46 protein-coding genes and 1 pseudogene (1 of these 47 only partly in view) are annotated in these 47,431 nt (G+C 71.0%); 19 read left to right on the top strand and 28 right to left on the bottom strand.

What is annotated here, in order from left to right; all coding sequences use genetic code 11:
• The coding region (locus OC490_RS33580) for a non-ribosomal peptide synthetase (protein ID WP_262061792.1) at positions 1-6,190 on the bottom strand (6,190 nt) is incomplete at its 3' end.
• Positions 6,191-6,417: 227 nt separating this feature from the next.
• On the opposite strand from OC490_RS33580, the gene OC490_RS33575 reads away from it, so the two are divergent.
• Genes OC490_RS33575 through OC490_RS33565 form a run of 3 tightly spaced genes read left to right on the top strand, consistent with a single transcriptional unit; the run spans position 6,418 to position 9,405 of the window.
• Positions 6,418-7,443: a FecCD family ABC transporter permease gene (locus tag OC490_RS33575; RefSeq protein WP_262061791.1), complete on the top strand. Its 1,026-nt coding sequence runs from the start codon at positions 6,418-6,420 to the stop codon at positions 7,441-7,443.
• Positions 7,440-8,513 carry a FecCD family ABC transporter permease gene (locus OC490_RS33570; protein ID WP_262061790.1) on the top strand — a complete coding sequence of 358 codons (1,074 nt, stop codon included), beginning with the start codon at positions 7,440-7,442 and terminating at the stop codon, positions 8,511-8,513. The genes OC490_RS33575 and OC490_RS33570 overlap by 4 nt, the downstream gene beginning before the upstream one ends.
• A 4-nt stretch (positions 8,514-8,517) precedes the next feature.
• Complete coding sequence (locus OC490_RS33565; RefSeq protein ID WP_262061789.1) at positions 8,518-9,405, top strand: ABC transporter ATP-binding protein; 888 nt, start codon at positions 8,518-8,520, stop codon at positions 9,403-9,405.
• A gap of 117 nt (positions 9,406-9,522) precedes the next feature.
• On the opposite strand, the gene OC490_RS33560 is transcribed toward OC490_RS33565, so the two are convergent.
• Entirely contained in the window at positions 9,523-10,476 is a 954-nt protein-coding gene (locus OC490_RS33560) for a methionyl-tRNA formyltransferase (RefSeq protein WP_262061788.1), read from the bottom strand.
• Positions 10,477-10,559: 83 nt separating this feature from the next.
• Here OC490_RS33560 and OC490_RS33555 point away from each other — a divergent pair, with 83 nt between their 5' ends.
• Entirely contained in the window at positions 10,560-11,882 is a 1,323-nt protein-coding gene (locus tag OC490_RS33555; protein ID WP_262061787.1) for a lysine N(6)-hydroxylase/L-ornithine N(5)-oxygenase family protein, read from the top strand.
• An 85-nt stretch (positions 11,883-11,967) separates the two neighbouring features.
• Here OC490_RS33555 and OC490_RS33550 read toward each other — a convergent pair whose 3' ends face one another.
• The 3 genes from OC490_RS33550 to OC490_RS33540 all read right to left on the bottom strand — a co-directional run bounded on the left by OC490_RS33550 (position 11,968) and on the right by OC490_RS33540 (position 15,768).
• On the bottom strand, positions 11,968-12,399 hold the full coding sequence (locus tag OC490_RS33550; protein WP_262061786.1) for an isochorismatase family protein: 432 nt from the start codon (positions 12,397-12,399) through the stop codon (positions 11,968-11,970).
• 81 nt (positions 12,400-12,480) lie between these two features.
• Complete coding sequence (locus tag OC490_RS33545; protein WP_262061785.1) at positions 12,481-13,980, bottom strand: amidohydrolase; 1,500 nt, start codon at positions 13,978-13,980, stop codon at positions 12,481-12,483.
• A 42-nt stretch (positions 13,981-14,022) separates the two neighbouring features.
• A complete protein-coding gene (locus OC490_RS33540) occupies positions 14,023-15,768 on the bottom strand; it encodes an RICIN domain-containing protein (protein WP_262061784.1) in 1,746 nt (581 codons plus the stop codon).
• A 419-nt stretch (positions 15,769-16,187) separates the two neighbouring features.
• On the opposite strand from OC490_RS33540, the gene galU reads away from it, so the two are divergent.
• The gene (gene galU, locus OC490_RS33535; protein WP_262061783.1) at positions 16,188-17,141 is read left to right on the top strand and encodes a UTP--glucose-1-phosphate uridylyltransferase GalU; all 954 of its coding nucleotides are present in this window, start codon (positions 16,188-16,190) and stop codon (positions 17,139-17,141) included.
• Positions 17,142-17,210: 69 nt separating this feature from the next.
• Here galU and OC490_RS33530 read toward each other — a convergent pair whose 3' ends face one another.
• Positions 17,211-17,648, bottom strand: coding sequence for a DUF4442 domain-containing protein (locus OC490_RS33530; protein WP_262061862.1), 438 nt, complete (start codon positions 17,646-17,648; stop codon positions 17,211-17,213).
• A gap of 152 nt (positions 17,649-17,800) precedes the next feature.
• On the opposite strand from OC490_RS33530, the gene OC490_RS33525 reads away from it, so the two are divergent.
• Positions 17,801-18,838, top strand: a complete 1,038-nt coding sequence (locus OC490_RS33525) for a hypothetical protein (RefSeq protein WP_262061782.1) — start codon at positions 17,801-17,803, stop codon at positions 18,836-18,838.
• Positions 18,839-19,038: 200 nt separating this feature from the next.
• Positions 19,039-19,443 (top strand): annotated as a pseudogene (locus OC490_RS33520) (MFS transporter); the annotation flags it as partial.
• Here OC490_RS33520 and OC490_RS33515 read toward each other — a convergent pair.
• The 4 genes from OC490_RS33515 to OC490_RS33500 all read right to left on the bottom strand — a co-directional run bounded on the left by OC490_RS33515 (position 19,405) and on the right by OC490_RS33500 (position 23,498).
• Positions 19,405-20,250 carry a spermidine synthase gene (locus tag OC490_RS33515; RefSeq protein WP_262061781.1) on the bottom strand — a complete coding sequence of 282 codons (846 nt, stop codon included), beginning with the start codon at positions 20,248-20,250 and terminating at the stop codon, positions 19,405-19,407. The pseudogene OC490_RS33520 and the gene OC490_RS33515 overlap by 39 nt on opposite strands.
• Positions 20,251-20,299: 49 nt before the next feature.
• Positions 20,300-21,136, bottom strand: coding sequence for a patatin-like phospholipase family protein (locus OC490_RS33510; RefSeq protein WP_262061780.1), 837 nt, complete (start codon positions 21,134-21,136; stop codon positions 20,300-20,302).
• 151 nt (positions 21,137-21,287) lie between these two features.
• A complete protein-coding gene (tuf, locus tag OC490_RS33505) occupies positions 21,288-22,457 on the bottom strand; it encodes an elongation factor Tu (protein ID WP_262061779.1) in 1,170 nt (389 codons plus the stop codon).
• Between the two features lie 318 nt (positions 22,458-22,775).
• Positions 22,776-23,498 (bottom strand): DNA alkylation repair protein, encoded by a 723-nt coding sequence (locus OC490_RS33500; RefSeq protein WP_262061778.1) that lies wholly within the window; start codon positions 23,496-23,498, stop codon positions 22,776-22,778.
• A gap of 50 nt (positions 23,499-23,548) precedes the next feature.
• On the opposite strand from OC490_RS33500, the gene OC490_RS33495 reads away from it, so the two are divergent.
• Complete coding sequence (locus OC490_RS33495) at positions 23,549-24,334, top strand: TVP38/TMEM64 family protein (RefSeq protein WP_262061777.1); 786 nt, start codon at positions 23,549-23,551, stop codon at positions 24,332-24,334.
• 28 nt (positions 24,335-24,362) lie between these two features.
• Here OC490_RS33495 and OC490_RS33490 read toward each other — a convergent pair whose 3' ends face one another.
• Entirely contained in the window at positions 24,363-25,532 is a 1,170-nt protein-coding gene (locus OC490_RS33490) for a thiolase family protein (RefSeq protein WP_262061776.1), read from the bottom strand.
• Positions 25,533-25,652: 120 nt separating this feature from the next.
• Here OC490_RS33490 and OC490_RS33485 point away from each other — a divergent pair, with 120 nt between their 5' ends.
• Complete coding sequence (locus OC490_RS33485; RefSeq protein ID WP_262061775.1) at positions 25,653-26,162, top strand: winged helix-turn-helix transcriptional regulator; 510 nt, start codon at positions 25,653-25,655, stop codon at positions 26,160-26,162.
• Between the two features lie 13 nt (positions 26,163-26,175).
• On the opposite strand, the gene OC490_RS33480 is transcribed toward OC490_RS33485, so the two are convergent.
• From OC490_RS33480 to OC490_RS33470, 3 genes are read right to left on the bottom strand one after another with little or no spacing between them, the layout of a single operon-like run.
• A complete protein-coding gene (locus OC490_RS33480; protein ID WP_262061774.1) occupies positions 26,176-26,919 on the bottom strand; it encodes a cupin domain-containing protein in 744 nt (247 codons plus the stop codon).
• Complete coding sequence (locus tag OC490_RS33475; RefSeq protein WP_262061773.1) at positions 26,913-27,851, bottom strand: PmoA family protein; 939 nt, start codon at positions 27,849-27,851, stop codon at positions 26,913-26,915. Before OC490_RS33475 ends, OC490_RS33480 begins: the two co-directional genes overlap by 7 nt.
• Positions 27,848-29,035, bottom strand: coding sequence for a Gfo/Idh/MocA family protein (locus OC490_RS33470; RefSeq protein ID WP_262061772.1), 1,188 nt, complete (start codon positions 29,033-29,035; stop codon positions 27,848-27,850). The genes OC490_RS33475 and OC490_RS33470 overlap by 4 nt, the downstream gene beginning before the upstream one ends.
• A gap of 251 nt (positions 29,036-29,286) precedes the next feature.
• Between OC490_RS33470 and OC490_RS33465 the strand changes: the two genes are divergently transcribed.
• Complete coding sequence (locus tag OC490_RS33465; RefSeq protein ID WP_262061771.1) at positions 29,287-30,162, top strand: undecaprenyl-diphosphate phosphatase; 876 nt, start codon at positions 29,287-29,289, stop codon at positions 30,160-30,162.
• 1 nt (position 30,163) lies between these two features.
• Here OC490_RS33465 and OC490_RS33460 read toward each other — a convergent pair whose 3' ends face one another.
• Positions 30,164-30,724 (bottom strand): carboxymuconolactone decarboxylase family protein, encoded by a 561-nt coding sequence (locus tag OC490_RS33460; RefSeq protein WP_262061770.1) that lies wholly within the window; start codon positions 30,722-30,724, stop codon positions 30,164-30,166.
• A 140-nt stretch (positions 30,725-30,864) separates the two neighbouring features.
• Here OC490_RS33460 and OC490_RS33455 point away from each other — a divergent pair, with 140 nt between their 5' ends.
• The gene (locus tag OC490_RS33455; RefSeq protein WP_262061861.1) at positions 30,865-31,143 is read left to right on the top strand and encodes a winged helix-turn-helix transcriptional regulator; all 279 of its coding nucleotides are present in this window, start codon (positions 30,865-30,867) and stop codon (positions 31,141-31,143) included.
• 159 nt (positions 31,144-31,302) lie between these two features.
• Positions 31,303-31,482, top strand: a complete 180-nt coding sequence (locus OC490_RS33450; protein WP_026178900.1) for a hypothetical protein — start codon at positions 31,303-31,305, stop codon at positions 31,480-31,482.
• A gap of 53 nt (positions 31,483-31,535) precedes the next feature.
• Here OC490_RS33450 and OC490_RS33445 read toward each other — a convergent pair whose 3' ends face one another.
• Both OC490_RS33445 and OC490_RS33440 read right to left on the bottom strand, forming a co-directional pair.
• Positions 31,536-32,276, bottom strand: coding sequence for an SDR family NAD(P)-dependent oxidoreductase (locus OC490_RS33445; protein ID WP_262061769.1), 741 nt, complete (start codon positions 32,274-32,276; stop codon positions 31,536-31,538).
• A 28-nt stretch (positions 32,277-32,304) separates the two neighbouring features.
• Positions 32,305-33,045, bottom strand: a complete 741-nt coding sequence (locus OC490_RS33440) for a MerR family transcriptional regulator (RefSeq protein ID WP_262061768.1) — start codon at positions 33,043-33,045, stop codon at positions 32,305-32,307.
• Between the two features lie 54 nt (positions 33,046-33,099).
• On the opposite strand from OC490_RS33440, the gene OC490_RS33435 reads away from it, so the two are divergent.
• The 3 genes from OC490_RS33435 to lnt all read left to right on the top strand — a co-directional run bounded on the left by OC490_RS33435 (position 33,100) and on the right by lnt (position 35,650).
• Complete coding sequence (locus OC490_RS33435; RefSeq protein WP_262061767.1) at positions 33,100-33,387, top strand: hypothetical protein; 288 nt, start codon at positions 33,100-33,102, stop codon at positions 33,385-33,387.
• 119 nt (positions 33,388-33,506) lie between these two features.
• Positions 33,507-33,998, top strand: coding sequence for a nuclear transport factor 2 family protein (locus tag OC490_RS33430; protein WP_262061766.1), 492 nt, complete (start codon positions 33,507-33,509; stop codon positions 33,996-33,998).
• A 77-nt stretch (positions 33,999-34,075) separates the two neighbouring features.
• A complete protein-coding gene (gene lnt, locus OC490_RS33425; RefSeq protein ID WP_262061765.1) occupies positions 34,076-35,650 on the top strand; it encodes an apolipoprotein N-acyltransferase in 1,575 nt (524 codons plus the stop codon).
• Here lnt and OC490_RS33420 read toward each other — a convergent pair.
• On the bottom strand, positions 35,568-36,479 hold the full coding sequence (locus OC490_RS33420; protein WP_262061764.1) for a Gfo/Idh/MocA family protein: 912 nt from the start codon (positions 36,477-36,479) through the stop codon (positions 35,568-35,570). The genes lnt and OC490_RS33420 overlap by 83 nt on opposite strands.
• 98 nt (positions 36,480-36,577) lie before the next feature.
• On the opposite strand from OC490_RS33420, the gene OC490_RS33415 reads away from it, so the two are divergent.
• Both OC490_RS33415 and OC490_RS33410 read left to right on the top strand, forming a co-directional pair.
• Positions 36,578-37,090 (top strand): DinB family protein, encoded by a 513-nt coding sequence (locus OC490_RS33415; RefSeq protein ID WP_262061763.1) that lies wholly within the window; start codon positions 36,578-36,580, stop codon positions 37,088-37,090.
• 156 nt (positions 37,091-37,246) lie between these two features.
• Entirely contained in the window at positions 37,247-37,699 is a 453-nt protein-coding gene (locus tag OC490_RS33410) for a hypothetical protein (RefSeq protein WP_262061762.1), read from the top strand.
• Positions 37,700-37,712: 13 nt separating this feature from the next.
• Here the strand turns inward: OC490_RS33410 and OC490_RS33405 are convergent, their stop codons facing one another.
• The 8 genes from OC490_RS33405 to OC490_RS33370 all read right to left on the bottom strand — a co-directional run bounded on the left by OC490_RS33405 (position 37,713) and on the right by OC490_RS33370 (position 44,770).
• The gene (locus tag OC490_RS33405) at positions 37,713-38,255 is read right to left on the bottom strand and encodes a hypothetical protein (RefSeq protein WP_262061761.1); all 543 of its coding nucleotides are present in this window, start codon (positions 38,253-38,255) and stop codon (positions 37,713-37,715) included.
• Between the two features lie 103 nt (positions 38,256-38,358).
• Complete coding sequence (gene ung / locus OC490_RS33400; protein WP_262061760.1) at positions 38,359-39,042, bottom strand: uracil-DNA glycosylase; 684 nt, start codon at positions 39,040-39,042, stop codon at positions 38,359-38,361.
• 113 nt (positions 39,043-39,155) lie between these two features.
• Positions 39,156-40,733: an ABC transporter substrate-binding protein gene (locus OC490_RS33395; RefSeq protein WP_262061759.1), complete on the bottom strand. Its 1,578-nt coding sequence runs from the start codon at positions 40,731-40,733 to the stop codon at positions 39,156-39,158.
• A 201-nt stretch (positions 40,734-40,934) separates the two neighbouring features.
• Positions 40,935-41,696: an SDR family oxidoreductase gene (locus OC490_RS33390; protein WP_262061758.1), complete on the bottom strand. Its 762-nt coding sequence runs from the start codon at positions 41,694-41,696 to the stop codon at positions 40,935-40,937.
• 30 nt (positions 41,697-41,726) lie between these two features.
• Positions 41,727-42,488: a 3-oxoacyl-ACP reductase FabG gene (gene fabG / locus OC490_RS33385; RefSeq protein WP_262061757.1), complete on the bottom strand. Its 762-nt coding sequence runs from the start codon at positions 42,486-42,488 to the stop codon at positions 41,727-41,729.
• Positions 42,489-42,630: 142 nt separating this feature from the next.
• Complete coding sequence (locus OC490_RS33380) at positions 42,631-43,047, bottom strand: DUF3037 domain-containing protein (protein ID WP_262061756.1); 417 nt, start codon at positions 43,045-43,047, stop codon at positions 42,631-42,633.
• A complete protein-coding gene (locus OC490_RS33375; RefSeq protein WP_262061755.1) occupies positions 43,044-43,799 on the bottom strand; it encodes a HipA family kinase in 756 nt (251 codons plus the stop codon). The genes OC490_RS33380 and OC490_RS33375 overlap by 4 nt, the downstream gene beginning before the upstream one ends.
• A gap of 134 nt (positions 43,800-43,933) precedes the next feature.
• Positions 43,934-44,770 carry an SGNH/GDSL hydrolase family protein gene (locus OC490_RS33370; protein ID WP_262061860.1) on the bottom strand — a complete coding sequence of 279 codons (837 nt, stop codon included), beginning with the start codon at positions 44,768-44,770 and terminating at the stop codon, positions 43,934-43,936.
• Positions 44,771-45,120: 350 nt separating this feature from the next.
• Here OC490_RS33370 and OC490_RS33365 point away from each other — a divergent pair, with 350 nt between their 5' ends.
• Positions 45,121-45,597: a Rieske (2Fe-2S) protein gene (locus tag OC490_RS33365; RefSeq protein WP_019071071.1), complete on the top strand. Its 477-nt coding sequence runs from the start codon at positions 45,121-45,123 to the stop codon at positions 45,595-45,597.
• 26 nt (positions 45,598-45,623) lie between these two features.
• Here the strand turns inward: OC490_RS33365 and OC490_RS33360 are convergent, their stop codons facing one another.
• The gene (locus tag OC490_RS33360) at positions 45,624-46,274 is read right to left on the bottom strand and encodes a cysteine hydrolase (protein WP_262061754.1); all 651 of its coding nucleotides are present in this window, start codon (positions 46,272-46,274) and stop codon (positions 45,624-45,626) included.
• A gap of 149 nt (positions 46,275-46,423) precedes the next feature.
• Here OC490_RS33360 and OC490_RS33355 point away from each other — a divergent pair, with 149 nt between their 5' ends.
• Positions 46,424-46,891: a pyridoxamine 5'-phosphate oxidase family protein gene (locus OC490_RS33355; RefSeq protein ID WP_262061753.1), complete on the top strand. Its 468-nt coding sequence runs from the start codon at positions 46,424-46,426 to the stop codon at positions 46,889-46,891.
• A gap of 23 nt (positions 46,892-46,914) precedes the next feature.
• Here OC490_RS33355 and OC490_RS33350 read toward each other — a convergent pair whose 3' ends face one another.
• Positions 46,915-47,431: the 3' portion of a LysR family transcriptional regulator gene (locus tag OC490_RS33350; protein WP_262061752.1), read on the bottom strand. 386 nt of this gene lie beyond the right edge of the window; only the last 517 of its 903 coding nucleotides appear in the window; its start codon lies off the right edge, out of view; it ends in the stop codon at positions 46,915-46,917.

Genomic DNA, 47,431 nt, shown 5'->3' with positions numbered 1-47,431 from the left:
CGGTGCGGTACATACGGGCGCCGGGTTCGGTGGCGTACGGGTCGGCGACGAAGCGGTCGGCGGTGAGCGCGGGGCGTCGGTGGTAGCCGCGGGCCAGCTGGACGCCGGTCAGGTACAGCTCGCCGGGGACGCCGTCCGGCACCGGGCGCAGGCAGGAGTCGAGGACGCGCAGGCCGGTGTTCCACACGGGCCTGCCGATGGGCACGGTGGTGTCGGGTGAGCCGTCGTAGGTGTGGTGCGTGACGTCGACGGCGGCCTCGGTGGGGCCGTAGAGGTTGTGCAGCGGGACGCCGGTCAGCTCGTGCCAGCGGTGGGCCGCGGAACCGGACAGGGCCTCGCCGCTGCTGAAGACGCGGCGCAGGCTGCCCGCCCATGTCGGGTCGGCGGTGACCTCGTCGGAGGCGAGGAACGCGTCCAGCATCGACGGCACGAAGTGCATGGTCGTGACGCCCTCGGCCTGGATCAGGCGGGCCAGATAGGCGGTGTCGCGGTGGCCGTCCGGGGCGGCGAGGACGACGGCGGCGCCCTCGCGCAGTGCCCAGAAGAACTCCCAGACGCTCACGTCGAAGCTGGCCGGTGTCTTCTGCAACACCCGGTCGTCGGCGGTGAGTTGGTAGGCACCCTGCATCCAGGCCAGTCGGTTGCCGATGGCGCGGTGGGTGACGACGACGCCCTTGGGGCGGCCGGTGGAGCCGGAGGTGTAGATGAGGTAGGCGGGGTCGTCGGGGCGGGCGGGGTCCTCCGCTCCGCCGAACAGGGCCTCTTCGCCCTCGGCGTCCACCCGCAGCACGTCCAGGCCCTCGACCGAGGGGAGCCGGTCCGCGTCCCGTTCCGTCGTGACGACCGTGGTCGCGCCCGAGTCGGCCAGCATGTGGGCCAGGCGCTCGGCCGGGTAGTCCAGGTCGAGGGGCAGATAGGCGGCCCCCGACTTGAGGACTCCCAGCAGTGCCACCATCAGCTCCGCCGAGCGGGGTACGGCGACGGCGACGAACCGCTCGCGGCCCGCGCCCTTGGCCCGCAGCCGGGCGGCCAACTCCTCGGCCCGTGCGTCCAGTTCGGCGTAGGTGAGAGTGGTCGTGCCGTCGTACACGACAGCTGTCGCGTCCGGAGTCCGCGCGGCCTGTGCGGCGAACACGGCTGCGAGGGTGGTGGCCGGGACCGGTCGGATCTCCCCCGCCGGGTGGGCGGCGGTCAGCTCGTCCGGGGTGAGCAGGTCGAGGTCGGCGACGCGGGCGCCGGGGTCGTCGGCGAGGGCGTGCAGGACGAGGGTGAGCCGGTCGGCGAGGGACTGCACGGCCTCGGCGTCGAGGCGCCCGGTGTGGTGCTTGAGGCGCAGGTCGAGGCGGCGGCCGGGCTTGACGATGAGGGCGAGGGGGTAGTGCACGGCGTCGTGGAAGGCGTGTCCGGCGACGGCGATCGTGCCGGTGGGGTCGGTGATGCCGGGGGCGCCCTCGCCGCCGGGGTAGTTCTCGAACACCACGAGGGTGTCGAAGAGTTCGCCGTCGCCCGCGTGGCCGGTGGCGCGCTGGATGTCGGCGAGGCCGAGGTGCTGGTGGTCGAGGAGCGCGCTCTGTTCGTCCTGGAGCCGGTCGAGGAGCCCGCCCAGAGTGTCTCCGGGGGCCCAACGCAGGCGGGTGGGCAGGGTGTTGATGAACAGGCCGATCATCGACTCGATGCCGTCGACGGCGGCGTCACGTCCGGCGACCGTCGTACCGAACAGCACGTCCTGGCGGCCCGTCATCCGGCCGACGAGCAGGCCCCAGGCGCCCTGGATGAGGGTGCCGAGGGTGACTCCGCGTTCGCGGGCGCGGGCGGTGAGCCGCGAGGTGACGCGTTCGGTCAACTCGACGCGGATCTGGGCGGGTTCGAGGGGTCCGGCGGGTGCGGGGGCGGCGACGAGACGGGTGGGCTCGTCGACTCCGGCGAGCGCGGTGCGCCAGGCGGCGCGGGCCGCCTCGCGGTCGGCACCGGCGATCCGGCGGAGGTAGCCGCGGTAGGGGGCGACTTCGGGGAGGGGGGTGGGGTTCTCGCCGTAGAGGGCGAGGAGTTCGCGGTGCAGGACGGGCAGGGACCAGCCGTCCGCGACGATGTGATGGAACGTGAGGACCAGTCGGCTGCGGTCCTCGCCGAAGCGGACGAGGGCGCAGCGGATCAGCGGCGGGTGGGCGAGGTCGAAGCGGTGGGCGCGTTCGTCGGCGGCTACGGCCTCGGCGAGGGCGCGGCGGACCGTGGGGTCTTCCTGTGTGGCCAGGTCGACCTCGTGCCAGGGCAGTTCGAGGCCGGAGGCGATGAGCTGGACCGGGCGGCCGTCGGGCGTCTGGCGGAAGCAGGCGCGCAGCGGGGCGTGCCGGTCGACGAGTCGCTGTGCGGCCGTGCGCAGCAGGGTGCCGTCGACCGGGCCGGACAGTTCGATGATCTGCTGCACGACATAGGCGTCGTGTTCGGCGCCGTCCACCAGGGCGTGGAAGAAGAAGCCCTCCTGGAGCGGGCCGAGGGGCAGTGCCTCTTCGACGGTGACGGGGAAATCGCCCTGTACTGCGTCGAGTTCGTCCTCGCTCAGGGACCGCCACGGGGTGGTGGTCGGGTCGTCGGCCGTGCCGGTGCGGGCGACGGTGGCGAGTTCGGCGACCGTGCGGTGCCGGAACACGTCGCGCGGGGTGAACTCCAGGCCTGCCCTGCGGGCGAGGATGAGGAGGTGGACGGCGACGATACTGTCGCCGCCGAGCGCGAAGAAGTCGTCGTCGACGCCGACCGAGGGGACCTTGAGGACCCGCGCGTACAGGTCGCAGAGCAGTCGTTCGCGGGCGGTCTCGGGGGCGCGGCCCGCGCTGAGCAGCCGGGTGAGGTCCGGGACGGGCAGTGCGGCGGCGTCGAGCTTGCCGCTGGGGGTGACGGGCAGCCGGTCCAGCGGGACGAAGGCGGCCGGGACCATGTAGTCGGGCAGGTACTCGGTGGCGTGTGTCCGCAGGGTCGACATCAGGGCGTTGACGTTGCGGAAGGGCGCGGGGCGGTTGGTGAGCGGGTGGCCGCATCCGGGGCGGTACGGCGCCTGTGCCTCCGCTTCGAGGGCGAACTCGGCGTCCAGGCTGCCGTCTTCGGCGTCCCCGTTCCAGGTGAGCGCCAGCTCGTAGCCGTGCCGCGCGGCGATCTCGTACAGCGCCTCGGGGTCCACGCCGTACGGTCCGGCGGCCGGCCTGCTGCTGTCGGCGAGGGCGTCGAGCGCGGCGAGGTCGTCGGCGAGGCGGGAGTTGGGGATGCCGGTGACGCGCGACCGGGGCGGGCGGCCGGCGAGCAGCGCGTCCAGCGCCTGCACCGAACCGAGCGCGGGCCAGGGCGAGTCGGGGGTCTCCTCGGGTGCGTCCGACTGGGGTCGCAGCACGACGTCGTAGCGGTAGCGGGTGAGTTCGTTGTGGTGGGTGCCTCGCTTGACCCGGATGTCGGCGGCGAGGCCGTCGAGGGTGGTGAAGTAGTCGGGGTCGACGAGGAGTTCGCCCTCCCAGGCGACGGCCCGGTCCACGGCGGCGCGCTGGGCTTCCTTGTCCGCGCCCGTCTCGTCTCCCTCGTCGCGCGCCCGTCCGCTTTCGACGGCCGCGCTCAGGGTGCGCAGCAGGCGCAGGTTGCGTACGTCGCCGACGAACACCGCGCCGCCGGGGGCGAGCAGTTCCACGGCGTTACGGAGCACGTCGGTGAGGTAGTCGCCGCCGGGGAAGTACTGGATGACGGAGTTGACGACGATCGTGTCGAAGTGGCCCTCGGGCAGTCCGGTGAGGTCGTGCGCGGGGCGGGCCAACAGGGTGACGCGGTGCGCGAGTTCGGGGATCGCGGACACCTGGGCGTCCAGGGCGCGTACGGCTTCCTCGGAGAGGTCGGTGCCCCAGTACTCGGCGCAGTCCGGGGCGAGCCGGGACAGCAGCAGGCCGGAGCCGACGCCGATCTCCAGGATGCGGCGGGGCCGTAGCGCGCGGATGCGGTCAAGGGTGGCCTCGCGCCACTCGCGCATGTCGGCGAGCGGGATGGGCAGGCCGTCGTACATGCTGTTCCAGCCCGCGAAGTTCTCCTCGAAGCCGTCCGATCCGGCGGCGGAGTAGAGGAGTTCGTGCAGGTCCTTCCAGTCGGCGACGCCCTCGTCGGGGGTCGCCTCGGCGTCCAGCGAGGGCACGACGTAGGCGGCGAGGCGGCGTTCGCCGGGGCGGTCCTCGCGGACGACCACGGCGGCCTGGTCGACGGCCGGGTGGGAGCGCAGGACGGACTCGATCTCGCCGGGTTCGATGCGGAAGCCGCGGATCTTGACCTGGGTGTCGACGCGGCCGTGGAACTCCAGCCGTCCGTCCGTCTTCCAGCGCACCAAGTCACCCGTGCGGTAGAGGCGTTCGCCGGGTGCGGCAGTCATGTCGGCGGGGGCGGCGACGAAGCGTTCGGCGGTGAGGGCGGGGCGGCCGAGGTAGCCGCGGGCCAGGCCGTCGCCCGCGAGGTAGAGCTCTCCCGTGACCCCGGCGGGGACGGGGCGGAGTCGGTCGTCGAGGACGTAGGCGCGGGTGCCGGGGTCGGGGATGCCGATGGGCACGATGGTGCCGGTGGGGGTGTCCGGGTCGCAGAGGCCGAGGGTGGAGTTGGTGGTGGCCTCGGTCGGGCCGTAGGCGTTGAACATCATCCGGCCGCGTGCGTAGCGGCCGACCAGCTCGGGCGAGACGCGTTCGGTGCCCGCCAGCAGGGTTGCTGCGGGCGGGAGTTGGACGTCCTCGGGCATGGCGGCGAGCAGCGCCGGCGGGAGGATCATGAAGGTGATGCCGTGCTCGTCGGCGTAGTCGGCGAGGGGTGCGCCCGGGACGCGGCGGTCGGTGGGGACGAGGACGAGCCGGCCGCCGGAGAGCAGGCCGAGGCACAGGTCCCAGAACGCGACGTCGAAGCTGGGTGAGGCGAACTGGAGGACGCGGCTGTGCGGGCCGATTCCGAATCGTTCCTGCTGGGTGGCGACGAGTTTGGCGACACCCGCGTGGGACAGCACGGTGCCCTTGGGACGGCCGGTGGAGCCGGAGGTGTAGATGACGTAGGCGGCGTGCGCGGTCGTCAACTCGTCTGCGGTGGCGGGGCCTTGGGCGGGGTGGGCGGCCAGTTCGGCGAGCGTGTCCGGGGCGTCGAGGACCAGCGGGTCCAGGCCCGGCGGGAGGTCGGGGGCGATCTCCGCGGTGGTGACGAGGCACACCGGGCGGGCGTCGGCGAGCATGTACGCGATGCGGTCGGCCGGGTAGTCGGTGTCGACGGGCAGATAGGCGGCGCCCGCCTTCAGGACGGCGACCTCGGCCACGATCATGTCGGCGGAGCGCGGTACGGCGAGCGCGACGACCTGTTCGGGTCCGGCGCCCCGGGCCACCAGCGCGTGCGCCAACTTCGCGGCGCGGGCGTCGAGTTCGGCGTAGGTGAGGCGGACGTCCTCGTGGATGAGGGCGATCTCGTGCGGGCGGGCGGCGACCTGGTCGGCGAACATACGGGGCCAGGTGAGCGCGGGCACGTCGTGCGCGGTGTCGTTCCAGTCGTGCAGGATGCGGTGCCGCTCGTCGGCGCCGAGGAGTTCGAGGTCGGCGACCTGGGCGTCCGGGCGGGCGAGGGCGTCGGCGAGGAGGGTGCCGTAGTGGCCGAGGACCAGGTCGACGGTGGCGGGGGTGAAGAGGTCGGTGCGGTAGTCCGCCGCCACCTCCCCGTCGGTCACGGTGAGGGCCAGGTCCAGTGGGCCGCTCTCGTGCCAGGGGTCGGCGCCGAGGCCAGTGGCGCACAACAGGCCGCCGCCGCGGAAGGGTTCGGGGGCGAGGAGCCGTAGGAGATCGGTCGTCGGCAGGTGGTGGGCGGCGGCCTCGGCGCGTACGGCGGTGATCCGGTCGCGGAGTTCGGTGAACGGGGTGTCGCCGTCGACGGTGACGCGCAGCGGGAGGCCCTCGTGGGCGACCGCCGTCTCGGTGGCCGTGGTGCCGCTGTAGCGGTGCAACAGGGCGACGAAAGCGGCGAGTTGGCTGGCCGTGTCGGTCATGGTGTCGAGTACGGCCGTGCGTCGCGCGCGGGACACCGGGCCGTCCTGGCGTGGCGGACGGGGGAAGTCCAGCGGCAGTGCGGTCTCCGGAACCGGAGACGCGAAGCGCCGTCGCCAGAAGTCGTTCGTCGCCGTTGCCTGTGCCGAAGAAAGCGTGTTGCCCGCCACAGCTGCCCGTGCCTCCCAATGCGTGCGGAACGGCTCAGCGGAGCCGCGACCGCTCGCATAGTAAGGTAAGCATTGCCTTACTTGATAGACCCTCCCGGGAACCACCGGCGCATGTCACAGCAGCTGAGGTTATGCTCACCTAAGCTGCTGGCCGGGCTGTCCGGTGGTCCGCCAACAGGGCTCCAGATCACGGAAGATGACCCGGAACACGACATGGAGACCGGCACGTGGCTTCAGGCAGAAGGCTTCGCACCACGGTGCTGGTGACACTCGTCGTCGCCCTCCTCGTCCTGCTGTCCCTGCTGTCCGTCGCGCTGGGCGCGCTCAGCGTTCCGCTCGACCAGGTCGTGCGCTCGGTCCTCGGCCATCCGCCCAGCCGGCTGGTCGACAACATCATCTGGTCGGTGCGGGTGCCCCGCACCCTGCTCGGCCTGACGACGGGTGCCGCGCTCGGCCTGTCCGGCGCGCTGATGCAGGCCCTGACCCGCAATCCGCTCGCGGACCCGGGGATCCTCGGGGTGAGCGCGGGCGCGTCCTTCGCGATCGTCCTGGCGGTCGGGGTGCTCGGGGCCACCTCGCTGTACGGCTATGTGTGGTTCGCGTTCGGCGGGGCGCTCGTCGCGAGTGTCGTGGTCTTCTTCCTGGGGCGGCTCGGCAGGTCCGGGGCAACGCCGGTCAAGCTGGCGCTCGCCGGGGTCGCCGTCACCTCGCTGCTGTCGTCGTTCACCAGCGCCATCGTGCTGACCGACCAGGACGCGCTGGACCGCTACCGCTTCTGGTCGGCCGGCACCCTGGCCGACCAGGACTCCGGCGATCTGGTGCGCATCCTGCCCTTCCTCGCCGTGGGCGCCGTACTGGCGCTGTCCTGCGCGCCCGCCCTCAACAGCATGGCCCTCGGCGACGACGTGGCCGCCTCGCTGGGACGGCGGCTTGGTCTGGTACGACTCCAAGGGGTCACCGCCGTCGTGCTGTTGACCGGCGCGTCCGTCGCCGTCATCGGTCCTGTCGTCTTCCTGGGGCTGGTCGTCCCGCACATCGCCAGGGTCCTCGCCCAGTGGGTCGGCATCGGCCCCGACTACCGGTGGCTGCTGCCGCTGTCCGCCGCGCTCGCGCCCGTGCTGCTGCTGTCCGCCGACATCCTGGGCCGGATGGTGGACCGTCCGACCGAGATCCAGGCCGGCGTTCTCGTCGCCTTCCTCGGCGGCCCGTTCTTCATCGTCCTGGTCCGCCGCCGGAAGCTCGCGGAGGTATGAGCGTGTCCGCACCACCGTCACCTGCCGTCCTGGGCAACCGGCCGTTCCGGCTGACCGTCCCTCCGGTGTCCGGCGTGCTGCGTCCGCGCCTGCTGCTCACGGGAGTCGGCGTGGGCGTGGGCGCGTTCCTGTTGTTCTGCCGGGGTCTGACCATCGGCGACTATCCCGTGGCGTTCACCGACGTCATCAGGGCGCTCTGGGGTTCGGGCGACGCGGGCACGGTCATCGTCGTACAGGATCTGCGGCTGCCGCGCGCGCTGGTCGGACTGCTGGTCGGGATCGCGTTCGGGGTCTCCGGGGCCGTGTTCCAGACGATGACCCGCAACCCGCTGGCCAGCCCCGACATGATCGGGCTCACCGAAGGTGCGGGAACTGCTGTGGTGGCGGCGGTGGTTCTGGGCTGGACCGGCGGACTCGGGCTCTCCACGCTGGGGTTGCTCGGGGCGCTGGTGACCGCGCTGCTCGTGTACGCGCTGGCGTGGAAGGGCGGGGCCACCGGGTACCGGATCATCCTGGTCGGCATCGGGGTGTCCTGGATCTGCTCCAGCGCCACCAACTTCCTTGTGGCGCGCGGCAATCGGTTCGAGGCGGAAGCAGCCCTCGGGTGGCTGGTCGGCAACCTCAACGGCCGGACCTGGGGCCAGGTGGACTCCCTGGCCGTCGCCCTGGCCGTGCTGCTGCCGGTCACGCTGGGCATGGGCCGCTGGATGCGCACGCTGATGCTCGGCGACGACGTGGCCGCCGGGCTCGGCACACCCGTCCAAGTGGTGCGGCTGGCACTGCTGTTGGCGGGGGTGGGCCTGGTCGCGTTCGGTACGGCGGCGGCCGGTCCGGTGGCGTTCGTCGCGCTGGCCTGTCCGCAGATCGCCCAGCGGCTGGCGGGCACCTCGTCGCCGCCTCCGCTCGTCTCCGGTCTCACCGGCGCGTTCGTCGTCCTCGGCTCGGACCTCCTCGCCCGCGAGGCGATCCCCGGGACGGAACTGCCGGTCGGTATCGTCACCGGCGCCCTGGGCGCGCCGGTCCTGCTGTGGCTGCTCATCCGCGTCAACCGCGCGGGCTCTGGAGGCTGATCGCATGTCGACCGCTGACCCGCGCGCCCCGCGGACGTCCGAATCACCCGCCTCGGGGCCGGAGTTGCGGGCACGTGATCTTCATCTCGCCTATGACGGACGGGCGGTGGTCGAGCATCTGGACCTGACCGTACCGACGGGCCGGATCACGGCCATCGTCGGCGCCAACGCCTGCGGGAAATCGACCCTGTTGCGGGCGCTCGCCCGGCTGCTGGCGCCGCGCCAGGGCGTGGTGGAGCTGGACGGCGTCGGGCTGCGTTCCGTGCCGACCCGTGAACTCGCCCGCAAACTGGGCATTTTGCCGCAGACGCCGGTGGCGCCGGAGGGGCTGACCGTCCTCGACCTGGTCGGCAGGGGCCGGTCCCCGCACCAGACCTGGTGGCGGCAGTGGTCGGCCGCGGACGAGGAGGCCGTGCACGCGGCGCTTGAGGCGACCAATCTCACCGAACTCGCCGAGCGTCCGGTCGACGAACTCTCCGGCGGCCAGCGGCAACGCGCCTGGATAGCCATGGCAGTTGCCCAGGGCACCCCTGTGCTGCTCCTCGACGAGCCGACGACGTATCTCGACCTCGCCCACCAGATCGACGTACTCGACCTGATCACTGACCTCAACCGGCGCGAGGGCCGCACGGTGGTGATGGTCCTGCACGACCTCAACCAGGCCTGCCGGTACGCCGATCACGTCATCGCCATGAAGGCCGGCCGTATCGTCGCCGAGGGCACGCCCGCCGACGTCGTCACCGAGGCCACCGTCGAGGACGTCTTCGACCTGCGCTGCCGGATCACCCCCGACCCCGTCAGCGGCACCCCGATGGTGATCCCGCTGGGACGGCACCACCACGACGGCACCGCTCCGGCCGCCAAGTCCGAGGACACCGTCACGACCGGGTGAGGGCTCCGCCGGGGACCAGGTTCAAAAAAGTGTGTCACTTCTCGCGAGAAGTGACACACTTTTTGGGACCCCCTGTCCCGCCCGGCACGACACGCCGACCGGCGCGGGCTCGTCCGCTCAGGGACGGGACGTCAAGTACCCGCCCATGGTGCGGAAGTAGTCCCCGGCCGCGTACTCGGTGCCGTCGTCGGTGCGCACCCGGCGGACCAACAGCCCACGGCCTCGCCCGGTATGGGCCTCGGGGCCCGCCACGATGACCACGCCGTCGCCCTCGCGGATGAAGATCCGGCCCGGGGTGCCGCCGTAGCGTCCCTCCGAGACGGCCGCCGAGACGATCCTGAGCCGCCGGCCCCGGTGGAAGGCGTAGGCGTTCGGGTACGGGTCCGACTGGGCGCGTACGAGGCGTTCCAGGCGTTCCGCGGGCCAGCTCCAGTCGATCCGGCTGTCCTCCGCCGACCGCTTGTGGAAGAAGCTGGCGCGACCGCGGTCCTGCGGCACCCACTGGCCGGCGTCGCGGCCCGAGGCGATCAGGTCGAGCGACTCGCGCACGATGGGCGAGATGAGGTCGACGGTCCGGTGGAACAGGTCGGTCGCGGTGTCGGCGGGTCCGACCGGTACCGAGCGCTGGATCAGGATGTCCCCGGCGTCGAGTTCGCCGTTCATGCGGTGCGCGGTGACGCCGACGCGCGGCTCGTCGTTCAGGAGCGCCCAGATGATCGGCGAGAAGCCCGCGTACGACGGCAGCAGCGAGTCGTGGACGTTGAGGGTGCCGTGCGGCGGGAGGTCGAACAGCTCCGGCGGCAGCCAGGTCCGCCAGTTGTTGGCGACGATGATGTCCGGCCGTGCCTCCCGTACGGCGTCGAGGAGTTCGGCGTCGTCGGGGCGGTTGCGCAGCAGGACGGGGACGTCGTGCTTCTCGGCGAGTTCGGCGACGTTGTCGTCCCAGATCTTCTCGTAGGCATGCTCACTCTTCGGATGGGTGACGACGGACACGACCTCGTGGTCGGAGTCCAGCAGCGCCTGCAGCGTGCGGTGACCCCAGGTCTGATAGCCGAGCATGACGACCCGCATGACGGTCCTCCCCTTCAACGACTCATTGCAAGGTAAGCCTTACCTTATCTAGCATTGGGCTGCCTGAGGGAGGCGATGCCACGGTGAAGTCACCGCTACTGGATTCCGAAGTGGTCCACGACATACTCGGAATCGGATTCGGTCCGTCAAATCTCGCTCTGTCCATAGCGGTTGAGGAGCACAACAAGAGCCTTCCGGCAGACAGCCGTCTCAACGCCCTGTTCCTGGAGCGCCAGCCGCGGTTCGGCTGGCACCGGGGCATGCTCATCGACGACGCCACGATGCAGGTGTCGTTCCTCAAAGACCTGGTCACGCTGCGGAATCCGACCAGCGACTACAGCTTCCTCTGCTTCCTGCGCGAGCAGGGCAGACTGATCGACTTCCTGAACCAGAAGACCCTCTTCCCGCTGCGCGTGGAGTTCCACGAGTACTTCGAGTGGGCGGCCGAGCGGGTCTCCCACCTCGTCTCCTACGGCAGCGAGGTCGTCTCCGTCGACCCGGTGCGCGGCGACGACGGCGAGGTGGCCTACTTCGACGTCACCACCCGGGACCCCTCGGGGAACGGCGCGACCGTGACCCGCCGGGCCCGCAACATCAGCGTGGCCATGGGTCTTGAGCCGCATGTGCCGCCGGGTCTGGAACTGGGCGAACGCCTCTGGCACAACAGCGAGTTGATCCCCCGCGCAACCGAACTGGCCGATGCGGGGCAGCCGGTGCGGCGGGCCGTGGTGCTCGGCGCGGGCCAGAGCGCCGCCGAGGCGGTGGACTATCTGCACCGCACCTTCCCGGACGCCGAGGTGTGCTCGGTGTTCGCCAAGTACGGCTACACCCCCGCCGACGACAGCCCGTTCGCGAACCGCATCTTCGACCCGGAGGCGGTCGACGTCTACTTCTCGGCGCCCTCCGAGGTCAAGCAGTCGCTGCTCGACTACCACCGGTCCACCAACTACTCCGTGGTCGACATGGAGTTGATCGAGGCCCTGTACGCCACCGCGTACCGGGAGAAGGTGGCGGGACGGGAGCGGTTGCGGTTCCTGAACGTCTCGCGGGTCCGCGCCGTCGACCCCGGGGCGGGCGGCGGTCTCGACGTCGCCGTGGAGTTCCTGCCCACCGGTGAGAAGCAGGTGCTGGCCGCCGACGTACTGGTGCTCGCGACCGGTTACCGGCCCCGCGACCTGAGTTCACTGCTCGGCGAGGCGGCCAAGCTCTGCCTCAGGGACGACGGGGACGAGATCCGCGTGGGCCGGGACCACCGGGTCGAGACCGTCCCGGAGGTCACCGCCGGCCTCTACCTCCAGGGCGGCACCGAGCACACCCACGGGCTGACCAGCACCCTGCTGTCGACGGTCGCGGTCCGGGCGGAGGAGATTCACCGCTCGGTACAGGCGACGAAAGTAACCGTCTGACACCCCCACGACTCCCCGGGCCCGGAGGGTACGGTCCCTTCCGGGCCCGGGGTCTTTGCCTGCGCCCAGTCAACTCCCCGTGAGATCAACGGTGTTGGGGCACCGGATCGCCGAACACGTCCACAACGCCCCGCACGGTCCGCACCGCTCCGCAGGTCGCCGCGATCCAGTCCACGGCCATCCGGTGATCGTCGTGCGCCCGGTCGGCCACCGCGTCCGCGACGACGAACGGCTCCATGTCCTGCATCCACGCGTCGGCCGCGGCCAGCAGCACCTGAGTGCGCGCGAACACACCGCCGATCACCGGCTGGTCGCGCCCCAACTCCGCGAGCCTGCGCCGCAGTCGGGTACCGGCGAAGGCACTGAACCGCTTGGCGACCAGGACGCTGTCGCCGACCTGCGGCCTGATCGCGTCCACGATGTCCCGGGAGTCCTCGCCACCGGGCAAATGCGGGTGCCCGAAACTGGTCTCGCGCCCGTCCCGTTCACGCTCGGCGGTCTTGAGGGTGTACAGCACGGGGATACCCGCGGCCCGCGTCGACGGACCAGCCGGTACGGTCCGGGGGCAGCGCGGCGGGGCCGGGCATGTCGTACGGGATCATGAGTAAGGACCGTGGGTCCAGCGGCCGTTCGTCATCGTGGCGTGCACGGGCATCGTGCGCAGGGTGTCCGGATCGGCGTCCAGCGGATCCGCGTCCACGACCACCAGGTCGGCCGGGTCCCCGACCCTGATGAGCCGGCGTCCGCGGGCCGCGGCCACCAACGCGTCCGGGACGGACAGGCGTTGCTCCGGGTGCCAGGCGGGGCGTTCGTCGTCGGTACGGCTGACCGCCGAGGCGATGGCGAGCCAGGGGTCGAGCGGCGAGACCGGGGCGTCCGAGCCGAACTCCAGCCGTGCACCCGCGGCGAGCAGATCGCCGTAGGCGAAGGCGCGTTCGGTACGTCCGACCCAGTGCCGGTCCGCCACATCGCGGTCGTCCGTCGCGTGCCGGGGCTGGACTCCCGCGACGACCCCCAACTCGGCGAATCTCGGGAGGTCTTCGGGGCTCAGCAGCTGCGCGTGCTCGATCCGGCCGCGGCAGCGCACCGCCTCGAAGGCGTCCAGGGCAACGGTGTTGGCGCGGTCGCCGATGGCGTGCACCGCCGGTTCGATGCCGTGCGCGGCGGCGCGCCGCATGAGCCGTACGAGCTCGTCGGGGGCGGTCTGCTCGATGCCGTGGGCGCCGTCCGTGCCCTCAAGGCCCGGGTAGGGGTCGCGGCACAGGGCGGTGCGGGTGTTGAGCGAGCCGTCCGTGAAGAGTTTCAGCGGGCCCACCCCGACCAGGCCGCCGATCTCGTCGCCCGTGCGCAGCCCGCGCTTGATCGCGGCGTCGAGGTAGGCGGGGTAGACCGCCGCCAACACCCTTACGGCGGGCCGGAACCGGGCCGAGCGGCGTTCCCAGTCCGCGACCGTGTCGCCGAACTGGAAGTCGATGACACCGGTGACCCCGCGTGCGGCGGCGGCCCGGCAGGCCTCCTCGATCCAGCCGTCGAGCACCTCGGTCGGAGTCGCGGGGAGGGCCGCGAGGACCTCATGGGCCTCGTGTTCCCTGATCAGTCCGGTGGGGTGGTCGGCGCGGCCGACGAGGGCGAGGCAGGCGGAGTTGAACCACGCGGCATGGAGATCGGCGCTGACCAGGGCGACCGGCCGGTCCGGCAGCACCGCGTCGAGGAGTGCCTTGTGCGGGGCGTCGGGCCACAGGCCGTCGCGGAACCCGTAGCCGTAGAGCACCGTGCCGTCGGCCGCCCCGGCGCGATCCTTGACGAGGTCGGCCACCGCCCGCGCGGAGGCGGTTCCGGCCAGGTCCAGCCGGTGCCGGGCGCTCGCCCATTCCGCGAGGTGGACATGGGCGTCCCACAGGCCGGGCAGCAGCACCCGCCCGTCGAGATCGAGGACCGGTCCACCGCCGGCCCCGGTGTCCGTGTCCGCGCCCGTTTCCGGAACGACGTGGGTGATCCTGCCGTCCGCCACCCGCAGCCGGGCAAGCGGTCCACCGGCGCCGAGCCGGACCCGGGTGAGCGTCCGTGCGGGCGCCTGGGCGCTTGCGGTGTCTGCCACGCGAAACCCCCTGGATAAAGTTAGCCTTACCTTACCTCCAAATCAGTGCCGGGCCGGGACGAGCCCGGCGATGACACCGGTGACAGTGTTCACGACCTCCCCGACGACCGACACCACCGGCTGCACGGAATCGGCGACCGGTGTGGGCGCGGGCTCCGGCGCGGGCTCCTCACAGCAGGCGACCTGCACGGCGCGGGGCGCGTTCTGCGGTGGGTCCTGTTGGGGAGGATCCGCGGAAGGCGGCTGCGGTACGTCACCACCCTCGGGAGCTGCCGTCGGAGCACCACCGCGGGGCGCGTCGCCCCGTCCCTCCGTCTCCCCACCGTCCGCCGGTTCGCCGCCCTCGGCCCCCGCACGGGCGGCGGATCCGAGCGCCCAGCGCTGCCCGGCGGACCCGTCCCGTCCCGCCAGCACGATCCGCGCCCCCTTCTTCCCGTTCTCGGGAGCGACGGCCAGCCCCTGGCTCCAGCGGAGCAGCAGCTCACCGCGGACCGTCAGGTCGTAGTGCACCTCGCCGGCGTGCACCAGGCACCCGGCCAGCGTGACCGTGCCCCTGTCGGTGTCGGAGGCGAGGCAGAGTCCGGGATCGTCGAGGCTGCGCAGCAGACCGTCCTGGTCGTACGACCACTGCTGCGATCCGGCGGTGGAGCACGCGGCCAGCGTGACGGCGGCGCCGGTCCGCACCCGCCCGCCGGCCACGTCGAGGCACAGCCCGGACGCGAGGGCGCGCAGCACACCCTGTTGGACGACTCCCGCGCCGACGGCACCGGCAGCCGACTCGTCACCGGCCGACGAAGGCGCCGCGACCGGGCTCTGGCGGGTCGAACTGCCGCTGGGCGCACCCCAGGTGACCTGCGGGTCGGGAGTCTCGCCCTGGGTCCAACCCTTGGAGACGAGCACGGTCGCGAGCAGGGCGAGGGAGGTCAGACCCACGCCCACGACCGCGGCCCCGGGGTGTCTGCGCGGGAAGGCGAGGAGGCCGTTCGGGGCGGGGCGGTGGCGGCCCATCGGGCGGCGGGCGGTACGAGCGGTGGTCCCGGGCGTCGCGCGGCCGGGCCGTGAGTCGAGATAGCGGCGGGCGCCCCAGCCGAGGACGGTCTCGGCGAGCAGCACTTCGAGGCCGCCGTCGAAATGACTCAACTGCTCCGCCGCGAAACGGCAGTAGCGGCATGTCATGAGATGCCGTTGCACATCGGGCAACAGACTGCCGCCGCGGCGGATCGGGACGTCGAGGAGACGGTTGTAGTAGCGGCATTCCGAGGTCGGCGCGAGTTCGTGGTGGGCACGGACGCAGCCCGCCCTGAATTGTTCACGTGCCTGGTCCAGCGCGGCGGTCGCGGTGGCCTCGTCAACGCCCAGCAGACCGGCCGGTACGGTTATGGGTTCGGCTTCGACCTCGGTGTGCCACAGCAGGCATTGGGAGGCGCCCGGCAGCTTGCCGAAGGCGCGTTCTGCGAGCTTCCGCCTTTCCGAGGTGCCGGGCCTCGCCGCGCGTAGACCTCGGCCGCCAGTGGGTTTGCGGAGTTCCGGCAGCAGCGCGGGAATTCGCTCATCGGCGGCCCACTTCTTCACCATCTCCCTTACCGCCACAAGGAGTTGGGGCCGCAGGGCGCCACCGGTCACCCGGCTCGCGAGTACCTGGTGGAAGGCGGCACTCGCCACCATGGACGCCGAACTCTCAGCGGTGGCGAGGCAGATGGCCGCATATTCGCTTGTCGCCTGCCAGTGGCGCGCGAGCAGCAGGGCGACGGCCCGAGTGGCCGCGGTTTTGTCGCCGAGTTGCGCCACCAGATTTCGGTCCGACTCCCCCGGACTCGATCCGGGGCGAGGCGGGAACGGCGGGCGTGGGGGGTAGGGGGATTGCACGGGACCATTTCCTTCCAAGCCGCAGGACGGCACACGAATGCCCGACCATCGGAAAGCAGGTGCTTGATTGGTGCATACCTATGAGCTGTCAGAAACGACCCTGACCATTGCCTTCTCACGACTGGCCTCATGAGGTGGCTCACACTCGCACAAGCGCCTGACAGGAAACAAGGAGTTAGGGTGACCGATGTTCAAAACGCTGTGAATTCAGATTGGTTACCGCCGGTATCCACAGGCGTCTACACGAAATCTCCAACTCTCCGGCGAACTAAGGGAAGCGCACAGGGAACTCCGAAGTTTCTCTCGGGATGCTCTCATCGCCGTGGGCCACCATGAGCCGCATGATCGCCCCCCACTCCTCAGCCACCCCCGCACCCACCCCCGTCCCCACGGTCCGCAAGGCGGTCGTGCCGGCCGCCGGGCTCGGCACGCGGTTCCTGCCCGCGACGAAAGCGACGCCGAAGGAGATGCTCCCGGTCGTCGACAAGCCCGCGATCCAGTACGTCGTCGAGGAGGCCGCGGCGGCCGGACTCGACGACATCCTGATGGTCACCGGCCGCCACAAGCGCGCCATCGAGGACCACTTCGACCACGCCTTCGAACTGGAACAGGCGCTGGCCGCCAAGGGCGACACCGTGCGCCTGGACGCCGTACGCGATCCCGCGCGCCTCGCCGACATCCACCACATCCGCCAGGGCGACCCGCTCGGCCTCGGCCACGCGGTGCTCTGCGCCCGCCACCACGTCGGCGACCAGCCGTTCGCCGTCCTGCTCGGCGACGACCTGATCGACCCGCGCGAGACCCTGCTCAGCCGGATGCTGGAGGTCCGCGAACGGTACGCGGGCAGCGTGGTCGCCCTGATGGAAGTCCCGGAGGAACAGGTCCACTTGTACGGCTGCGCGGCCGTCGAGCCGACCGGCGAGGACGGTGTCGTACGGGTCACCGGCCTGGTCGAGAAGCCGTCCCGCGAGGACGCGCCGAGCCGCTACGCCGTCATCGGCCGCTACGTCCTCGACCCCGCGATCTTCCCCACCCTGGAACGCACCCCGCCCGGCCGCGGCGGCGAGATCCAACTGACCGACGCCCTCCAGGAGTTGGCCACCGGCGGCACGGTCCACGGAGTCGTCTTCAAGGGCCTGCGCTACGACACCGGCGACAAGGCCGACTATCTGCGCACGGTGGTCCGGCTGGCCTGCGACCGCCCGGACCTGGGGCCCGAATTCGTCGCGTGGCTCAAGGAGTTCGTGGCGGGGATGGAAGGCGGCGCGAGCGCCGGCGAGCGCCTCGCCGCCTGAACTCCGCACGCACAAGGGCCCGGTCACGCCGTAGGCGATGACCGGGCCCTTGTGCCGGCGATGCGATGGTCAGCCGTTCGGCCGGAGCGTCCAGGTGACCGTCATCTCGCCCGTCACGGCGCCGTCCTCGCGCTGAATGGCGACGGTGACCGGGAACTCGGGACGCTCGCCCGCGTCGAGTTCGGCGACGACGTCGGCGACGGAGCGGCCGAGGGTCGCGGTGGCCCGGACCGGGCCGAGGGCGATCTTCTTGAACGCGATCTCGGCGTTGACCGGGAGCGGCACGGCCCGCGAGAGCTGGTCGCCGAAGGCGGCGAGGACGATCGCGCCGCTGGCGGACTCGCCGAGGGTGAACATGGCACCGGCGTGCGGCCCACCGACGTGGTTGCGGTACTCGCTCTGGTCCGGCAGGGCCAGCACGGCCCGCTCGGGACTGGTCTCCAGGTACTCCAGGTTCAACGTGCGAACCATTGGCACCGTGGCGGCGAGCAACTCGCCGATGGACATCTGATCTGCGCTCATGGACGGCATGTTACCCATGGGTAGCCAAGTCGGACCAGACCTGTGCGCCGGCAAACACCGTCCGGTCCCGAGTTGGTACGACCCTGACAAGGGCCGGTGACCCAACCGTGTCCCGTGCCGCACTAGGGTTACTGCCCATGTGGCCAGGACAGCAGCCGCCCGGGGGCGAGCAGAACCCGCAACAGAACCCGTACCAGCAGCCGGGGTACCAACAGCCGAATCCGTATCAGCAGCCCGGCTACCAGCAGCCCAACCCCTATGGGCAGCAACCGCAGTGGGGCGCACCTGGCCCCGCGGGCGGACCGCAGCCGCCGCAGGGCGGGGGCGGCGGAAACCGGACGAAGCTGGTCGCGATCGTCGCCGCCACGGCCGTCGTCGTGGCCGCCGGGGTGACCGGATTCCTGGTCCTCGGCGGGAACAAGGACGACAAGGCGGACGGCGGCAAGGACACGTCGAGCCAGTCGCCTTCGGCCTCCGCGGACCCGAGTGCCTCCTCCTCTTCTTCCTCCTCCTCCGGCTCCGGCTCCGACGACAACCCGCGCGGCACCGAGACCGAACAGCCGACCATCGCGGGCTGGAAGGTAGTCGTCAACCAGAAGTACGGCACCGCCTTCGACGTCCCCGCCGACTGGGAGGTCGGCACGCCGGGAACCTTCACCTTCTTCGAGGACGAGGTGAAGGGCGACGGCTCCCCGTACATCGGCTTCTCCGCGCCCGCCTATCTGAAGCAGAACTGGTGCGAGTCCGACGACAACAAGGACGGCACCAAGGAGACCTCGTCGCTGGCGTCCAGCGGCACCAAGGGCGAGGACGGCGCGAAGGACACCGCGAGCACCGCGCGCGGTGACGCCGCCGCGTTCGCCTTCGGCGGGTACACGGACCAGAAGGACTCCTCCAAGAAGTACCTGAAGATCGGTGCGGCGAAGTCGTACACGACGAAGTCCGGTGTCGCCGGCAGCGTCGCCACCTCGTACACGACCGGCGTGCCGAAGAGCGGCAAGTGCTCCTCGGACGGCAAGGCGACCTCGTTCGCCTTCAAGAACTCGGCGGGCGACTTCGTCTCCTGGACCCTCTACGGCGCCAAGGGCGTCAGCGAGGAGGTCCCCGACGCGACGGTGCAGAAGATCCTCAGCACCGTACGGCTGCACGGGGACCCGACGGGCAGTACCAGCTGACGGGCAGCACCAGCTGACGGGCCCGGCCGTTTGGCTCGTTTCTGGCCGCAATCTGTTTGGCAGAGACAGGTCGGGGCGGCGATAGTCGGCCGGTGAACGACACCGCCGCCCTCCGTCACCCGCACCGTCCCGACTGGGCTGGCCGCAACTACACCCTGCTGACCGTCGCCGCGGTGGCGACCGGGCTCGGCGGGAGCGGTGCGCTGATCGCCGCCGCGTTCGCGGTACCGGTGCCGGTCGGTGTCCTCTGCGTGGTGATGTTCGTCGCCGGAGCCACCGTCGAGGTGTTCGGGGTGTCGTGGATGACGGCACTGCACCAGGAGATCCCCGAGGAGAAACTCTCCCGGATCGCTGCGTACGACTGGCTGGGCTCGATCGCGCTGATGCCGGTCGCCGCCGCGGCGGCGGGCCCGGCGGAGTCGGTCTTCGGCCGGACGGCGGCCCTGTGGGGGTGCACGGCCCTGGTCGCCCTGGTCACGGCGGGAGCACTGTGCGTGCCGGAGGTACGGAACCTACGGCGGCGCACCGGATCGCCCACCCACGACGAACCGGGGGCCGCGAACGGCTCAGCCGATCCCGAACGCTCCGTCGGGGGGCTCGGGTGACGGTACGGCGTCCTCGTCCCGGACGGGTCGCGCGCCGCCGATGAAGTCCCGTACCGCGAGCCCGTGTTCGAGCCGCGCGGGGAAGGCGTCCGAGGCCACGAGCCGGGTCAGGGCCACCGTGTCGACCGGCCGGTGGGCGGCGACGAGCACCGCGTTGCCGAACCGGCGTCCGCGCAGCACACCCGGTTCCGCGATCAGCGCCAGCTCCCCGAACACCGCGCCGAACGTGGCGAGTTGGGCGCGCAGGAACGCGAAGGGGGCGGCGTCCGCGAGGTTGGCGAGGTAGTACCCGTCGGCCCGCAGCACGCGCTCGGCCTCGCGGGCGTACGCCACGGAGGTCAGATGCGCCGGAACCCGCGCCCCGCCGAAGACGTCCGCGACCACCACGTCCGCCGAACCGTCCGGTGCCGCCTCCAGCCACGCCCGGGCGTCGGCTCCGTGCACGGTGACACCGGCACCGTCCGGCACCGGCAGATGCTCGGCGACCATTTCCAGCAGCCCCTGGTCGGCCTCCACGACGTCCTGCCGCGAACCGGGCCGGGTGGCCGCCAGGTACCGGGGCAACGTGAGCGCCCCGCCGCCCAGATGCACCACGTCCAGCGGGCGCCCCGGCTCCGCGACGGTGTCCAGCACATGCCCGAGCCGACGCGCGTACTCGAACTCCAGATGCGTCGGCGCGTCCAGGTCCACATAGGACTGCGGCGCCCCGTCGACGGTCAGCAGCCAGGCCCGCGCCCGATCGACGTCGGGCATCAGCTTGGCGATCCCGTGATCAACGTCCCGGGTCACGGGTATCGGCTCGTTCACGGGTCCATTGTGCCGGGGTGGTGGGAGGGCGCGCGCTCGTACGAGCCCGTCAGACCCTCCACACCTCCCCCACCTCCGCCGCGTGCGCCGCTGCCTGTTCCCGCCCCGCGCGAGCGGCCGGCGCCCGTACCGCCAGGTCGAGCGGGTTGCGGCCGAACGCCTGCTTCGCCTCCTGGGAGGGATTGACGGCGACCGCGCGGGCCCCCTGTTCCACGAGCCGTCCCGTCTGGTCCGCCGCCGAGGCGAGAGGGCCACCGCCGACGGCCATGGGGGCGAGGACCACGACCCGGTCGTAGCCCTCGGCGAGGTGGGCGTTGGCGGGCGAGTGGATGCCGCCGTCCATCCAGACCCGGTCCTCGATGGTGACCGGGGGCCACACGCCGGGAACCGCGCAACTCGCGGCGACAGCGTCGGCGAGGCTCGGCCCGCTGTCCTTGTCGAAGACCCGCAGCTCCCCGGTCGCGGTGTCCACGGCGGTGAGGCGCAGGGCACGATCGGGCCACTCCGGCGAGACGAGCCGGCTCTCTATCGCGGCCCGCCGGGCCGCCGCGTCGGGTGTCCTGGCGGCGAGTGCCGTACGGCCGATCTTCCGGCCGTACGCCTCGGGAGTGCGCGAGGTCAGGGCCGCCGTCACGTAGCGGATCAGCAGGCCGACGCCGAGTCGGCCCGGGATCTCGCCCTCGGGGGCCGCGAGTTGACGCTCGTAGAGCTCCTTGAGCGTGCCCGCCAGCAGTTGCGCGCCGACGGCCGAACCGGCCGACGTACCGATCACGACATCGGCGTCGCCGAGATCCACGCCCGCCTCGCCCAGCCCGTACAGCATCCCGGCCATCCAGCCGATACCGCTGATACCCCCGCCACCCAGCACAAGTGCCTTGCCCGCCATGGTGCTCCCCTCTCTCCATCACTCGCCACGACTGCCTCCGCGATCAAGTCTTGCGCACGGCACTGACAATGACCGTCGCGGGCCGGGCGGGACCGCCCCGCCTCGAACACGCGAAGGTGCCCGCCCCCGTAGGGACGGGCACCTCGCTCATTCAGCCGACCTCCGTCACCGTGCCCGCGCCGACCGTCCGCCCGCCCTCGCGGATCGCGAAGCCCAGCCCCGGCTCCAACGGGACCTCACGGCCCAGCTCGACCGACACCGTCACGGTGTCCCCCGGCCTGGCGATCGCCGTCTCACCGAGGTCGATGTCGCCGACGACGTCCGCGGTGCGGATGTAGAACTGCGGCCGGTAACCGGTCGATACCGCGGTCGTACGGCCGCCCTCGCGGGCCGACAGGACGTACACCCGCGCCGAGAAGCGGCGGCTGGGTACGACGCTGCCGGGCGCCGCGACGATGTGCCCGCGCCGTACCGCGTCGCGCGGCACCCCGCGCAGCAGCAGCGCCACGCTGTCCCCGGCCTGCGCCTCCGCCATGGGCTTGCCGAAGGTCTCCAGGCCGGTGACCACCGTCTCGACGGCGGCCCCGAGCACTTCGATCCGGTCGCCCACCCGGACCGTGCCGCGCTCGATCGCGCCCGTGACCACCGTTCCGCGTCCGGTGATGGTGAGCACGTTCTCGACCGGCAACAGGAACGGCGCGTCCAAGTACCGCTCGGGCATGGGCACATACGTGTCCACGGCGTCGAGCAGCGCGTCGATCGACGCCGTCCAACGGGGGTCCCCCTCAAGGGCCTTGAGGCCGGACACCCGCACGACGGGTACGGAGTCGCCGCCGTAGCCGTTCGCGGTGAGCAGTTCGCGGACCTCCAGCTCGACCAGGTCGGTGAGCTCGTCGTCGCCCGCGTCGGCCTTGTTGAGCGCGACCACGATGTAGTCGACGCCCACCTGCCGGGCGAGCAGCACGTGTTCGGCGGTCTGCGGCATGATCCCGTCGAGCGCGGAGACGACGAGGATCGCCCCGTCGAGCTGCGCGGCCCCGGTGACCATGTTCTTGACGTAGTCGGCGTGACCCGGCATGTCCACGTGCGCGTAGTGCCGGGTGTCGGTCTCGTACTCGACGTGCGCGATGTTGATGGTGATGCCGCGCGCGGCCTCCTCCGGGGCCCGGTCGATGCGGTCGAACGGGACGTAGGTGGACGCGCCGCGCTCGGCGAGGACCTTGGTGATGGCGGCGGTCAGGGTGGTCTTGCCGTGGTCGACATGGCCCATCGTGCCGATGTTCAGATGCGGTTTCGTGCGGACGTATGCCGTCTTGGACATGGCGGTACCTCGAAGCCTGGTGAGTGAAGTGCGGGGACCCCGAGGACTCGCCGACCCTCCCCCTGCGGGGTCCGCCGGACGATCCGGAGAGGGTCAGCTTCGGGCGCCGTCGACTGCGGCCGCTAGAACAGAAACGAGCACGGGAACGGCAGCCTTCGGGGCATCCGCGACCGCGGATGCTGCGAGGTGGAAGGCGTACCGGAACATGGCTCCGATCATTGCCGACGCTTTGCCCTGCGTCGAACGATTTATCAGCAGCGGGGACTTGAGGGGTCGTTGATCTTGCAGGAGCGGATGTTCTTCAGGGCTCGATGTTCTTCAGGGCCCGATGTTCTTCAGGGCCTCGCGCACCGACAGCGGCGCGAACCGCCCCTTCTCCCTCGCCAGGAAGCCACGAACCGCCTCCGGGTCCGTCTTGGCGTACTCGCGCAGACACCAGCCGATCGCCTTGCGGATGAAGAAATCGGGGTGCCCGGACTGGCGCAGGCAGTACGCGAAGAGGCGTTCGGTGTCGGTGTGCTCCTTGTAGCGCAGTTGGTGGAGCAGGGCCGTACGGGCCACCCACAGGTCGTCGTCGACGATCCAGGCGTCCATGTCGGCCGTCAGCCTCGGATCTGCGGCCACCAGGCCTCCCACTACGTGGGAGGCGAGTGCGTCGACGGTGTCCCACCAGGGGACCGTGGAGACGAGATGCCGGGCGACCGGCAGGAGGCCGGACGTGCAGTGCCTCACATGGCGGCGCAGGTAGTCCACCGCGAAGTACTGGTACTCGCGCTCCGGCAGTTCCCAACAGCGCAGGGCGATCGCGGTGCAGTCGGTCTCGTCGGGGCGGGGCGTGCCCTCCAGGACCGTGCGGGACAAAGCCCTGCGTACGGGCGTGGTCAGACCGAGGAAGGGCGCGATGTCCTTCATGTAGGCCCGCATCGGTACGGCCCGCTCCGAGTCGCCCGCGGCGGCGTACGTGACGGTGAGCCGCTCCAGCACGGTGTCGGCGAGAACACTGCCCGGCACCTTCGGAGTGCCCGCACCTGTGACGCTCATGAGACGAACCATACGGCGATCACATACACAGGTCGGTTAGGGTCGCCGACATGCTCGCCGATGCCGCCACCAACTCCAGGGGCACCCGCTCTGGGGGCACCGCCACGGCCACGGCCACATCCGTCGTCCCCGTCGCTCCCCTGCTGCCCGTCGCCCCGACCGGCTTCACCGCGCGCTGCACGAGAGCCCTGCTCTCACCGTGGTCCAGGTTGTCGCTCCTGCTCGTCCTGCTCGCCGGGGCCGGGGCGACCGTGCTGCTCTTCCATCCGCAGCGGCTGCTCTCCGACGGCTGGCCGCCCCAACTGGGCGGTGCCACCGCCGCGTTGGTGTTCGCCGCGGCATACGGCCTGTGCAGCGTGGCGTTCGTGCCGCGCCCGTTGCTCAACCTCGCGGCGGGCGCGCTGTTCGGCTCCCAGATGGGCACTGTCTCGGCGCTGGCGGGCACGGTGCTCGGGGCCGGGATCTCCTTCGGTCTCGGCCGTGTGCTGGGCCAGGACGCGCTGCGCCCGCTGCTGCGGGGCCGGTGGCTCAAGGCGGCGGACGGGCAGCTCAGCAAGCACGGCTTCCGTTCGATGATGGCGGCCCGGCTCTTCCCGGGACTGCCCTTCTGGGGCGTGAACTACTGCGCCGCCGTCTCCCGCATGCGCTGGATGCCGTTCCTGCTCGCGACAGCTCTCGGGTCGCTCCCGAACACGGCCGCGTATGTCGTCGCCGGCGCCCGGGCCTCCAGCCCCACGTCTCCGGCCTTCCTGATCGCCATGGCCTGCATCGCCCTGCCGGCCCTCGGCGGCGCGGTGGTGGCCTGGCGCAAGCGCCACCACCTGCGCGGCGACTGAACGACCCGGCGCGTCAGACGGATTAGATTCAGACACCCTCGATGATCATCGCGTTGGCGAGACCCCCCGCCTCGCACATCGTCTGCAGCCCGTAGCGCGCCCCTCGGTCCCGCATCGCGTGGACGAGCGTGGTCGTCAGCCGGGTGCCGCTCGCGCCGAGCGGATGGCCGATCGCGATGGCTCCGCCGTGCACGTTGACCTTGGCGAGATCGGCGCCCGTCTCCTGCTGCCAGGCCAGAACGACACTGGAGAACGCCTCGTTGACCTCGAACAGGTCGATGTCGTCGAGGGTGAGCGAGGCCCTGCGCAGCACCTTCTCGGTGGCCGGTATGACACCGGTGAGCATGAGCAGCGGGTCGGAGCCGGTCACGGCGAAGCTGTGCAGCCGGGCGATCGGACGCAGCCCGAGCCGGGCCGCCGTCTCGCTCGACGTGATCAGGACGGCGGAGGCTCCGTCGTTGATCGGGCTGGAGTTGCCGGCGGTGATGTTCCACTCGATCTGCGGGAAGCGCTCGGCCCAACTCGGGTCGTAGAAGGCGGGCTTGAGGCCGCCCAGGACCTCGGCCGTGCTGCCGGGCCGTACGCACTCGTCGCGCGTGGCGCCCACCAGGGGTGTCACCTGGGCGTCGAAGAGGCCCGCGTCCCAGGCGGCGGCGGCCTTGTGGTGCGAGGAGAGCGCGAAGTCGTCCAACTGGTCCCGTGTCATGGACCACTTGACGGCGATGAGTTCGGCACTGATGCCCTGCGGGACGAGACCCTCCGGGTAGCGTCCGGCGACGCCGGGGCCGAAGGGGTCGGTGCCGGGCAGCACGGCCGACCCCATCGGTACGCGCCCCATTGACTCCACTCCGCAGGCCACGACCAGGTCGTACGCCCCGGAGAGCACGCCCTGCGCCGCGAAGTGCACGGCCTGCTGGGAGGAGCCGCACTGGCGGTCCACCGTGGTCGCGGGCACAGACTCCGGGAAGCCCGCGGACAGGACGGCCTGCCGGGTGATGTTGACGGCCTGCTCACCGACCTGGGTGACCGTGCCGCCGATGACGTCGTCGATGAGGGCGGGGTCGATCCCGGTGCGCTCGACGAGGGTGCGCAGGGTGTGCGAGAGGAGTTCGACGGGGTGGACCTGGGCGAGAGTGCCGTTCGGCTTGCCCTTGCCTACGGGGGTGCGTACGGCTTCGACGATCACTGCGTCACGCATGGTGCGGGCCTCCACAGCAGTCTGAAACGACGAGACGACCGGAACTACCAGTGAGTAGGAAATCCAAACTCACCATAACGCTGTCAGTTGGAAAATCAAACCCTCTATTAAGCTGGTGCCATGGCCGCCACCAAAAACAAAGACGACAAAGACAAAGACGACAAAGACAAAAGCCCGCGCCCCTGCTCGATCGCCGACGCCCTCGCACTCGTCGGCGAGAAGTACTCCCTGCTCGTCCTGCGGGAGGTGTGCCTGGGCAATCGCCGCTTCGACCAGCTGGTCCGCAACATCGGCGCGCCGCGCGACGTCCTGGCCGCGCGGCTGCGCCGCCTGGTCGACGCCGGGATCCTGACCCGGCGGGCCTACAGCGAACACCCGCAGCGGTTCGAGTACCGGGCCACCGAGGCGGGGCTCGAACTGGAGCCGGTCCTGATGACCCTCATGGCATGGGGCGACCGTCATCTCCGTAGGGATCCACTCGACCGCCCCATGGTGATCGAGCACATCTGCGGCAACGAACTGGTCCCCACCGTCACCTGCACGGCCTGCGGGGCCTCAGTCAGCCACGAGGACCTGACGGCCCACCCGCAGGCGCCGGGCTGGACCGTGACGGGCCCGGCAGCGGCATAGTCGCCCCTCGGTCTCAGCCGGTCCCTTTGTAGACGTCCAACCGCCCGCACATCCCGAACTTCCCGTACGCGGACGGCTGTTCGGCCCGCACGGCGGCGTCGGCGAGGTGGGAGAAGTCGCCCCGGTCGAGCCGGTCGAGCTGCTCCCCCGTGGCCGCGGCGGCGGCCCGCGCACCCCGCTCCCATCGCTCGCGCCACTCCGCGAGCCGGGGTCGTACCAGCGCGGCGGCGGCCCGGTGGAACGCGGCCAGTGCTTCCGGGCTCTCGGCGGAGCGCAGCGCCTCGTAGCCCTCAAGGGCGAGGTCGCGCCGGGCCCGGGCGATCCGTTCCTGCTCGGCCTCGGGCGCGTCGGCCGGGATCACGGTGACGGCGGCGTACGTCTCCGGGTCGGTGAGGTACTGCGGGGGCAGCGTGAGCACCGCGTCGCCCGCCTCGGGGAGCCCGCTGTTCTGCATGAGGACGGTGATGCGCAGGTCGCCCTCGTTGACGAGCCGGTGGATGGTGCCCGGCGTGAACCAGGCCACCGTTCCGGCCGCGAGCGGCGTCACCTCGTACCCGGACGTGGTCAGCGTCTGCACCGCACCGCGCCCGCCGGTGACGACATACCCCTCCGAACAGGTCAGGTGCATATGGGGAGTTCCGCCGCACACCCCGCCATCCAGCTCGGCCGGCCAGTCGTAGACGGACAGATGCGAGACGGCGACCCCGCCCGGCAACCCCGAGAAGCCTCCCGCAGCCACCGCGGAGGCATTCACCACGGCCGCGCCTCCAGGTACTTGGCGATCTCCTCCCGCTCCCACGCCCCGTCGGCCACGACGACGCGGTAGCGCCTGGTGAGCGTGTCACCGGGGTCGAGCACCAGCTCGTCGTGGAAGGCGAAGGAGGGGGCGATCCCGGCGAACGGCTCGTTGCGCACGAACCAGTGGGCGGGGTGGGCGCCCTCCGCGCCGGTCTGGTCGTTCTCGGGGGCGTGCGCGAAGACGATCGTCGCGTGGCCGTCGGTGCCGTCGTGCTCTCCGGAGACGGCGAGCCAGGGGCCCTGGGAGCCCATCAGCCCGAGGCCCTCGCCGTCGGGGCCGATGATGCGGCCGTCGCGGAAGGCACGCGGGCCGCGCCAGAACAGACCGGTGTAGCCCGCCGCCTCCCGCCCGTGGGTGGTCGGGCTGCCGAACAGCAGGGGCTCGTCGCGGCGGTTCGTCACGGCGCTGGTCCAGGTCAGCGCCCATGAACCCGACTCGATGTCGACGTCGTGCACCTCGATCCGGCGCCGCTCGTCGGCCCAGAGTTCACCGCTGTGGGGGTGCCAGGTCAGCCGTTCGGCGATGACGAGGCGCTCGTCGCCCGAGTCGGTATGGGTGTCGATCTCGTCGAAGGCGACATGGGCCATCGACCCGACCCGCTCAGGGAGTTCGAGATACCCCTCGCCGTGAACGTATGTGTTGCCGCCCCACAGGTTCTGGCCCGACAGATGCGAGGCGGTGAACTGCAGGCCCTTGTGCCAGCGGTGGTCGTTGGGCCGGTAGTCCGTGACGATGTCGCCGGCCAGCGTTCTGATCGGGTGGAGGTACGGCTTCGGCGCCTCCCAGGCCGCCTCGGGCCGGTAGACGTAGCTGAACAGCTCGACGCCGGTGGCCGGTTCGGTCACCGTGATGCGGTCGCCGTGGGCATGGACGATACGCAGGCCGGTCATGCCGACACCTCCTCGCGCGCCACGGGCGCCCAGCCGGGGGCGCCGCCGTGCAGCGCCGTGTAATAGGGGTCACCGGGGCCGATCTCGCCGGCGCGTACGGTCGTGTCCGTGAACGCCGACTTGTAGAGCGCGGTGATCAGTTCCAGGCTCGTGCGCCCGTCGGTACCGCTGGCGCGCGGCCGTTCGCCTGCCCGCATGCTGACGACGAGTTCCCGCAGTTGCTCCAGGTGCGAACTCGGCACGTCGGGACCGAAGTTCTGCCAGGCGGCGGCCTCCTCACCCGAGACGTCCGGGGCGGGGGTGATGCGCCAGTTGTCGTTGCTGTGGCCGTACAGGTGGGTGAGTTCGACGGTGGCGCGCTCGCAGTCGATACGGATGCGGCTGACCTCGTCGGGGCTCAGGACACTGTTGACGACGGTCGCCATCGCGCCGTTCTCGAAGCGGACCAGGGCGGTTGAGACGTCCTCGGTCTCCACGTCGTGGACCAGCCGCCCGGCCATGGCCTTCACCTCGCTCCACGGCCCGAGCAGATCGAGCAGCAGGTCCATCTGGTGGATGCCGTGTCCCATGGCCGGACCGCCGCCCTCGGTCGCCCAGCGTCCGCGCCAGGGCACGGCGTAGTAGGCGGTGTCCCGGTACCAGGTGGTCTGGCAGTGCGCCACGAGCGGCCGGCCCATGGCCCGCTCGGCGAGCAGCCGGCGCACATGCCGGGTGCCCGAACCGAAGCGGTGCTGGAAGACGATGGAGGCGTACGGCCCGCTCGACGTCCCCTTTGCCGGGCCCTCTTCGTCCTCTACGGCGTCGAAGTCGGCGAGTGTGGGCACCGGCGGCTTCTCGCACCACACCCAGGCGCCGGCCCGCAACGCGGCGACGGTCTGCGCGCGGTGCAGGGTGGGCGGGGTGCAGATGGTGACGAGGTCGGGCCGCTGTTCCCGGAGCATCTGCTCCAGGTCGGTGTAGGCGTGCGGAATCCCGGCCTCGGTACAGAAGGACTCGACCGAGTTGGCATCGATGTCAACGGCCGCGACCACCTCGGTCTCGCCCTCCTCGGCGAGCCGGGCGAGCGCGGGGAAATGCGAGCCGCGACCGATGGCACCGGCGCCGACCACGGCGGCCCTGATGCGTCGCCCGGCAAGGGGGGCCAAGGGCCGACACGCCCCGGGGTTGGTGGCGGGTGTGGACATGGGCGTGATCAGCACTCCTCCGGAGACAGCGAGCGCGTCCAGCAAGCGCTTTCCTCCGCTGCAACGTATGCGCCGCCCCCGCGACTGGTCAACACCGCACGCCCGGAGTCGCCCGACCGCCCGCGAAACCCCTGTGTCCGGCCTGTCACACCGGGACGCTACGCTGCCCCTCACACACACTCGATCACCGTGCGCGGCGTTTTGGTGTGTCCTTTACTCCTCCGCGAGCAGCACTTGGACGCCGTAACTCCATGTCTTGGTTTGAATCCCTCATCCTCGGACTCGTCCAGGGGCTGACCGAGTTCCTGCCCGTGTCGTCCAGTGCGCATCTGCGGCTGACGGCGGCCTTCTCCGGCTGGAAGGACCCGGGCGCGGCCTTCACGGCGATCACCCAGCTCGGCACGGAGGCGGCGGTGCTGATCTACTTCCGCCAGGATGTCGGGCGGATTCTCGCCGCGTGGTTCCGGTCGCTCACGAACAAGGAGATGCGGCGCGACCACGACGCCCAGATGGGCTGGCTGGTGATCGTCGGCTCCATTCCGATCGGTGTGCTCGGGGTCACGCTCAAGGACCAGATCGAGGGACCGTTCCGGGATCTGCGGATCACCGCCACGATGCTGATCGTGGTGGGCGTCGTCATCGGTGTCGCCGACCGCCTCGCGGCCCGCGACGAAACGGGCGGCCGGCACCGGGCGCCCAAGCAGCGCAAGACGCTGGTGGACCTGAACGCCAAGGACGGCCTGCTGTACGGCCTCTGCCAGGCGATGGCGCTGGTCCCCGGTGTCTCCCGCTCGGGCGCGACCATCAGCGGCGGCCTGTTCATGGGCTACACCCGTGAGGCGGCGGCCCGTTACTCCTTCCTGCTCGCCATGCCTGCCGTACTGGCCTCGGGCGCCTTCGAGTTGAAGGACGCGGCCGAGGAGGGACACATCGCGTGGGGTCCGACGATGTTCGCGACGGTGATCGCGTTCGCGGTCGGATACGCGGTCATCGCCTGGTTCATGAAGTTCATCTCGCACAAGAGCTTCATGCCGTTCGTCTGGTACCGCATCGCCCTCGGCATCGTCATCATCGCGCTGGTCACGGCGGGCGCGCTGAGCCCGCACGCGGCCGAGTCGGCGGGCTGAACTACCGCTCGGGCAGGGCGAGGGCCCAGGGCTCGGGGGCGATCCCGACACCGTTGGCGACGTAGGCGATGGTGCGGTACCACCCGGCCAGTACGAGGAGTTCGAGGGCCTCGGGCTCGTCGAGGTGCTCCCGCAGGCCGGACCAGACAGGGTCGCTCAGCCGTGCGCCGGCGTCGAGTTCGTCGACCGCCCGGAGCAGCGCGGACTGCCGTGCCGACCAGGCCGGATCGTCCGGGGTACCGGTCACGGTCAAGGTGACCTGCTCCGGGGCGAGTTGGGCCGCTTCCGCGTACGCCGCCATGTGGACGCCCCACTCGTAGGCGCAGCCGGCGCGGGCACAGACGCGGGCGATCACGAGTTCGCGGTCGGCGGCGCTCAGGCGGCCGTGAACGAGGAGTCCGGCGCCCAACGCCCGCATGCGGGAGGCGAGTTCGGGGTGGCGTTCGAGGACCTTGAACAGCATGAGGGGTTCGTGGATGACACCGGGCGGCATCCAGCGGTGCAGGGCGCGGTCGGTGTCGGGGGTGTAGGGCGGGGTGACTCCTTCAATGCGCTGTTTCATGTCCCCAGACTCTTGCGCTTCTGAAATCGAAGCGCAAGAGTGAGTCCGGAGATCGACAAGAGTCGGGCGAGGAGGCCCTGTTGGAACCGATCCCCGCTCCCGGTCGCCCCGTGCGCGGGTCGAACACCGGGCGGCCCGTCATGGCCGCGCTCGACCTCCTCGGGCGGCGCTGGACGCTCCGTGTGATCTGGGAGCTCCACCGTCACCCCGCCGCGATCGGTTTCCGCGATCTGCAACGGGACTGCGACGCCATGTCCTCCAGCGTCCTGTCCACCCGCCTCACGGAGCTGCGCGAGGCGGGCATCGCGGAACAGACGCCGGACGGGGCCTGGCAGTTGACCCCGCTGGGCACGGACCTGGTGACGGCGATGGGGCCGTTGCTGGACTGGTCGCGGGTGTGGGCCGAGCGGCGGGCGTGAGCCAACTGATCGCACCGGGCGCCCGGTTCACGGCGCCCGGCTCACGCCGCCCGGTTCACGCCGCCCGGGCCGCGGCGCGCGACGCCCGTGACCAACCCCATACGGTTTGAGTAGCCGTCCGGTAGCGCAGTGTCAGTCCTTGCCCCTAGGCTGTTCCGCATGTCCCCCGATTCCGTCACCCCTGGTTCCGTGCGGTCTGCTTACGAGGTGAACGAGCAGATCCGGGCTCTCTGGCTGCGCGCGGGCGGATCGCTCTCCACCCAGGAGCGGGAGGAATACGAGCTGTTGGTGGTCGAGTGGGCCGCCGCGATACGCGACGAGGTCATCGAGGCCGCCTGAACGGCGAGCGGCCACACGCATCGCGATCGGCCGCAGAGGCCAGTACCCGGCACTCACCGTCCACCCGACACCCGCAACACCGTGCCCGTCGTGTACGAGGCGTCCGGTGACATCAGCCAGGCGATGGCCGCGGCGATCTCCTCGGGCTGCCCGGGGCGGCGCAGCGGGATCGACGTGGACACGCGTTGTGCGCGGTCGGGGTCGCCCATTCTCGCGTGGATCTCGGTGTCGACGATGCCGGGTGCGACCGCGTTGACGCGGATGCCGTCGGGGCCGAGTTCCTTGGCCAGGCCCATGGTGAGGGTGTCCACGGCGGCCTTGGTCGCGGCGTAGTGGACGTAGTCCCCGGGGCTGCCGAGCGTGGCGGCGGACGACGACACGTTCACGATCACGCCGTTGCCCCGGGCCGTCATGGCCTGCGCGGCGCGGCGTGCGCACAGCAGTGTGCCCAGGAGGTTGACCTCGACGACCTGGCGCAGGTCGGCGGTGTCGATGTCCGCGAGCCGGCCGAAGGGGCCGGTCACCCCGGCGTTGTTCACCAACCCGGTGACGGGCCCGAGTTGTTGCTCCGCCGAGGTGAACAGCCGCTCCACGTCCGCCTCGACGGACGCGTCCGCGCCGACGCACACGGCGCGTACCCCGGACTGCCGTACCCTGTCCGCCACTTGCTCGGCCGCCTTCGTGTCCCGGAGATACCCCACGACCACGTCGTGCCCGTCCTCCGCGAGCCGCAGACAGGTCGCTGCGCCGATTCCCCGGCTGCCTCCGGTGACGACCGTGACGAGACGTTTCATGCGTACTTCCCCTCAGGAGCGGAGCAGTTCAGGTGGTTGCCGGTCCGAGCCGGGCCCGGATGAGTGTGTCGAGTCGCCGCCATGCCGGGGACGAGGCGTTGACCGTGCCCTGGATGAGTGCGGGGATCTCGGAGTCCGCGGCCGGGCCGGGCGGTTCGTCGCCTTCGTAGCGTTCCCGGTGCGCCTCGGCGATCCGGCGGGCGAGGTCGTCGACGCGGGGATCGTCGGGAGCCAGGTCGTGCGCGCGGTCGTAGTCCAGGAAGAGCTGCCGCAGCGCCGGGTCGGCCAATGTCCCGGCCTGGTCGTGGAAGAGGGTGATCGCGTGGTCGGGGTGGGTGGCGAAGACGAGGATCCACAGGTCGCGTTGCAGGTCCACCCAGCGCGGTGTGAACCCCCAGCCGGCCAGGTCCTCCAGGTGGGCGCCCACCTCGTCGGGCAGCGGTGTCAGGTCTCCGGCGGCGAGCCGGCGCAGGCGCCCCTGCGTTGCCCGCAGGTCGCGGATGCGGGCGGTGAGGTCGTCGTCGATGCCGCGCAGTGCCCGTTGGAGTTCCTCCTCGCTCGCCGATCTGAGCTCGCGGATCCGGGCCAGCGGGACGCCGGCTTCGGCGAGTGTGCGGATCTTGATCAGGTCGACGGCGTCGTGCGCGCCGTAGCGGCGATATCCGGACGCGTCGCGGTCGGGTTCGGGGAGGAGCCCTTTGTCGTGATAGACGCGAATGGTCTTGATCGACACGCCCACGTATCCGGCCAGCTGCCCGATGGTGATCACCCGGCCATCGTCCCACTTGACCCCGCCCCTGGGGCAGGGTCGCAGCATGGGGGCATGACGAACACGAACCTCGACCGGGAGACCCTGCGCGAGCTGGCCGACGAGGGCAACGAGACCGCCCTGGACTGGCTGGCCGACCTCGCCGACGAAGCCGGTGACCTCGCGGAACTGAGCGAACTGCTGGACGAGGGATCCTCGCGTGCCGGGTTCCTCCTCACCCGACGCGCGACCGCGGCCGGGGACCTGCGCGCGCTGCACCGGATCTCCGACGCCGGGTACGACGAGGCCGGGCAGGAGCTGGAACGGCTGCTGAAGGCACCCGCCGACGGGCGGCGGGACTGAGGGATCCGGTCCTGTTCGGACTCCAAGGGGCGCACGCCTGTCCGAACACCACCGAATGTTCCCCACGTTGTCCCCGCGTACCCCTTGGCTCGGCACACCGAGTGACCAACACTTGCCCGATGACGCAGCGTGTGGAACTGGCGATCGTGATGGACCGGCTGGCCGTGGACGAAGTGATCACCGAGTACGCGGTGGCGGTGGACGACGGCGACTGGGAGGCGTATCGGAAACTGTTCGCGCCGAGAGGGCGGGCCGACTACCGGTCCGCCGGAGGCATCGAGGGGGACGCGGAGGAGATCGCCGGGTGGCTGGCCGAGAGCATGCGGCTGTTCCCGATGCGGCAGCATCTGATCGTGAACCGGCGCATCCGCTTCGGCGCCCTGGACCAGAACACCGACGACACCGCGCACGTCCGGGCCGACTACGTCAATCCGATGCGCTTCGCCAAGGAGGACGCCGACGACACCTCCACCGCGCCCGACTTCGTGTGCGGCGGGCGGTACGAGTTCGGGCTGCTGCGGACGTACGACGGCTGGCGGCTGACCGGGGTCGTCGTGGCGGAGAAGTGGCGGCGTCTTCCCGAGCGGCGCCCGGAGGCCGTGATCAACTGAGACGACCGGGTCGGCGTCCGCTGTCCGGAATCGTTCGCGACACGCACACTGGAGCCACCAGCGGGTAGGGGGTTCATATGAAGGCCTTCGGCGACTGGCTCGTCTCCCCCTGGCGGCGTTCGCTGCTCGCCGTCCTCGCGGGCGCGCTGCCCGTGTTCGCGTTCCCCGCGCCGTCGCTGTGGTGGTTCGCCTACGTCGCGCTCGTCCCCTGGATCCTGCTGACCCGCTCGGCACCCACCGGGCGGCGGGCGGTGTACGACGGCTGGTGCGGCGGGCTCGGGTTCATGCTGGCCGTGCACAGCTGGCTGGTGCCGAGCCTGAGTGTGTTCATCGTGGTCATCGCGGGGCTGCTCGGCGTGCTGTGGGCGCCGTGGGGCTGGCTGGTGCGCCGCTTCCTCGGTGGCGTGCCGTCGCCCCGGCGGGGCGCCGCCGCGCTCCTGGTCCTGCCCTCGGGCTGGCTGACGGTCGAACTGGTGCGGTCCTGGCAGGGGTTGGGCGGCCCCTGGGGGCTGCTCGGCTCCACCCAGTGGCAGGTGGAACCGGCGCTGCGGCTCGCGTCGGTCGGCGGGGTGTGGCTGCTGAGCTTCCTGGTGGTGGCCGTCAATGTGGCGGTCGCCGTGCTGGTCGCGGTCCGCGCGGTGCGGGTACCCGCCGTCGCCGGGCTTCTCGTCACCGCCGCCGTGACCTCGTCGGCCTGGGTCTGGTCACCGCGCCCCGACATCGACGGCCGCGTCCGGATCGCCGTCGTACAGCCCGGAATGATCGACGGCGCCGACAGCGACGTCCGGCGCTTCGACCGCGAGGAGCAGCTGACCCGCCAACTCGCCGGTCAGCACGTCGACTTGATCGCCTGGGGCGAGAGCAGCGTCAGCTTCGATCTCACCAAGCGGCCGGACTACGCGCGCCGTATCGCCGCCCTCTCCCAGGAGACCGGCGCCGACATCCTGGTCAACGTGGACGCCGAGCGCTCCGACAAGCCCGGCATCTACAAGAGCTCGGTCCTGGTCGGCCCGCAGGGGCTCACCGGCGACCGCTACGACAAGATGCGGCTGGTCCCCTTCGGGGAGTACATCCCGTTCCGCTCGCTGCTCGGCTGGGCCACCTCGGTCGGCAAGGCGGCGGGCGTCGACCGCAGGCACGGCACCGAGCAGGTCGTCATGAACGTGGGGCACGGGCTGCGCATCGGCCCGCTGATCTGCTTCGAGACCGCGTTCCCCGACATGAGCCGCCATCTCGCCCAGGACGGCGCCGACGTCCTGCTCGCCCAGTCGTCGACCTCGTCCTTCCAGAACAGCTGGGCCCCCGAACAGCACGCCACCCTCGCCGCGCTGCGCGCCGCCGAGACCGGCCGCCCGATGGTCCACGCCACCCTGACCGGCGTCTCCGCCGTCTACGGCCCGAGCGGCGAACGCATCGGCTCCTGGCTGGGCACCGACAAGAGCACCACCCAGGTCTACGACGTCCCGCTCGCACACGGCATCACGCCGTACGTCCGCTACGGCGCCTGGCCGGTGGGCCTGGCACTGCTGGTGCTCGCGGCCGTGTGCGCCGGTGAGGGTGTGCAGGCGCTCAGGCTGCGGCGGACCGCTCCGCAACCGCTCGTACCACCCGCTCGCACAGCTCATGAGTCGCCAGCGCGTCCCGGGCGCTGAGCACCTTCCCCGCCCGTACGGCGTCCAGGAAGGCGAGCACGGCCTGCTCGATGCCGCGCTGCCGGGCCACCGGGACCCAGTCCCCGCGGCGCCGGGTCGTCGGCTGGCCCTTGTGGTCGACGACCTCGGCGAGGTTGACCACCTGACGCTTGGTGTCCTGGCCGGACACCTCCAGGATCTCCTCCACCGAGCCGCTGAGCCGGTTCATCACACCCAGCGCGGTGAAGCCGTCGCCGGAGAGCTGGAGCACGAGGTGGTGCAGCAGTCCGTCCTGGGTGCGGGCGCGCACGGTGACGTCCTCGACCGGCCCGGGCACCAGGAACCGCAGGGTGTCCACGATGTGGATGAAGTCGTCCAGGATCATCGCGCGCGGCTCCTCGGGGAGCCCGATCCGGTTCTTCTGCATGAGGATCAGCTCGCGCGGGTGGTCGGCGCACTGCGCGTACCCGGGGGCGTAGCGGCGGTTGAAGCCGACCGCGAGCGACACGTTCCGTTCCTCCGCGAGCCGCACCAGGCGCTCGGAGTCGGCGAGTTGGTAGGCGAGCGGCTTGTCGACGTACGTCGGTACACCCGCTGCCAGCAGCCTGGTGACGATCTCGGGGTGCGCGGTGGTGGGCGCGTGCACGAACGCGGCGTCGAGGTCCTGCGCGAGGAGTGCGTCGAGGTCCGTGTGGCGCCGGTCCGCCGGCAGGTGCAGGCCGTCGGCGACGCGGGCGAGGGTGGCGGGGGTGCGGGTCTGCAGATGCAGTTCGACGCCGGGCAGGGCACCGAGAACCGGCAGGTAGGCCTTCTGCGCGATGTCACCGAGTCCGATGCAGCCGACCTTCACGGAGCCTCCCTGGCACTCGACCGGCGGTACGTTCTCGGAAGCATACGGCGGGGCGATATCCGGTGGTGCGGGCGCACCGGGCGCGCGAGGATGCGGGGATGACGACCGAGCGCAGTGAACCTTCGACCACCGCCGACGAACGCACCATGCTGGAAGGCTGGCTGAAATACCACCGCGAGACCCTCGCCTGGAAGTGCGAGGGCCTGACCGACGAACAGCTGAGGACCGCTTCCGTGGAGCCCTCCACAATGTCGCTCATGGGCCTGGTGCGGCACATGGCGGAGGTGGAGCGGAGCTGGTTCCGCAAGGTCATGGCGGACGAGCAGGCGGACCCGATCTACTTCACCGAAGAGGACCCGGACGGTGATTTCCACACCACCGGGACGGACACCTGGGCGGAGGCCCACGCCACCTGGCGGGCCGAGATCGCGGCGGCGGACGCGCACGCGGCCCGGTTCACCCTGGACGACGTCTCCGTGGGCAAGCACCGGCGCACCGGCGAGCGCTTCAACCTGCGCTGGATCTACACCCACATGATCGAGGAGTACGCACGGCACAACGGCCACGCCGATCTGCTCCGGGAGCGGATCGACGGGAGCACCGGCGACTGACGTCACGTCACCCGGGGCGGGCGCGGACCGTCCGTAAGGGGGCGGAGATCACCCGTGTGGGGCATCATCCGCCCGTCCGCTGTCCCAAACAGCGCCGGAACCAGCAGAGTTGCGCGGGTGCATCGAACGACGACCACCGCAACGCTCCTGGTAACCGTGGCTGTCTCGGCCCTCTCCGGCTGTGTGACCGTCCAGCGGCCACCGGCTCTCGCTCCCCCGGCCGCACCGTCCCAAGCGTCGGTGCCGCGCCCGGACGGGAGCGCGGAGCCGCAGGTCGTACAGGCCCCGGCCCGGGAGGCGCTCGAACTCATCAGCCCCTCGCACCATCCGGAACCGGGCACGCATCCGCCGCGTCGCGCCCCGGTCCAGCCTCCGCAGGCGGCGGCCCAGGCGCCGGTGCCCCGCTCGCACCCGCATCCGTATCCCCCGTCCCACCCGCATCCGCACCCGAAGCCGCGGCACCCCCGGCAGCCGAGCGCGGACATCCCGGACGTGGTCAAGTCGGTGCCGAAGAACACGTCGGACGTGTGCGCCCTGGGCAGGAAGTACGGCGGCTGGCAGTCGGACAGCCCGCAGTCGATCATCTGCGGCCGGACGTACGGGCGTTGAGGCCGACCGGACTCTAGGGCCGCTGTCTCGGCGGCCCCCAGTTCCCTTCCCCGGCCGCACCGCCCTCTGTGTCGAGCCGCAGTTCCAGTCGGCCGATCGCGGCCCGCACCCCGTTGCCGTAGCCGTCGTCCGCGAGGACCGTGCAGGCGCCGCGGGCGCGGCGGAGGTGGGTGCGGGCGGCGTCCGGGCGGTCGAGCTTGATGTAGTCGGCGGCGAGGTTGAGATGCAGGGAGGGGTAGAAACCGCGCACCGCGCTCGCCCCCTCCTGGCCCACGTCGTCGGGGTCGCCGGCCTCCCGCCCGTCCGTCAGCTCGTCCGCCGCCGACAACGCCCGGAGATCCCAGGCGAGTTCGTCGGTCGGGTCGTCCTGGGTGTCGGCCAGGTAGTGGGCCAGTGTGCAGCGGTGCAGCGGGTCGCCGTCCTCTCCGAGCTCCGCCCACAGGCCGAGCAGCCGCTCCCTGGCCTCCTCCCGGTCGCCGCCGTGGTGCAGCATGACGACCTGTCCGATCCGCGTCAGCAGAGCGTCCGGCGCCGCCTGCTCCTGTCGCTCCGCCACAGCGTCCTCCGCACCTCGTCAGCCACCGTTGGCTGTCCCCCTCGAAGCTAACCGCCCCCGCTGACAATCCCCGTCAGGCGGCCCCGGACCGGCCCCGGTGAGGTCAGCCCAGGTTCGGGATGCGCCAGTCGATCGCAGTGTGGCCCTGCTTCGCGACGGCCTCGTCGATCTGGGTGAACGGGCGGGAGCCGAAGAACTTCTTGGCGGACAGCGGGGAGGGGTGCGCGCCCTTGACCACCACGTGCCGCTCCTCGTCGATCAGGGGGAGCTTCTTCTGCGCGTAGTTGCCCCACAGGACGAAGACCGCCGGGTCGGGCCGGTCGGCCACCGCGCGGATCACCGCGTCGGTGAACTTCTCCCAGCCCTTGCCCTTGTGGGAGTTGGCCTCGCCGGAGCGGACGGTGAGCACCGCGTTGAGCAGCAGGACGCCCTGCTGGGCCCACGGCATCAGATAGCCGTTGTCCGGGACCGGGAGGTCCAGCTCCTCCTTCATCTCCTTGTAGATGTTCCGGAGGGAGGGCGGGGTCTTCACGCCGGGGCGGACCGAGAAGCACAGGCCGTGTCCCTGGCCCTCGCCGTGGTACGGGTCCTGACCGAGGACCAGCACCTTCACCTGGTCGTACGGCGTCGCCTCCAGGGCGGCGAAGACCTCCTCGCGCGGAGGGTAGACCGGTCCCTTCGCCCGCTCCTCCTCGACGAACTCGGTCAGCTCCTTGAAGTAGGGCTGCTGAAGCTCGTCGCCCAGGACTCCGCGCCAGGACTCGGGGAGCATGGAGATGTCGGTCACGTCAACTTCCTTACCATGTGCGGCGACTACGATGCGGTACGACCGCGCGGTGCGGTCGCTTCCATGTCCCAGAACCTACAGGCGACCACTGACAACCGGTGCCGCGAGCCGGTTCACCAGCTCGTCTTGCGGTACAGCTGCCACATCATCATGATCGTCGACGGGTCGAGCGCCTGCTCCCCGCCGGAGATGTCGTCGCTGGCGGCCACGTACTGCCGCCCCTGCCACAGCGGCAGCAGCCGGGTGTCGTCCACCAGGATCTGCTGCGCCTCCTCGAACTCCTTGACCACGTCGGCCCGGTCGGTCTCCTTGCGGGACTCGGGCAGCAGTACGCCGGTGATCCTCGGCGACGGGTAGGGCGTACCGAGCGCGTTCTGCTGTCCCACGAAGGGCGCGATGAAGTTCTCGGCGTCGGGGAAGTCCGGGAACCAGCCACGCCCGAACACCGGGTACTCGCCCTTCTGGTAGCCCGTCACGTACGTCTTCCAGGGGCGGCTCTTCAGGGTGATCGTGAAGAGCCCGGAGCCGTCGAGCTGACGCTTGAGTTCCTTGAACTCCAGGGCGGTCTCGGAGCCGTAGCGGTCGCTGGTGTACCAGAGGGTGAGCGGGACGCGGTCGGTGATGCCCGCGCGGGTGAGGATTTTCCGTGCCTTGGGGACGCTGGGGTCTCCGAAGTCGTCGAAGAAGGCGGTGGTGTGGCCGGTGAGGCCCTTCGGGACCATGGAGTAGAGGGGGTCCACGGTGTCGCGGTAGATCTTGTGGGTGATCGCCCCGCGGTCGACGACCTGGGCGACGGCCTTGCGGACTGCGGGGTTCCGGGCCCACCGGTCCTTGGGGTTGAACACCAGGTAGTTGATGTCGGTGCCGGAGCCTTCGACGAGTTGCAGGTCCTTCGAGGGGCTGCCCTGGAGGGTGACGATGTCGTCGGCGGCGAGGCCTCGGTAGGTGACGTCGATCTTCTGGTCCCGCAGCGCCTTGACCATGGTGCCCGAGTCCTGGAAGTAGCGGATCGTCACCGCGCTGTTCTCACGCCTGGCGAAGCCCTTGTAGCGGTCGTTGCGGACGAGTTGGGCCTGCTTGCCGTCGTCGTAGGACTTCAGGGTGTAGGGCCCGGAGCCGAAGACCTTGCCGTCCTTGCGCAGGGAGTGCGCGGGGTAGTCGTCGGGGTCGACGATCGACATGGCCGGGGTGGCGAGCACGAACGGGAAGGTCGCGTCGGGCTTGTTGAGGCGGAAGACGACCTCGCGGTCACCGGTCACCTGGACCCGGTCCAGGCTGCCCAGCAGGCCGGCGGGTCCGCCCGCCACGTCGATCTGCCGGATGCGGTCGATGGAGTGCTTGACGGCCTGGGCGTCGAGGGTGTCCCCGTCGGCGAACTTCATGCCCGCGCGCAGTTCGCAGCGGTACGTCGTGTTCGAACCGTCCGTGAAACCACAGCTCTTGGCGGCGTCCGGCTCGGGGGTGGTCGCACCGGTCGGGTAGGCCAGGAGCGTCTGGTAGATGTTGCGGAACAGCTCCCACGAGCCGTCCCAGGAGCCGGCCGGGTCGAGCGTGCTGGGGGCGCTGGTGGTGCCGACGACGATGGGTCCCCGGTCGTCCGGATTTCCGTCCGAGAACACCCCGCATCCGGCCACCAGGGATATCGACGTGATCGCCGCGGCTCTCCGCAGGCCTCGGTTCGGGTTGAACACGCGCACACTCCTCGATCCGCCGTACCAAGGGTCGGCAGACCATACCGCAGTGTCCCGGCCGGTTGAGCAAGGTTCGGACGGGGCACTTGATCAGCGGTTTTATGACGACGTTGTCAGTCCACTGTGCGCGTTTTCGTACCTCGACACGGGCGCCGATTCCGTAAAGGGAACAGCAAAGGAACCGGCGCCCGGGTCGTGGGGTCAGGCCACTCCGGCGTTCAGGAGGATGCCGCCGTCGACGACGAGGGTCTGGCCGGTGATCCACTCGGACTGCTCCGAGGTCAGGAACGCGGCGGCGCCGCCGATGTCGGACGGCACACCGAGCCGGGCCAGCGGGTAGGAGGCGGCGGCCTCCGCCTCGCGGCCCTCGTACAGGGCGGCGGCGAACTTGGTCTTCACGACCGCCGGGGCGATCGAGTTGACCCGTACGCCGGGCGCGAACTCGTGCGCCAGCTGGAGCGTCAGGTTGACCATCGCGGCCTTGCTGACGCCGTACGCGCCGATGAACGGCGAGGCGGAGATCCCGGCGAGGGAGGCGATGTTGACGATGGCGCCGCCGTTGTCCTTCTGCCAGGCGTGCCAGGTCTTCTGGGCGAAGCCGAGCGCCGAGATGACGTTGGTCTCGAAGACCTTGCGGGCGACGTTCAGGTCGAGGTCGGCGATCGGGCCGAACACCGGGTTCGTACCGGCGTTGTTGACCAGGTAGTCGACGCGGCCGAAGGCCTCCATCGTGCGCTCGACGACGACGGTCTGGTGGGCCTCGTCGTGGGCCTTGCCGGCCACGCCGATGACGCGGTCGGCGCCGAGCGTCTCGACGGCCTCCTTGAGGGCGTCCTCGTTGCGTCCGGTGATGCAGACCCGGTCGCCGCGGGCGAGCAGCGCCTCGGCGACGCCGTAGCCGATGCCGCGACTGGCGCCGGTGATGACGGCGACCTTGCCGGAGAGTTCAGGCAGTTCAGTCATTTTTTCCTGCGTTCCCTGTTCCCGTGTTCCCTAGTTGAGCGGTCCGCCGGCGACGTACAGGACCTGGCCGGAGACGAAACCGGCCGCCTCGTTCGTGAAGAAGGCGACGGCGTTGGCGATGTCGTCGGGCTCACCGACGCGCTGCACCGGGATCTGGGTGGCGGCGGCGGCCTTGAAGTCCTCGAAGCCCATGCCGACGCGGGCGGCGGTGGCGGCGGTCATGTCGGTGGCGATGAAGCCGGGGGCGACGGCGTTGGCCGTGATGCCGAACTTGCCGAGCTCGATGGCGAGGGTCTTGGTGAAGCCCTGCAGACCGGCCTTGGCCGCGGAGTAGTTGGCCTGGCCGCGGTTGCCGAGGGCGGAGGACGAGGAGAGGTTGACGATCCGGCCGAAGCCCGCGTCGACCATGTGCTTCTGGACGGCCTTGGTCATCAGGAACGAGCCGCGCAGATGCACGTTCAGGACGGTGTCCCAGTCGGAGACGCTCATCTTGAAGAGCAGGTTGTCGCGGAGCACGCCCGCGTTGTTGACCAGGATCGTCGGCGCGCCCAGCTCCGCGACGATGCGCGCGATCGCGGCCTCGACCTGCGCCTCGTCGGAGACGTCGGCGCCGACCGCGAGAGCCTTGCCGCCGGCCGCGGTGATCTTCTCCACGGTGTCCTTGCAGGCGGCCTCGTCGAGGTCGATCACGGCGACCGCACGGCCCTCGGCCGCGAGGCGTACGGCGGTGGCGGCGCCGATGCCCCGCGCTCCGCCGGTGACGATCGCGACCCGCTGCTCAGTGGTGGACATTCCTGGTTCTCCTCGCCCTTGAGAAACTCTCGCCCTTGAAAACCGCGGCCTGCCAGTGAGCGACCGCTTAGTACCTTCGGCAGACGTGACGCTAGAAGCCCTGGCACTCGGTGTCAACGTGCGCAGGGCCGGGTGTGATTCATTACCTCACCAGCAGGTCGAGCAGGCGCTCCGTCTCGGCCGCCGGATCGACGGTGAGACCGGTGTGCACGGGCCCCGGCTGCACGACGGTCGACCGCGGCGCGATCAGCCAGCGGAACCGCCGCCCCGCGTCGTCCCGCCCCGCCTGCCCGGCCGCGTCACCACCGGCACACACTCCTTCTACGGCACCGAGCGCGGCCCTGATCCCGGCCACATCGGCGGCCGGGTCGAGGGCGAGCAGCCTCGCCTCGTCCAGATGGGTGCGGGCGCCGACGTAGGAGCGGGCACGGCAGTAGACGAGCACCCCGGCGTTGATGCACTCGCCGCGTTCCACCCGCGGTACGACGCGCAGCAGGGCGTACTCGAAGACGTCCCGTTCGTTGGCCTCGCTGGGCCGGATGATGTGGCGCTCGGTCACTGGTCCCTCTTGATGCGCTCGTGGATGACGGCGGCGCGCGTGAGGAGGGGCGCCGCGTAGGCCCGGCGGAGGTCGCCGGGGGCGCTGAAGCCGGGTTCGCCGGTCAGCCAGGCGTCGGGGATCTCGGCGGTGACCTCGGCGAGGAGTTCCTCGGTGACCCTCGGTGCGAGGTCCGCGGCGGCGCTCGCGAGGTCGGGGGTGAAGCGCGCGAGGGCGTGGTCGGCGGCGTCGTAGGGGCGGGCCGCGGAGGTCTCGGCGCCGGGCCAGTTGTGGTGCCAGATCATGGTGGCGCCGTGGTCGATGAGCCACAGGTCGCCGTGCCACATCAGCAGGTTGGGATTGCGCCAGGACCGGTCGACGTTGTTCACGAGGGCGTCGAACCAGACGATCCGGCCCGCCTCCTCGGGGCTCACCGTGAAGGCCAGCGGATCGAAGCCGAGGGCGCCGGACAGGAAGTCCATGCCGAGGTTGGCGCCACCGCTGGACTTCAGCAACTCCTGGACCTGCTGGTCGGGTTCGCCGAGCCCGAGCACCGGGTCGAGGTCGAGGGTCACCAGTCGCGGCACCCGGAAGCCCAGCCGGCGGGCCAGCTCCCCGACGACGACCTCGGCGACGAGTGTCTTGCGGCCCTGTCCGGCACCGCTGAACTTCATGACGTACGGCGCGAAGTCGTCGCCCTCGACGAGCCCCGGCAGCGAGCCGCCTTCCCGCAGGGGCGTGATGTAGCGGGTCGCGATGACTTCCTTGAGCACTTTCCGAGACTCCCTGGCCTTGCCGTCCACAACCGCTTCGGACGCGCCTCCGGCACGGAGTCAGCATTCTATGAGGAGTGGGGGCGCCCGCTCTCACCAGGACCGGGACAGCGGACGCCTCCTTTCCGCTCAGCTCACCGGCGGTGCGCGACGCAGTGGACGGAGTTCTCCACCACGGCGGCCATGGCCTGCTGGCCCTGGGCGTTGGGGTGGGCGGGCGCGGTCGGCGCCGCCGCGACCAGGGGTTCGATCCAGCGCTCGCCGGCCGGCTTGCACATGTCGTGTCCGACCGTCGGGGTGTAGGTGTCGACGTAGGCCGCACCGTGCGCCGACGCCTGGTCCGCGATCATCGCGTTGAGCTTCTTCTCGGTGTCCCGCAGATAGCCGAAGTCACCGGCCGCCAGCGGTACGGCGGAGCTGGTGCAGCCGACTCCGTCGTCCGGGAACAGGTCGGGGTAGCCGACCACCACGACCTTGGCCCGGGGAGCCCGCTCGTGGATGGCGTCCAGGGCCGCGGCGATCTTGGGAGCGGTGTCGTCGACGCGCTGCGCCAGCCGGTCGGTGCCGTCGCTCGTGAAGAAGGTCTGGCACGGGTTGCCGGTCGGGTTCTTGGACGTCAGTCCGGCACAGGTGGCCAGGTTGCCGGAGAAGCCGATGTCGTTGCCGCCGATGGTCAGGGTGACCACGTCGGTGTCCGCGCCGAGGGCGTCCAGTTGCGGTGCCGTCGAGCCCTGGGGGCCGGCCAGGGCCGTCGTGGTGGCGCCCGAGCAGCTGACGTCGGTCAGCCGCCAGTTCTGCGCCGCCGCGAGGAGCGACGGATAGTTCTGGTCGGACCGCGCGCACGTGGCGTCGACCTGGGTCGGTATGCCGGGTCCTGAGGCGTACGAGTCGCCCAGCGCGACGTAGTTCACGCTGGGCGCGGTGTGCGCCGCGGCACTCGCCGCCGTCGCCCCCGCGACGCACAGGGCCATCGCGCAACCCGCCACCGCGGCGCCGCGCAGCAGGCTCCGCCGGCCGGGGATTCTCTTGCTCTGCACGTTCAAGTCCGTCCATTCGTCGGGCCCCCGCCCCCGACACCCGTCGGGGTGTGGGCGTTGTACTGGCGAGACGTGAAACGGCGCGCGCACCAAGGAGGTTCACTCATGGCTTCACCGGGTGCGTGTTCAGGCCTTATGCAGGGCCGACAGCGAAACGACAGCGAGGTTTTACGCCTGCCTGATCTCGATCAGGCCAAGCTCTCGACACCGTCTGAACGACGGTCATCCGCATCCCGTACCCCTTTGCACACCCACAAATGCTTTCTTATGGAAGGAACGTCAGCATGACCAGCGATTCGTTCGAACCCGTTACGGCGCCCTCCCGTCGCACCGCGTTGGCGGCGGTCGGCGCGGCGGGACTCGCCGTCGCGCTGACCGCGTGTTCGTCGAGCGACGACTCGTCGTCGGACTCCTCGGACACCTCCGGCTCCACCACCACGGCCGGCGCGTCCACCGCCCAGGGTGACGCCGGTGGTACCGAACTGGCGAAGACCACCGACATCCCCGAGGGCGGCGGCAAGATCTTCGCCAGCCAGGGCGTGGTGGTCACCCAGCCGACGGCGGGCACCTACAAGGCGTTCTCCTCGAAGTGCACCCACCAGGGCTGCGCCGTGACCACCATCACCAACGGCGTCATCGGCTGCCCGTGCCACAAGAGCGAGTTCTCCATCACCGACGGCAGTGTGAAGCAGGGCCCCGCGACCCAGGCGCTGCCCGCCGAGCAGATCACCGTGACCGGGGACTCCATCACGCTGGCGTGACGGTCGGCCTCCCGCTGATGTGACGGTCAGCCGCGGCCCGCTCGGCGCGGTCGCTTGAAGCAGCCCAGCACCTCGTCCGTGGTCGCGACCGTAGCGACCAATGCGAGGGTGTTGCGGATCATCGCGGGGGTGTACTCCGAGGGCACCCCCGCGATGGCGTCCTTGGGTACGACGACGGTGTAGCCGCGGTTGACGGCGTCGAACACCGCGTTGGGGATCGCCACGTTGGCCGAGACGCCGGTGACGATCAGTGTGCGGCAGCCCAGGTTGCGTAACAGCGCGTCGACTTCGGTGCCCTGGATCGGTGACAGACCGTGCAGCCGTCGTACGACGAAGTCCTCCTCGGCGACCTCGATCGGGGGTGCCACGCGTACCGCCGCGGTGCCCGACAGCTGTTGGACGGGCAGGCGTTCGGCGGCGCGGAACAGCCGGGCGTTGTGGTTCGCGCCCCGGCCGTCCGGGCGGCGTTCGGCGAGCGCGTGGATCACCTGGACCCCGCTCTCGTGTGCGGCGGCGACCAGCCGGGCGACGTTGGCGAGCGCGCCCGACGAGCGTGCCGCGAGGGCGAGTTCGGGCAGCGCGCTGTCCGGGCCGACCACGCCCTGTTGACATTCGACGGTCAGCAGGACAGTGCTCACCGTGTCGAGGATCTCACTGAGTTGTGCGTGCGACGGCATGGCTCTCCCTTGTCGTCGACGGCCGGGGCGGGTGACAGTAACGAGCATCGCGTGCGTACGGAAGACGGCCGGCGCCCATCCGGCCAGTTTTCCTGACGAACCGTCAGAAGCGGCTGCCCGCCGCTCGTGCCGTAGCCGAAGGGGATCGCATGACCGCCACTCAGCGTCGAGGCCGGAAGATCATGATGACACCCGAGGAGCTGGACGAGTTCCTCGCCGCCGAGCGCACCTGCCGCGTAGCGACCGTCTCCGCGGACGGGGCCCCGCATGTCAGCCCGCTCTGGTTCGCCTGGGACGGCACCTCGTTCTGGCTGTACTCGATCACCCGCAGCAAGCGCTGGGCCGATCTGCGCCGCGACCAGCGCATCGCCGTGGTCGTCGACGGCGGGCACGCCTACGACGAGTTGCGGGGCGTCGAGCTGTCCGGGACCGTCGAGTTCGTGGGCGAGTCCCCGCGCACGGGTGAGCCGCATCCCGAACTCGTCGCGGTGGAGAAGCTGTTCGCGCAGAAGAACTTCGGCCTGGACTCGATGCCCTACGACGGCCGGCACGCGTGGATTCGGCTGACGCCGGACACGGTCACGTCCTGGGACTTCCGCAAGTTGGCGGCGCTGTAGGCGAGTTGCTTCCGGGCAGGCTGTCAGACGACCGTCTCGGCCGCCGCCCGAAGCGCCTCGACCGCGGCTCGGATGGAGGGGCGGCGGTCGGCGTCCGCGCGCCAGACGACGTAGACATGCCGGCGCACCCGCTGCTTCAGCGGGACGGTGACGACTCCGGCGGGCATCGGGCTGCGGCCCAGCAGGGGTGCGATGCAGACGCCCAACCCGGCTGCCACCAGCCCCAGTTGGGTGTGCGTCTCGGCGGCGCGGTGGCCGATGATCGGCTCGATGCCCCGGGAGCGCAGAGTGAACATCAGCCACTCGTGACAGAACTCGCCCTCGGCCCAGGTGATCCACTCGTCCTCGGCGAACTCCCCGAGGTCCACCTCGTCGCGGCCCGCGAGCGGATGGCCGACCGGCATCGCCACATCGGCGGGGTCGTCCAGGATCGGCGCCTTGACCAGACCGTCGGGCAGCGGCATCGGCTTGTTGTACCAGTCGAGGACGACCGCGAGGTCGAGATCGCCGCGCACGACACCCGCGATACCGCTCTCCGGC

This window comes from Streptomyces sp. STR69 (genome assembly GCF_024519455.1).
In the GTDB taxonomy this organism is placed as follows: domain Bacteria; phylum Actinomycetota; class Actinomycetes; order Streptomycetales; family Streptomycetaceae; genus Streptomyces.
The sequence above is the reverse complement of the archived record's forward strand: the minus strand, read 5'-3'. Positions and strand labels throughout refer to the sequence as shown.

Excerpts from the sequence above, each read along its gene's own strand:
- OC490_RS33485 (WP_262061775.1), top strand. The coding sequence starts at position 25,653 with ATGGCCGCCACCAAAAACAAAGACGACAAAGACAAAGACGACAAAGAC.
- OC490_RS33370 (WP_262061860.1), bottom strand. The coding sequence starts at position 44,770 with ATGGCCCTGTGCGTCGCGGGGGCGACGGCGGCGAGTGCCGCGGCGCAC.
- OC490_RS33490 (WP_262061776.1), bottom strand. The coding sequence starts at position 25,532 with ATGCGTGACGCAGTGATCGTCGAAGCCGTACGCACCCCCGTAGGCAAG.
- OC490_RS33465 (WP_262061771.1), top strand. The coding sequence starts at position 29,287 with ATGTCTTGGTTTGAATCCCTCATCCTCGGACTCGTCCAGGGGCTGACC.
- OC490_RS33525 (WP_262061782.1), top strand. The coding sequence starts at position 17,801 with ATGTGGCCAGGACAGCAGCCGCCCGGGGGCGAGCAGAACCCGCAACAG.
- OC490_RS33495 (WP_262061777.1), top strand. The coding sequence starts at position 23,549 with ATGCTCGCCGATGCCGCCACCAACTCCAGGGGCACCCGCTCTGGGGGC.
- tuf (WP_262061779.1), bottom strand. The coding sequence starts at position 22,457 with ATGTCCAAGACGGCATACGTCCGCACGAAACCGCATCTGAACATCGGC.
- OC490_RS33530 (WP_262061862.1), bottom strand. The coding sequence starts at position 17,648 with ATGTCCATCGGCGAGTTGCTCGCCGCCACGGTGCCAATGGTTCGCACG.
- fabG (WP_262061757.1), bottom strand. The coding sequence starts at position 42,488 with ATGTCCACCACTGAGCAGCGGGTCGCGATCGTCACCGGCGGAGCGCGG.
- OC490_RS33455 (WP_262061861.1), top strand. The coding sequence starts at position 30,865 with ATGGCCGCGCTCGACCTCCTCGGGCGGCGCTGGACGCTCCGTGTGATC.
- OC490_RS33415 (WP_262061763.1), top strand. The coding sequence starts at position 36,578 with ATGACGACCGAGCGCAGTGAACCTTCGACCACCGCCGACGAACGCACC.
- lnt (WP_262061765.1), top strand. The coding sequence starts at position 34,076 with ATGAAGGCCTTCGGCGACTGGCTCGTCTCCCCCTGGCGGCGTTCGCTG.
- OC490_RS33365 (WP_019071071.1), top strand. The coding sequence starts at position 45,121 with ATGACCAGCGATTCGTTCGAACCCGTTACGGCGCCCTCCCGTCGCACC.
- OC490_RS33355 (WP_262061753.1), top strand. The coding sequence starts at position 46,424 with ATGACCGCCACTCAGCGTCGAGGCCGGAAGATCATGATGACACCCGAG.
- OC490_RS33570 (WP_262061790.1), top strand. The coding sequence starts at position 7,440 with ATGAGCGTGTCCGCACCACCGTCACCTGCCGTCCTGGGCAACCGGCCG.
- OC490_RS33450 (WP_026178900.1), top strand. The coding sequence starts at position 31,303 with ATGTCCCCCGATTCCGTCACCCCTGGTTCCGTGCGGTCTGCTTACGAG.
- galU (WP_262061783.1), top strand. The coding sequence starts at position 16,188 with ATGATCGCCCCCCACTCCTCAGCCACCCCCGCACCCACCCCCGTCCCC.
- OC490_RS33430 (WP_262061766.1), top strand. The coding sequence starts at position 33,507 with ATGACGCAGCGTGTGGAACTGGCGATCGTGATGGACCGGCTGGCCGTG.
- OC490_RS33360 (WP_262061754.1), bottom strand. The coding sequence starts at position 46,274 with ATGCCGTCGCACGCACAACTCAGTGAGATCCTCGACACGGTGAGCACT.
- OC490_RS33565 (WP_262061789.1), top strand. The coding sequence starts at position 8,518 with ATGTCGACCGCTGACCCGCGCGCCCCGCGGACGTCCGAATCACCCGCC.
- OC490_RS33470 (WP_262061772.1), bottom strand. The coding sequence starts at position 29,035 with ATGTCCACACCCGCCACCAACCCCGGGGCGTGTCGGCCCTTGGCCCCC.
- OC490_RS33460 (WP_262061770.1), bottom strand. The coding sequence starts at position 30,724 with ATGAAACAGCGCATTGAAGGAGTCACCCCGCCCTACACCCCCGACACC.
- OC490_RS33560 (WP_262061788.1), bottom strand. The coding sequence starts at position 10,476 with ATGCGGGTCGTCATGCTCGGCTATCAGACCTGGGGTCACCGCACGCTG.
- OC490_RS33435 (WP_262061767.1), top strand. The coding sequence starts at position 33,100 with ATGACGAACACGAACCTCGACCGGGAGACCCTGCGCGAGCTGGCCGAC.
- OC490_RS33390 (WP_262061758.1), bottom strand. The coding sequence starts at position 41,696 with ATGACTGAACTGCCTGAACTCTCCGGCAAGGTCGCCGTCATCACCGGC.
- OC490_RS33475 (WP_262061773.1), bottom strand. The coding sequence starts at position 27,851 with ATGACCGGCCTGCGTATCGTCCATGCCCACGGCGACCGCATCACGGTG.
- OC490_RS33510 (WP_262061780.1), bottom strand. The coding sequence starts at position 21,136 with ATGGCGGGCAAGGCACTTGTGCTGGGTGGCGGGGGTATCAGCGGTATC.
- OC490_RS33500 (WP_262061778.1), bottom strand. The coding sequence starts at position 23,498 with ATGAGCGTCACAGGTGCGGGCACTCCGAAGGTGCCGGGCAGTGTTCTC.
- OC490_RS33445 (WP_262061769.1), bottom strand. The coding sequence starts at position 32,276 with ATGAAACGTCTCGTCACGGTCGTCACCGGAGGCAGCCGGGGAATCGGC.